The sequence below is a fragment of the Flaviflexus sp. genome (genome assembly GCF_052087705.1).
GTDB lineage: Bacteria > Actinomycetota > Actinomycetes > Actinomycetales > Actinomycetaceae > Flaviflexus > Flaviflexus ciconiae.
On record NZ_JBQCYC010000015.1, the window covers coordinates 1 to 49932 of the forward strand.

46 protein-coding genes and 1 pseudogene are annotated in these 49932 nt (G+C 59.6%); 35 read left to right on the top strand and 12 right to left on the bottom strand.

The window, feature by feature from the left end:
- Window positions 1-328 precede the first annotated feature (328 nt).
- Window positions 329-958 (top strand): class I SAM-dependent methyltransferase, encoded by a 630-nt coding sequence (locus tag ACTHUY_RS08460; protein WP_441678457.1) that lies wholly within the window; start codon window positions 329-331, stop codon window positions 956-958.
- Between the two features lie 157 nt (window positions 959-1115).
- The gene (locus ACTHUY_RS08465; RefSeq protein ID WP_441675402.1) at window positions 1116-1598 is read left to right on the top strand and encodes a DUF456 domain-containing protein; all 483 of its coding nucleotides are present in this window, start codon (window positions 1116-1118) and stop codon (window positions 1596-1598) included.
- Between the two features lie 142 nt (window positions 1599-1740).
- Here the strand turns inward: ACTHUY_RS08465 and ACTHUY_RS08470 are convergent, their stop codons facing one another.
- A complete protein-coding gene (locus tag ACTHUY_RS08470) occupies window positions 1741-2193 on the bottom strand; it encodes a GNAT family N-acetyltransferase (RefSeq protein WP_441678459.1) in 453 nt (150 codons plus the stop codon).
- Between the two features lie 257 nt (window positions 2194-2450).
- On the opposite strand from ACTHUY_RS08470, the gene pyrH reads away from it, so the two are divergent.
- From pyrH to ACTHUY_RS08510, 8 genes are all read left to right on the top strand, one after another.
- A complete protein-coding gene (pyrH, locus tag ACTHUY_RS08475) occupies window positions 2451-3233 on the top strand; it encodes a UMP kinase (RefSeq protein WP_126702953.1) in 783 nt (260 codons plus the stop codon).
- A complete protein-coding gene (gene frr / locus ACTHUY_RS08480; RefSeq protein WP_126702954.1) occupies window positions 3230-3787 on the top strand; it encodes a ribosome recycling factor in 558 nt (185 codons plus the stop codon). Before pyrH ends, frr begins: the two co-directional genes overlap by 4 nt.
- Before the next feature lies 1 nt (window position 3788).
- Window positions 3789-4679: a phosphatidate cytidylyltransferase gene (locus tag ACTHUY_RS08485; RefSeq protein ID WP_441675399.1), complete on the top strand. Its 891-nt coding sequence runs from the start codon at window positions 3789-3791 to the stop codon at window positions 4677-4679.
- A 191-nt stretch (window positions 4680-4870) separates the two neighbouring features.
- Entirely contained in the window at window positions 4871-6040 is a 1170-nt protein-coding gene (gene rlmN / locus ACTHUY_RS08490) for a 23S rRNA (adenine(2503)-C(2))-methyltransferase RlmN (RefSeq protein WP_441678461.1), read from the top strand.
- Window positions 6040-6588 carry a DivIVA domain-containing protein gene (locus ACTHUY_RS08495; RefSeq protein WP_441678463.1) on the top strand — a complete coding sequence of 183 codons (549 nt, stop codon included), beginning with the start codon at window positions 6040-6042 and terminating at the stop codon, window positions 6586-6588. Before rlmN ends, ACTHUY_RS08495 begins: the two co-directional genes overlap by 1 nt.
- Window positions 6585-7772, top strand: coding sequence for a 1-deoxy-D-xylulose-5-phosphate reductoisomerase (dxr, locus tag ACTHUY_RS08500; RefSeq protein ID WP_441678465.1), 1188 nt, complete (start codon window positions 6585-6587; stop codon window positions 7770-7772). Before ACTHUY_RS08495 ends, dxr begins: the two co-directional genes overlap by 4 nt.
- Complete coding sequence (locus ACTHUY_RS08505) at window positions 7769-9064, top strand: M50 family metallopeptidase (protein WP_441678467.1); 1296 nt, start codon at window positions 7769-7771, stop codon at window positions 9062-9064. Before dxr ends, ACTHUY_RS08505 begins: the two co-directional genes overlap by 4 nt.
- A 348-nt stretch (window positions 9065-9412) precedes the next feature.
- Window positions 9413-9718, top strand: a complete 306-nt coding sequence (locus ACTHUY_RS08510) for a YciI family protein (RefSeq protein ID WP_441678469.1) — start codon at window positions 9413-9415, stop codon at window positions 9716-9718.
- Between the two features lie 109 nt (window positions 9719-9827).
- Here ACTHUY_RS08510 and ACTHUY_RS08515 read toward each other — a convergent pair whose 3' ends face one another.
- Genes ACTHUY_RS08515 through ACTHUY_RS08530 form a run of 4 tightly spaced genes read right to left on the bottom strand, consistent with a single transcriptional unit; the run spans window position 9828 to window position 15022 of the window.
- On the bottom strand, window positions 9828-10655 hold the full coding sequence (locus tag ACTHUY_RS08515; protein ID WP_441678471.1) for an energy-coupling factor transporter transmembrane component T family protein: 828 nt from the start codon (window positions 10653-10655) through the stop codon (window positions 9828-9830).
- The gene (locus ACTHUY_RS08520; protein WP_441678473.1) at window positions 10655-12346 is read right to left on the bottom strand and encodes an ABC transporter ATP-binding protein; all 1692 of its coding nucleotides are present in this window, start codon (window positions 12344-12346) and stop codon (window positions 10655-10657) included. The genes ACTHUY_RS08515 and ACTHUY_RS08520 overlap by 1 nt, the downstream gene beginning before the upstream one ends.
- Window positions 12343-13266, bottom strand: a complete 924-nt coding sequence (locus ACTHUY_RS08525; protein ID WP_441678475.1) for a hypothetical protein — start codon at window positions 13264-13266, stop codon at window positions 12343-12345. Before ACTHUY_RS08525 ends, ACTHUY_RS08520 begins: the two co-directional genes overlap by 4 nt.
- Window positions 13250-15022, bottom strand: coding sequence for an HAD-IA family hydrolase (locus tag ACTHUY_RS08530; protein ID WP_441678477.1), 1773 nt, complete (start codon window positions 15020-15022; stop codon window positions 13250-13252). The genes ACTHUY_RS08525 and ACTHUY_RS08530 overlap by 17 nt, the downstream gene beginning before the upstream one ends.
- Window positions 15023-15134: 112 nt before the next feature.
- On the opposite strand from ACTHUY_RS08530, the gene ACTHUY_RS08535 reads away from it, so the two are divergent.
- Together ACTHUY_RS08535 and ACTHUY_RS08540 are read left to right on the top strand one after the other, a co-directional pair.
- A complete protein-coding gene (locus ACTHUY_RS08535; RefSeq protein WP_441678479.1) occupies window positions 15135-16100 on the top strand; it encodes a LacI family DNA-binding transcriptional regulator in 966 nt (321 codons plus the stop codon).
- A 36-nt stretch (window positions 16101-16136) separates the two neighbouring features.
- Window positions 16137-16934, top strand: a complete 798-nt coding sequence (locus tag ACTHUY_RS08540) for a fructosamine kinase family protein (RefSeq protein WP_441678481.1) — start codon at window positions 16137-16139, stop codon at window positions 16932-16934.
- A 111-nt stretch (window positions 16935-17045) separates the two neighbouring features.
- Here the strand turns inward: ACTHUY_RS08540 and ACTHUY_RS08545 are convergent, their stop codons facing one another.
- The gene (locus ACTHUY_RS08545; RefSeq protein WP_441675384.1) at window positions 17046-18242 is read right to left on the bottom strand and encodes an exonuclease domain-containing protein; all 1197 of its coding nucleotides are present in this window, start codon (window positions 18240-18242) and stop codon (window positions 17046-17048) included.
- A gap of 411 nt (window positions 18243-18653) precedes the next feature.
- Between ACTHUY_RS08545 and ispG the strand changes: the two genes are divergently transcribed.
- The 3 genes from ispG to ACTHUY_RS08560 all read left to right on the top strand — a co-directional run bounded on the left by ispG (window position 18654) and on the right by ACTHUY_RS08560 (window position 22573).
- Entirely contained in the window at window positions 18654-19790 is a 1137-nt protein-coding gene (ispG, locus tag ACTHUY_RS08550) for a flavodoxin-dependent (E)-4-hydroxy-3-methylbut-2-enyl-diphosphate synthase (protein ID WP_441675419.1), read from the top strand.
- Window positions 19790-20635: a GNAT family N-acetyltransferase gene (locus ACTHUY_RS08555; protein ID WP_126702966.1), complete on the top strand. Its 846-nt coding sequence runs from the start codon at window positions 19790-19792 to the stop codon at window positions 20633-20635. Before ispG ends, ACTHUY_RS08555 begins: the two co-directional genes overlap by 1 nt.
- Before the next feature lie 138 nt (window positions 20636-20773).
- The gene (locus ACTHUY_RS08560) at window positions 20774-22573 is read left to right on the top strand and encodes a proline--tRNA ligase (RefSeq protein WP_441675417.1); all 1800 of its coding nucleotides are present in this window, start codon (window positions 20774-20776) and stop codon (window positions 22571-22573) included.
- A gap of 154 nt (window positions 22574-22727) precedes the next feature.
- Here the strand turns inward: ACTHUY_RS08560 and ACTHUY_RS08565 are convergent, their stop codons facing one another.
- Window positions 22728-23399 (bottom strand): GntR family transcriptional regulator, encoded by a 672-nt coding sequence (locus tag ACTHUY_RS08565; protein WP_441655238.1) that lies wholly within the window; start codon window positions 23397-23399, stop codon window positions 22728-22730.
- 105 nt (window positions 23400-23504) lie between these two features.
- On the opposite strand from ACTHUY_RS08565, the gene ACTHUY_RS08570 reads away from it, so the two are divergent.
- The 6 genes from ACTHUY_RS08570 (at window position 23505) to ACTHUY_RS08595 (ending at window position 29086) form a co-directional block, all read left to right on the top strand.
- Window positions 23505-24251 (top strand): HpcH/HpaI aldolase family protein, encoded by a 747-nt coding sequence (locus ACTHUY_RS08570; protein WP_441655237.1) that lies wholly within the window; start codon window positions 23505-23507, stop codon window positions 24249-24251.
- Entirely contained in the window at window positions 24248-25048 is an 801-nt protein-coding gene (locus tag ACTHUY_RS08575; protein WP_441655236.1) for a carbon-nitrogen hydrolase family protein, read from the top strand. The genes ACTHUY_RS08570 and ACTHUY_RS08575 overlap by 4 nt, the downstream gene beginning before the upstream one ends.
- Entirely contained in the window at window positions 25048-26124 is a 1077-nt protein-coding gene (locus ACTHUY_RS08580) for a C4-dicarboxylate TRAP transporter substrate-binding protein (RefSeq protein WP_441655235.1), read from the top strand. The genes ACTHUY_RS08575 and ACTHUY_RS08580 overlap by 1 nt, the downstream gene beginning before the upstream one ends.
- Window positions 26121-26714: a TRAP transporter small permease subunit gene (locus ACTHUY_RS08585; RefSeq protein ID WP_126702971.1), complete on the top strand. Its 594-nt coding sequence runs from the start codon at window positions 26121-26123 to the stop codon at window positions 26712-26714. The genes ACTHUY_RS08580 and ACTHUY_RS08585 overlap by 4 nt, the downstream gene beginning before the upstream one ends.
- Window positions 26711-28060 carry a TRAP transporter large permease gene (locus ACTHUY_RS08590; RefSeq protein ID WP_126702972.1) on the top strand — a complete coding sequence of 450 codons (1350 nt, stop codon included), beginning with the start codon at window positions 26711-26713 and terminating at the stop codon, window positions 28058-28060. The genes ACTHUY_RS08585 and ACTHUY_RS08590 overlap by 4 nt, the downstream gene beginning before the upstream one ends.
- A 306-nt stretch (window positions 28061-28366) precedes the next feature.
- A complete protein-coding gene (locus ACTHUY_RS08595; protein WP_441678509.1) occupies window positions 28367-29086 on the top strand; it encodes an SDR family NAD(P)-dependent oxidoreductase in 720 nt (239 codons plus the stop codon).
- A gap of 290 nt (window positions 29087-29376) precedes the next feature.
- Here ACTHUY_RS08595 and ACTHUY_RS08600 read toward each other — a convergent pair whose 3' ends face one another.
- Entirely contained in the window at window positions 29377-30306 is a 930-nt protein-coding gene (locus ACTHUY_RS08600) for a nucleoside hydrolase (protein WP_441675379.1), read from the bottom strand.
- Window positions 30307-30396: 90 nt separating this feature from the next.
- Window positions 30397-31335: a hypothetical protein gene (locus ACTHUY_RS08605; RefSeq protein WP_441678484.1), complete on the bottom strand. Its 939-nt coding sequence runs from the start codon at window positions 31333-31335 to the stop codon at window positions 30397-30399.
- Window positions 31336-31432: 97 nt separating this feature from the next.
- On the opposite strand from ACTHUY_RS08605, the gene rimP reads away from it, so the two are divergent.
- The 6 genes from rimP to truB all read left to right on the top strand — a co-directional run bounded on the left by rimP (window position 31433) and on the right by truB (window position 37738).
- On the top strand, window positions 31433-31882 hold the full coding sequence (rimP, locus tag ACTHUY_RS08610; RefSeq protein WP_126702976.1) for a ribosome maturation factor RimP: 450 nt from the start codon (window positions 31433-31435) through the stop codon (window positions 31880-31882).
- An 8-nt stretch (window positions 31883-31890) separates the two neighbouring features.
- A complete protein-coding gene (gene nusA, locus ACTHUY_RS08615; RefSeq protein ID WP_441655384.1) occupies window positions 31891-32988 on the top strand; it encodes a transcription termination factor NusA in 1098 nt (365 codons plus the stop codon).
- Window positions 32989-33070: 82 nt separating this feature from the next.
- Entirely contained in the window at window positions 33071-33397 is a 327-nt protein-coding gene (locus tag ACTHUY_RS08620) for a YlxR family protein (protein WP_126702978.1), read from the top strand.
- Between the two features lie 70 nt (window positions 33398-33467).
- On the top strand, window positions 33468-36344 hold the full coding sequence (gene infB / locus ACTHUY_RS08625) for a translation initiation factor IF-2 (protein WP_441678486.1): 2877 nt from the start codon (window positions 33468-33470) through the stop codon (window positions 36342-36344).
- A gap of 60 nt (window positions 36345-36404) precedes the next feature.
- Window positions 36405-36836, top strand: coding sequence for a 30S ribosome-binding factor RbfA (gene rbfA / locus ACTHUY_RS08630; RefSeq protein ID WP_441678488.1), 432 nt, complete (start codon window positions 36405-36407; stop codon window positions 36834-36836).
- The gene (gene truB / locus ACTHUY_RS08635) at window positions 36833-37738 is read left to right on the top strand and encodes a tRNA pseudouridine(55) synthase TruB (protein WP_441678490.1); all 906 of its coding nucleotides are present in this window, start codon (window positions 36833-36835) and stop codon (window positions 37736-37738) included. The genes rbfA and truB overlap by 4 nt, the downstream gene beginning before the upstream one ends.
- A gap of 55 nt (window positions 37739-37793) precedes the next feature.
- On the opposite strand, the gene ACTHUY_RS08640 is transcribed toward truB, so the two are convergent.
- The gene (locus ACTHUY_RS08640) at window positions 37794-38978 is read right to left on the bottom strand and encodes a CdaR family transcriptional regulator (protein ID WP_441678492.1); all 1185 of its coding nucleotides are present in this window, start codon (window positions 38976-38978) and stop codon (window positions 37794-37796) included.
- A 214-nt stretch (window positions 38979-39192) separates the two neighbouring features.
- On the opposite strand from ACTHUY_RS08640, the gene ACTHUY_RS08645 reads away from it, so the two are divergent.
- Window positions 39193-40596, top strand: a complete 1404-nt coding sequence (locus tag ACTHUY_RS08645; protein WP_441675375.1) for a GntP family permease — start codon at window positions 39193-39195, stop codon at window positions 40594-40596.
- A gap of 117 nt (window positions 40597-40713) precedes the next feature.
- Window positions 40714-41868: a glycerate kinase family protein gene (locus tag ACTHUY_RS08650; protein WP_441678494.1), complete on the top strand. Its 1155-nt coding sequence runs from the start codon at window positions 40714-40716 to the stop codon at window positions 41866-41868.
- A 106-nt stretch (window positions 41869-41974) separates the two neighbouring features.
- Here ACTHUY_RS08650 and ACTHUY_RS08655 read toward each other — a convergent pair whose 3' ends face one another.
- Window positions 41975-42556 (bottom strand): DUF421 domain-containing protein, encoded by a 582-nt coding sequence (locus tag ACTHUY_RS08655; RefSeq protein ID WP_441655379.1) that lies wholly within the window; start codon window positions 42554-42556, stop codon window positions 41975-41977.
- A 328-nt stretch (window positions 42557-42884) separates the two neighbouring features.
- On the opposite strand from ACTHUY_RS08655, the gene ACTHUY_RS08660 reads away from it, so the two are divergent.
- The 6 genes from ACTHUY_RS08660 (at window position 42885) to dapB (ending at window position 49253) form a co-directional block, all read left to right on the top strand.
- On the top strand, window positions 42885-43166 hold the full coding sequence (locus ACTHUY_RS08660) for a hypothetical protein (protein ID WP_441678496.1): 282 nt from the start codon (window positions 42885-42887) through the stop codon (window positions 43164-43166).
- Window positions 43166-44185, top strand: a complete 1020-nt coding sequence (locus ACTHUY_RS08665; RefSeq protein WP_441655378.1) for a bifunctional riboflavin kinase/FAD synthetase — start codon at window positions 43166-43168, stop codon at window positions 44183-44185. Before ACTHUY_RS08660 ends, ACTHUY_RS08665 begins: the two co-directional genes overlap by 1 nt.
- A 181-nt stretch (window positions 44186-44366) precedes the next feature.
- Window positions 44367-44636 carry a 30S ribosomal protein S15 gene (rpsO, locus tag ACTHUY_RS08670; protein ID WP_441655377.1) on the top strand — a complete coding sequence of 90 codons (270 nt, stop codon included), beginning with the start codon at window positions 44367-44369 and terminating at the stop codon, window positions 44634-44636.
- A 182-nt stretch (window positions 44637-44818) separates the two neighbouring features.
- Window positions 44819-47113, top strand: coding sequence for a polyribonucleotide nucleotidyltransferase (locus tag ACTHUY_RS08675; RefSeq protein WP_126702987.1), 2295 nt, complete (start codon window positions 44819-44821; stop codon window positions 47111-47113).
- Between the two features lie 102 nt (window positions 47114-47215).
- Complete coding sequence (locus tag ACTHUY_RS08680; RefSeq protein ID WP_441678499.1) at window positions 47216-48508, top strand: M16 family metallopeptidase; 1293 nt, start codon at window positions 47216-47218, stop codon at window positions 48506-48508.
- Window positions 48509-48512: 4 nt separating this feature from the next.
- Window positions 48513-49253: a 4-hydroxy-tetrahydrodipicolinate reductase gene (gene dapB / locus ACTHUY_RS08685; protein ID WP_441655374.1), complete on the top strand. Its 741-nt coding sequence runs from the start codon at window positions 48513-48515 to the stop codon at window positions 49251-49253.
- 158 nt (window positions 49254-49411) lie between these two features.
- Here the strand turns inward: dapB and ACTHUY_RS08690 are convergent.
- Window positions 49412-49932: pseudogene (locus ACTHUY_RS08690) on the bottom strand (alkaline phosphatase); the annotation flags it as partial.

The window sequence follows — 49932 nt, forward strand, 5'->3', positions numbered from 1 at the left end:
ACTCGGCTCCTTCGCCGGTGTCGGCTCCTTCGCCGGTGTCGGCTCCTTCGCCGGTGTCGGCTCCTTCGCCGGTTTCGGCTCAGTCTGCGGTGTCGGCTCCCTCGGCTGATTCGGGTTACTCCGCTCCTACTGCTGATTCGGCTGACTAAGCCAGTCTTGATGCAAGGCAAAGTCCCTGCGCAACACTAAATAACTCGTCAATTCCTAAAGGCCCGCCACACGCGGGCCTTTAGCCTTCCCCGGGGCAACTGCGAGTGACAGGGCTAAGCATCGCATGATGACCTGGCTCTGTTGAGTGGATGGATCCGGACTGTGCGAGACTGGGCCGGTGCTAGATGGCAAGGCGGCTGAAGCGCATGCGGCAAAGATGAGGGGACTAGTTACTGCCGGGGTAGGCATGTCGGTGGATGCTCGGTTCCTTGATGTTCTCTGCCGGAGGGGATCTCACATACTCGATATTGGGTGTGGGATCGGGAACGCAGTACGTGCGTTGAGGGCGGCAGGTCATGAAGCCTACGGAATTGATTCAAGTGAGCAGGTTCTCTCGGTTGCTTATGAGCTTTCGACAGCTGACTGGTTTAGGTCGTTCTCTGCTCAGAGCATCAGTGTGGATTCTCTGGCACGGGCGGCTTTGCCGGTCGAATACGATGCGATTCTCATGACCGGGAATGTCGCGGCGTTCCTTTCTTCCGAAGAACTTGAATCCGTTATGTGCTCGGTAGCACTTCTTCTCAACGATGGCGGGATTCTTGTTATTGGAACAACCACTGCATCACGCGGGGGCCCACGTGATCAGGATCGAATTGCGGAGAGCGTAGATCTGAAACTCCTGCACCGCTACTCTGACTGGCACCTCACTCCATGGTCTCGGAATTCCCCCTGGACGGTGTCAGTGTTTGGGGGCGAAGGTCAACGAGACTTTGGTAGCGGTCCCGATGGGATATTTATTCTGCCGTAGAGTTCTGTCGGCTATGGATCGGATTTGTCTGACTAACGGATCGGGCTTTTCTGATTAACGGATCGCTCGGTCCCATTGCGGAAAATTAACGTAGCTGTGCACGATCGTTTCGGTGGTTGGTCTGTGCAAATGGGAGCTGTGGCAGTAGCGTAGGGGCGTGGATGTTGCCGGACTTATTCTTGTAGGCCTCGCTATTGCGATTGGCCTCATCGGAACGATTATTCAGCTCTATCCCGGCCTGCCAATTATTCTTATTGCGGTCGGGATATGGGCGGCATTTACCGCCACGGCGGCCGCCTGGTGGATCTTTGCCGCTGTCGCCCTCCTCATCGTTCTTGCTTACGTCTTATCGTTTGCTATCCCCGCCAAGGTGATGAGAAACGAGGGGACCCCGTGGAGTGCCATGACGGTGGGGATCATCCTCGCATTCATAGGTTTCTTCGTTATCCCCGTTATCGGCATGCCGATCGGCTTTGTCGTCGGTGTTTACGCGGCCGAGTGGTATCGCCTGCGCAGCACTGAGAGGGCATGGGCCCAAACAAAGTCCGCTCTCAAAGGTGTGCTTTTGTCGATCCTCATTGAGCTGATTGCTGGTTCTCTGAGTGCGGGCCTGTGGATTCTCGGGCTCTTCATAACGTAACGAGTCGTTATGGCGTAATACGTTGTTCCCTGGGTGCAGGTCATGCCCGGGAATGATGGAAAGCTACGGGGCCGCGATTATTCGCGGCCCCGGGCTGTTGTCGTTGGTGATTGACCGTCGGTTTCGGCAGTCCGGTGAGTGCCTACAGGCTGTCGACGACGGCGCTACCGTTGAAGCGGTAGACGTTGGTTTCGCGCTTCTCGAATCCGCAACGCATGTAGAGACGGTTTGCTGCCTCGCGGGTTGGGCGGGAGGTGAGGTCAACTGACTTGGCGCCGAGCTTGTCGGCGTAGGCGACCGCTTCTTCGATGAGTTTGCGGCCGGCTCCCTGGCCGCGGGCGGCCTCAGAGACAACGACGTCCTCGACCCAGGCGCGGAGCCCGGTCGGGATCTTAAACGTGGCAAGGGTCAGCATTCCAACGATTGCATTGGTTTTGTCGTGACGGAATGCAAAAAGGTAGACCATCTCCTGCGCGAGAAGATCATCGACCTGCTCCTCGGTGAGAAGGGTGGCGGACTTGGAGAGCTGCGGGAGCAGCTCATTGATCGCTTCGACAACTTCAAGGGTGGAAACGGTCATCAATTCTACGGACATCGGTAATCCTTCCGGGTCTCTTCGGGTTCCAGTTTGCCACCGCTTGATGATCAATGTGGTGCTCTGAGGACGGTGCGTCCCAAAATTGTCCCCACATCAATAGCCTTTTAGGGGCGACTTTGGTCATGGTGGGCTGGTGCGGCCGGCGACCTTTTGGCAAGGGTGGGCGATCTCGCGGGGCCGTAAGGGCGCTTAATCGTCCGGAGTCCGATAGGCTAACAAGCGGATAAATTCGATCGGGAGGGACTCGACACATCATGACCACATCACCTTCGGATTCTTCGCCAGTTCTTGGCGATTACAACAAAGATAATAAGAGGCGAGTCCTCCTCAAGCTTTCGGGAGAAATGTTCGGCGGCGGCGCCGTGGGCCTGGATGTTCAGGTTCTCACCCGCGTGTCCGCCGAGATTAAGGCGGCCGTCAACCAGGGCGTCCAGGTTGCCATTGTCGTTGGTGGAGGTAACTTCTTCCGCGGCGTTGAGCTTCAGAACGCCGGCATGGACCGTGCCCGCGCCGACTACATGGGCATGCTCGGCACCGTTATCAACGCCGTCGCCTTGCAGGACTTCCTTGAGCATGCGGGAGTTCCCTCCCGTGTTCAGACCGCGATCAACATGGCTCAGATCGCGGAGCCCTACATTCCACTCCGTTCGATTCGCCACCTCGAGAAGGGCCGCGTCGTCATCTTCGGTGCCGGTGCCGGCATGCCCTACTTCTCGACCGACACCGTATCTGCGCAGCGTGCTCTCGAGTTGCGTTGCGACGAGATCCTCGTGGGCAAAAACGGTGTCGACGGTGTTTACACGGCTGATCCGAACAAGGATCCGTCAGCGAAGAAGCTTGACTTCCTTACCTACCAGGATGCTCTGGCGAAGGGCCTGCGGGTGGTCGACGCTGCGGCGTTCTCCATGTGCATGGACAACAATATGAATATGCGGATCTTTGGAATGGGAGAAGAAGGTGCGGTCACGCGTGCACTTCTCGGTGAAAAGATCGGTACCGTAGTCTCAACAACTCCACTGGAACAGGACAACTCATGATTGACGACATTCTGCTTGATGCAGAAGACAAAATGGAAAAGGCGATCGAGGTAGCTCGCAACGACTTCTCGAACATCCGCTCGGGCCGTGCCAACGCCGGCATGTTCAACTCGATCCTCGTCGACTACTACGGTGCACCGACGCCGCTTCAGCAGCTCGCGACCGTCGCGATCCCCGAGGCTCGTACCGTGACGATCTCGCCCTACGACCGTAGCTCGATCCAGGCGATCGACAAGGCCCTGCGCGAGTCCGATCTGGGAGTGAACCCGACCGACGACGGTCAGTTCCTGCGTATCAACCTGCCCCCGCTCACGGAGGAGCGTCGCCGCGACTACGTGAAGCTGGCCCGCACGAAGGCTGAGGACGCTCGTATCACGATCCGTTCGATCCGCCGCAAGGCCAAGGAAGAGCTCGACCGCATCAAGAAGGACGGCGAGGCCGGCGAGGACGAGGTTGAGCGCGCCGAGAAGGAACTCGAGTCCGTCACCAAGCGTCACACGGACCTTGTTGACCAGATCCTTGACGCCAAGGAAAAGGACCTTCTCGAAGTCTGACATGGAAGCTGTCAAAGGTGATGCGTGGCTGGGGAAGCTCGCACCGAGACCCCCTAAACCACCGGCACCTACCGAGTCGCGGGCAGGAAGGAACCTGCCCGCGGCCATCATCACAGCACTGGCCCTCCTTGGAGCCGTGGGCCTGTCGCTGTTCGTCTGGATCGACAGCTTCATCGTGCTCGTCGCACTGTTCATGATGGTGGGGCTGTGGGAAGCCGCAGGAGCATTCTCCACCCGTGGGTTCTTCATCCCGGTCCTACCACTGTGGATCTCCGCGGCTGGCATAGCAGCCGCAACCTGGTTCTTCGCCGACGTTGGCCTGCTCGTCACGTTCTCATTCGCTGCCATGCTCGTCATAGCGTGGCGGTTTAGAGCCGGCGGGAAGTGGGCAGCACGCGACTGTGCAGCCGGTGTTTTCGCGCTTTCCTGGATTGGCCTGCTCGGCGGTTTTGCCGTGCTGCTTGCCGGCATGGAGAACGGTGCCTGGGCAGTCATTACCTTTGTTATCTTGCCTGTGGCATCGGATACTGGCGGCTACTTCGCCGGTGTGCTCGTTGGTAAGCATCCGATGGCGCCGACGATCTCTCCTAAGAAGTCTTGGGAAGGCTTTGCCGGTTCAATCATTACCGCCATGATCATCGGCGTGCTCTGTGCGCACTTTGCTCTCGATATTCCGGCCTGGTGGGGAATTATCCTCGGCGTGTGCTGCACAATCGCGGGAACCGCAGGAGATCTATCCGAGTCGCTCCTCAAGAGAGACCTGGGCGTGAAAGATATGGGGTCGATCTTCCCCGGGCACGGTGGCGTGCTCGACCGCGTCGACTCGATCCTCGTGTGCGCACCGGTTGTCTACATTCTGCTTCTTGCGGCCACGGGCGGCTTCGCGGCGTAGCCGACCGGCTGTTTCATCAGCCGCGCATTGTTCCGTAAGGCAACGACTTGTTGCGCCTCTGCGAATTCAATGATTTGTTGCTTTTCGATGCTTGACCGCATCGTTGACTGAGTCACTTGCCTTTCGTGAGCGTGACGGACCTTTCTTATCTGTGGGTGTCAACTCCCAGTCTCATTTGAGAGACTTGGCGGGTGACTAACTCGAAGCCCCGCCAGGTCAGGCCCGCCGTCGAATCCGGACCCCGTCCGGTCCTTACGTTCACCGCGCAGCGACGCGGCAAGCCTCCCCGCCATTTTGCCGACCTTTCGGTCGAGGAGCGGAAGGAGGTCGCTGAGAAACTTGAGGTTCCAGGGTTCCGCATGGACCAGATCGCCAGGCAGTACTACGTGCACCGCAACGCGGACACGTCAACAATGACCGACCTGCCGGCGGCGGACCGCGAACGCCTCGGCGAGGTTCTGTTCCCGCCGCTCCTTGAGAAGGTCCGCGACCTCGAAGCAGACGGTGGTTCGACCGTGAAGACTCTGTGGAAAATGCATGACGGGGTCATGGTTGAATCCGTTCTCATGCGCTACCCGGACCGGGCCACCCTGTGCGTGTCCTCCCAGGCCGGTTGTGGCATGGCGTGCCCGTTCTGCGCTACCGGACAGCAGGGTTTCACCCGCAATCTCTCCACGGCCGAAATCATGGAGCAAATCCGCCAGGCCCACCTCGCGTGCGAGCGCGGCGACCTGGGCGAAAAGGTTCGCCTCACCAACATTGTGTTCATGGGCATGGGCGAGCCCATGGTCAACTTCAAGGCCGTGTTCAACTCGCTGCACCGGATCTGCGATCCGGCACCCTCCGGGTTCGGCATGTCTGCGCGCGGTGTCACCGTGTCCACCGTTGGACTTGTTCCCGGTATCAACAAGCTCGGGGATCTCGGCCTGCCCGTCACACTCGCCGTCTCACTCCACGCTCCCGACGATGACCTGCGGGATGATCTCATCCCGATCAACTCACGGTTCAAGGTCAAGGAGCTCCTCGACGCATCACGCGAATACTTCGTGAAGACCGGTAGGCGCGTCTCCATCGAATACGCCCTGATCAAGGACATGAACGACCACCAGTGGCGCGCCCAGGCACTCGCAGATGAACTGAACAAGCGTGGGCACGGGTGGGCGCACGTGAACCCCATCCCGCTGAACCCCACCCCGGGATCGATCTGGACCTCGTCGACACGGCGTGCGCAGGACACCTTTGTGCAAACTCTGCGCGATAATGGGATCCAGACAACGATCCGTGACACGCGCGGCTCCGATATCGACGGCGCGTGCGGACAGCTGGCAGCGGAACTGGTTGCCCAGAAAGGCCGGGGATAGTGGCAACGTTTGCGAAGACTGGTGTGTGGCGACGAGGCTATGACATCGATGCCGTGGACACCTTCTTTGACAAAGCAAAGAAGCTCTACCAGGAAGAAGAACTGTCCGTAGAGCTCGAAGTTGAGAAGATCCGGACCGTGGCGTTCAAACTCGTTCGCAACGGATATGACACCTCCGAGGTCGACCATGCCCTGGACCGGCTCGAGCAGGCCTGCTGGCAGCGGCAACGCGCCCAGGTCGTCTCCGGCGTGGGAAGCCAGGAATGGCTGACCCGGGCCTACGAATCGGCTTCCTCCCTCTACCCGCGCCTGAATAGGCCAAGGGGAGAGCGCTTCAGGGCCCCGAATAAAGGGCAGGGCTACAAGAGGTCCGAAGTTGATGAACTCCTCGATCGCCTCGCGCTCTACTTCGATGGCAAGGGTGACATGAGCGCGGGGGAGGTTACGAACTCCTCGTTCACCATGACTCGCAAGTCCAACGGCTACGACGTTGCCGTTGTTGACGTCTATCTCGATCGGGCCAGCAGTGTCCTCCAGGCAGTCGAATGATCGACATTGTCATTCTCGGCTCCACCGGGTCGATCGGAACCCAAGCTCTTGACGTCGCCCGGCAGCAGGGCAGCTTCAACGTTCGTGGACTATCGGCAGGCGGCGGGAACCTCGCGCTCCTCGCACAGCAAGCAGCTGAGTTTAACGTGCCGGTCGTTGGTATCGCGGATACCTCGAAAGCCGATAAACTAGCGCAGGCACTGAAGAGCGCTGGTTCCGAAGCTGAGATTATGACGGGCGAGAATGCATCTGAGCAGCTCGGGGCCCTAGTTCCGAGCGGTACCGTCGTCAACGGCATCACCGGCTCCATCGGCCTCAAACCCACCCTCGCAGCGTTGCGTGCGGGATCCACCCTTGCGCTTGCGAATAAGGAATCGATGGTGGCGGGAGGAACTCTCGTCAAGGAAGCCATGACCCGGCCGGGGCAGATCGTGCCCGTTGACTCCGAACATTCCGCGATCGCCCAGGCGCTCCTTGGTGGCAGGCACGAGAAGGGCCTCACCTCACCGGTCGTGACCGGGAAATCCGAGGTAAAGAAGCTTGTTCTGACCGCCTCCGGCGGTCCGTTCCGCGGCAAGAAGCGCGATGAGCTAACCGGAGTGACGGCCGAGCAGGCTCTCAAGCACCCGACGTGGGCCATGGGACCCGTTGTCACCATCAACTCCTCGTCACTCATGAACAAGGGCCTCGAACTCATCGAAGCATCCCTGCTGTTCGATATTGACCCGGACGACATTGTCCCCGTCGTTCACCCGCAGTCGGTCATTCATTCCATGGTCGAGTTCATTGATGGATCGACACTTGCCCAGGCATCGCCGCCCGACATGAAACTTCCGATTGCTCTCGGGCTGACCTGGCCGGAGCGCATGGAAGGGATCGCTACCCCCTGCTCGTGGGACAGCCCCGTCCAGTGGACGTTCGAGCCGGTCGACCACGAAACCTTCCCTGCACTCAGCCTCGCGAAGCAGGCACTCAAGGCGGGCCCCCTCCATCCGGCTGTCCTGAATGCCGCCAACGAAGAGGCCGTCGATGCGTTCCTTCGTGGCAGGCTCGGCTACCTCGAGATGGCGTCCCTTGTTGAACAGGTGCTCGGAGAATTTGATTCCCCATCCGTAATCACCCTCGATGAGGTTGCCGCAGCCGAAGACTGGGCGCGTGCCCGGGCACGGGAGATTGCCGCGTGACCATCACCGGACTCATTGTCCTCATCATCGGGATCATCCTTGCCATTGCCCTCCACGAGCTTGGCCACCTCATTCCCGCCAAGCTTTTCGGAGTGAAAGTCCCGAGATACTTCATCGGATTCGGTCCGACACTGTTCTCGAAAACAATTAACGGAACAGAGTACGGGGTGAAAGCAATACCACTTGGCGGCTTTGTTTCCCTCTCGGGCATGTATGCCCCATCCAAACCCGGCGCGAAGATCACGAACCGCAAGGGGCAGCTGACGCTCGCCGAAGAAGTGCGGCAAGTATCTGCGGAAGAGCTGGAACCGGGGGAGGAAGATCAGGCGTTCTACAAGCTGTCGGTCCCGAAGAAGCTCGCCGTCATGTTCGGCGGTCCCTTCGTTAACCTCCTGATCGCTCTTGTTCTTTCCGCTGTTCTCCTCGTCGGAGTGGGCGCCCCGGCGCTCCTGTCCCAGGTCGGTTCGGTTGCCGAATGCGTGAGCTCAACCGAATGCACTGACTCCGACCCACAAGGTCCCGCTTCCCAAGCCGGCCTACAACCGGGCGATGAGATTGTCTCCTGGGGCGGTAATGAAACCGAGTCCTGGAACGATGTGCAGCAGGCCATTACCCGCGGCGAGGCGGCCCCCACCGACGTTGTTATCGAACGCGACGGGGAGCGCATGACGCTCACGGTCACGCCTGTTATGCAGGATAGGCCCGTCGTTGACGCGGAGGGTAACCCGGTCATGGACGGCGATGACTACGTCACCGCTCCCGTGCCCTATGTTGGTATCTCACCCGCAATCGGATTGGAGAAGCAGTCCCTATCGGCGGCGCCCTCGTACCTTGGCAACATGCTGTGGCAGACCGCAGGAATCATTGTTCGCCTGCCCCAGCAGCTGTGGAACCTGACCTCCGATTTTGTGACGGGCCAGGAACGCGACCAGACCGGGATCGTCGGCATCGTCGGTGTCGCCCAGGTAGCCGGTCAGATCACCGGCGCAGATATCGAAGGCTATTCGGGTCTAGAAAAGTCGGCCGATCTCATCAACCTGCTGGTTGCGCTCAACATTTCGCTGTTTGCGTTCAACATGCTTCCGCTCCTGCCACTCGATGGTGGCCACATTGCAGGGGCCCTTTACGAGGGAGCAAGACGCCAGTGGGCGAAGCTCCGCGGCAAGCCAGATCCGGGACCCGCGGACACGGCGAGGCTCATGCCGCTCAGCTACGTCGTTGCTGGCGCGTTTATCCTCATGACCGTGATCCTTGTCGTCGTTGACGTTTTCAACCCGATCAGTCTCTACTGATCGCTGGCTACAAGTTGATCGCCGGCCACAAGCTGGTCTTCGACTGTCGTCCAACTGCTGATCTGCCACTGGGCACAATCATTTGCTGGCCACGGATCAGGTATTCGGGCAGATTTGAATTTTCGTAAAGATGCCGGACGGGGTCTCTTCAATGCAGGTAAGCACGTCTGTCGGAAGACTTTGGACCTGCTCGATAGCCCTCTGACCAGTATCAATCAACTAACGAAAGAGACGGTTCTGTTCCGCAGGTGCGGTTAGCGGACTAGAGTTTAGTGAATGAGGAGAAACGTTCTGCGGCGAGAGGGGAAGACCATGCCAAAGTTTCTGATCTCATTTCCATCCAGCGCGATGAATCTGACGCCCGAGGAACTGGAAGAAGCCGTCAATGATTCGCATGCTGTTTGGCGTGAGGCAGTGGACGCAGGTGTCTGGGTGTTTGGTGGAGCGATCGACAAGGATACGGCGCCAGTTATTGTCGAAGCCGATGGTGCTATGACGCGTGGAACCTATCCTGATTCCGGAAAACTTGACGGTGGGTTTGCGATCTTCGACGTGCCTACCTACGAGGAGGCGGTTGAGTGGGCCGCGAAGATAGCGAAGGACTGCAAGTGCCCCCAAGAGCTGCGGATCTTCAGTGATGATCCTGAGGCCTAACCAGGCAAGCTTGAGGAGGCCCTAGCCTGGACAGTTGATCCCCGACTGGATAAACGAACCGGAGACCTCCACGTGAAGGTCTCCGGTAAATTCATTGATCCCCTTTCCTCTACGTGCGGTAGATGGGCCACATGGCCCCGGCCCAGAAGCAGATTACGATAAGGATGATGGTGCCTGCCAGGACGGCGATATCGAGGGTGGTGATCGTCAGGTAGGCGAGGCGTAGTTGCCTGCCGCGTCCGTCCTCTTGGGCGTAGGTGAAGCCACGGGTCTCGAGTGCCTCCACGGTTGTTCGTACGTTCTTCGCGGTGTTGAGGAAGATAGGGTAGAAGCTCAGCACCGCCATCTTCACCCAGTGGACGATGGTGCGCCACGCAAAGATGCCGCGTTTTTCTGGTGCCGCCATGCGCAACCGATAGCCGTCGAAGACGGTGTTGAACTCTTCAACCATGATGGGGAGCATGCGGTATCCGTAGGAAACGCCAAAGGCCAGCAGGCTGGGTGCCTTGAAGGCGAGCAGAGCATCGGAGAGTTTCTCGGGATCGAGGGAAACGAAGGCCGCCATGGAGGCCATGGATACGGCTCCGAGTTTCAGGTTGAGAACACCGAGGGCGATGAGGGTGTCGAAGTTACCTCCGAAAAGCAGGGAGGCTGCGACGAGGTAGATGATTTCGAATCCGAGCCCAATGATGAACAGGCCAAGGACGAGGGGACCGACGCGGGCGGCGATGACGGAGACGGCGCCGAGGAGGAACAGTCCCGCCAGGACGGTCACGTTGTGGGTGAACCAGGGGACGATCGCGAGGATCAGGTACCAGACGATCACAGCCCGGGGATCCATCTTGCTGAACAGGCCGCCGCGGGTCGCGTAGGCGGTACGGATAAGTTCGAGCTTCACCCATTCGATGGAGAGAACATCTCGTTGTTTGCGTGCCATTACACGGCCTCCATGGAGTTCTGCAGGGCGGAAACAAGTTCGTCGACGCTCAGCGGGGGAGGGGTGACTCCCAGTTCGTTGCCGAGGAGAACAACCTGGGGTGGGACCACCCGTGCCCGTGCCAATGTCTCTGGCATAGTAAACAGCTCCCGCGGTTCGAGATCTGCTGCGACCGTGCCGTTTTCGAGAACAATGACTCTATTCGCCCACTCGGCCACCAAATGCATGTCGTGGGTGGCGACTACGGTGCACTCGATGACGTCGGCGAGCTCCGCCAGCATGGTGGTGACGTCCTCGCGGGACGACACATCGAGGGAGGACGTCGGTTCGTCCAGCAGGAGGATCCGGGGCCTCATGGCGAGCCCAATGGCGAGGGTCGCGCGCCTCTGTTGCCCGCCGGACAGTGCTCTGCCGTCTCGATCCGCGAAGTCGGTGAGGTTCACTCGGTTGAGTGTGTCGTCGACAAGTTCTTCCCAGTTCTCGATTCCCCGTCCCTCGGGGAAGAGGGCGGTGTCGGAGCGGATCGAGTCTTTGAGGAACATCTGCTGGGGATGCTGGTAGAGATAGGCGGCGATCTCGGAGAGCTTGCTGGCCGACCGGCTACGGGTGTTCACCCCGTCGATCTCAACCTCACCGGAGCGAGGCACGGACAGTCCTGCCAGTTGCTTGAGGAGCGTGGTCTTGCCAGAGCCGTTGCCGCCGACGACGGCAATACGGTCCCCCGCATAGAACTCCAGGTTGATGCCCTTGAGGACCGGGAGGACGTCCCCGCCGACGGACTTGTACCCGTGGTGGAGGTCCGTCGTGCGGGCAACGACTCGTTCGGCCGGGCGGTGTCGCGGAAGGGCGGTGACCATGCCGGTTGCCATGCCCCGATCTTCGAGCATTCGGGCGGCGGTGGGCACTTCCCTGGGTGCTCTTTCCATTCCCATGGTGGAACAGACCTGGACGACCTGGGGCGCGGGGATACCGTGCTCTTCCAGTTCGTCCGTGCGGTTGACGGCTTCGTCGATGTTAAGATGCCAGACGGGTACACCATCAGCCATAAGCACGACCGATTTCGCGTATTGTGCGATGAACTCGGCGTGGTGCTCGATGGTGATAATGGTCAGTCCCTGCTCGTTGAGTTCCTGGAGCTGACGATAGATTTCGTGGGCTCGGGCCGGGTCGAGTTCGGCGACGGGTTCGTCAACAACGACGATGTCGGGACGCAGGGCAAGCACGGCGGCGAGTGCCGTCGTGTGTGCCTGCCCGCCGCTGAGTGCCCAGGTGAAGCGGTCAGCGATGTTCTCAATACCAAGGGGGTGAAGAACCTCTGCGGAACGCTCCTCAAAGTCAGCGTGTCCGAAGTTGACGGGACCGAACCTGATCTCGTCACGGACGGTGGGTCGGACCAGCTGGTTCTGGAAGTCCTGGTAGACGTATCCGACCTTGGAGGAAAGGACGGCAACATTCGACTCGAAAGTGTCGATGCCGTCGACGATAACATCGCCTGCGAAGTCGCCGTTCCAGTAGTGGGGGATGAGTCCGTTGAAGGTTTTGCACAGGGTGGTTTTACCCGAGCCGTTGCCTCCAACGATGGCGATGAAGTCGCCACGCTCAATGGTGAGATTAACGTTTTTGAGGGTGTCCTCCTCAGCTCCCGGGTAGCGGAAGCTGAGATCGGACACCGTGATGATCGGATTGCTCACGCATCGACCTTGTCGTTGTTATCGACCTGCTGGTCGGTGTTCTTATCCCGGATTCCGATCCGGTATGCGACAAAGGCAATGATCGTTGTCAGGACGATCGCGCCCACGCCAACCCAGAGGAAACTCATGCCGTACTGTTCCAGGAACTCGGGTTCGAAGACACCGATTTCAACATCCCAGGACTCGAGGAAAGCAAAGAAGGCGGAACCGATTGCGATAGCAACGGCAACGACAACGAACCAGCCTGCGCGGGGAGCCTCACCGGGGATCGGCTCACCGGGGACGCGGGGACGCATACCCATGAGGGGCTCGATCATGCCGTGAAGCGCGGGGATGAGCCACATAGCGGGGATGGCGCCGAAGAGGATACCGGAGATAACAATGTCGACACCGAAACCAATCGACTCGATAGCGAGCATCGACTCTGGAAGACCCTCGACGTACTCGGCGTCCTCAAGACCAACCCAGACCTTCGTCAGGTCAACGGCAGCCGACAGGAACTTGTCGATAACAACCACCATGATCGCGCCAACCCAGATCTGGGTCTTCGAACGCGGATCACGGATGAGGGAGCCTGCGATAAAGAGGGCGAGGAACATCTGGAAGAAGCCCTCAATCTCCGCCAGGCCGGAGAAGTCACCCATGAGCAGGTCAACGAAAACAATCTCACCAAGCGGTGCGCCAAGTGCTGCCCAGAAAGGCGAGAACAGGGCAACCATCGTGAGGGGGACAAAGACGAAGTAGGAGACGGACACGTCGATCGGGCCGAGCGACACGTCAGGAATGATTTCAAGGATGATGTTTGCCAGGCCAAACAGGGCCATCGACAGAACGAACACCATGAGCTTCTGAGGGGTAGAGAGAGTGGGCTTGGAACCTTCGGTGCGAACGCGACCGGCGCGCTCATACGTTGTGGACATGATCTTCCTTCGCGAGGGAGTGGATGATAGCTGAGGAAAGTTGTTGGGGAGTATCGACAACGAGTGTTGCCGTACCGTCGGACAGGGCATTATCGAGGACATTGTCGGGAGTGGAACCACCCCGGATCAGGGCACGATTGGCTATGCCCGCGCGGCGAGCACCCGCCGCATCATTGACTGGCTTGTCGCCAAGGAACCAGGAGTTCTTAGGATCGGCACTGGCAATAGCGAGAGCTTCTTCAAAGATTGGAGCGCTCGGCTTACGAACACCGATCTCGTCGGAACAGACAAAGGCATCGATGGTGAGCCCGTGCCTTTCGCATTCGGACCGCACCGTGCGTCCCGAAATCGTGTTCGAGACGACGATGATTGCCATGCCGTTCTCCCTGCACGTCTCAAACAGTTCCGGGATCCCCGGACGGAGAGTGCGGGAAGTCTTAGCCCCGGCGAACCTCACCGTCAGGTCGTGGGCCTCAGCTCGGAACCATGCGGCGTTCACAACGCCTAGGAACTCGTTCACGGTGGCCCAAAACTCGGTGGGTTGCTGCTCGGGAATATCGGTGCGGGAACCCGCCAGGAAAGCCTCGTTCCATGCTGTCTTCAGCTTCTTATGAACGGCACGAGCAGAGTCAATAGCCTCACGAACCTCAGAGGCTGTCACAATATCGCCAGGTAGGAGAGGAATCCGAGAAGCAACATCTTCAGCAACCTCATTGACTGCCTCAGGATTGGGCGTAGATGTCGAAATAACACCGCCGTGATCGATGAGCAGGGCAGCGCGCGAACCAAATACATTTGTGGTCAGTGAACCGCTGGTTTGGTGCGATGATGCTGGGTCGGACTTTGACGATGCTCCGGTGGGAAGAAGAACCGAGCCCGGCTGTGACGAAGTCGGTGCCGGCCGTGACGCCGCCGGTGCCTGTTGGGACTCGGACGCTGTCTGTTGGGACGTCGTCGAGGTACCCCGAAAGGAGTATGGATCCATCTGTTCCGTAGCGTTGATGAGCGCGTCAAGGAGTCCACGCGGATCATCAAAGACAGCGTCTGGGGTTTCGCGGACGTAGAACGGAGGATTGTCGGTGTGCTTAGAACGAGTGAGGATCAGTCCGGCAACGCCGGCCGCCCGGCCCGCGGCAACATCCCGGTCCTGCGTGTCACCCACGTACCAGCACTTGTCGACATCGACATGCAGAGCGTCGGCCGCGAGGGCGATCATGCCCGGATGAGGTTTACGGATACCGACCTCATCAGAATAGACCTGCACCCCAAAGAACGAATCTATTCCGTGCTCGGCAAGGATCCTGCGGTGTGCCAGGCCAGCATGAGCATTGGACACAATGCCAAGAGGAATTTCGTTTGCTTTGCAGAACTCGAGGAGTTCCGGAATGCCAGGGCGAACAATGTGGTCGGACATTGTCATCGAGATCGTGGCAAGCAGTTCTGTCGCCTCTGCAATGAGGAGCCTTCGCGGTCCCTCGGGTAGACGAGAGAACAGGAACTCTCCAACAACCTCCCGAGCGTCGATCTCGGTGGGGTAGGGGCGTCGTGACGAGGAATGCTTCCAGTGCTTGAGGCCGGTTCTGCCTGCCTCAAGCTCGCGGGCCAGCTCGTCCTCGGACAGGTCGTAGCCGCCGCGCAGAAGCATTTCGCGCACCTGACGTGCCACCTCCCTGAGACCGGTAGGTCGCTTCTGTGTTTCAAAGACGACTCCGCCGAAGTCGAGCAGGAGCCCGTGGGGGCGGTGAGTAAGAGCCATGTGTCCTCGTTTCTGGAACGGTCTAGTCGTGACCTTAGAGGGCGTAAGTGACATCCACGTGGCGGGAAGGTTAACAATTCTGGAGCGTTCCAGAACGTGATAGAACTAGTACATGCGAAACCGAACAACAATCGTCGACGTGGCCAAGGCAGCGGGAGTGTCAAAATCACTCGTTTCCCTTGCCATCAGAGGCGATGCTGGAGTGAGCGACGAAACGCGCCAGCGGATCCTCGCGGTTGCCGATGACCTCGGATATCGCTCCAATGTGTGGGCGCGTTCCCTGGCACACGGGAAAACCAACATGATTGGCGTGCTACTGACGGACCTCAGTAACCCCTACCACACCGACGTTGTTATCGGCGTGGAGGATGCTGCCCACGAACGTGGACAGAACGTTCTTATCAGCCACGGCAGGCGAGACCCTGATCTGTTGGCGAGCCAGCTCCTAAAGTTTGAAGCACTTGGCGTTGATGGCATCATCGTTATTTCTGCGCATACCCCCAGTGATGTCATTGCCGATATTGCACAGCGCACGCGAGTGGTCATTGTTGGTCGGCCAGGGGAGCTACCGGAAAGTGTGAGCCGAATCCGTAACGATGACGAACTCGGAGCAAGAAGGGCAACCACCCACCTTCTCGAGAGCGGCAGAACGCGTATCGCTTTCCTCCAGAACTCGACCTCGCCCTCTGCTCGTGCGCGGCAGAAGTCTTACGAGCAGACACTAAGGGAAGCAGGGCTAGATCCTCTCGTCCTTACTCCAGGTGACCTCACTGCCGATGCGTTCACAGGGATTGACGGAATCGTTGCTGCCAATGATCGCGGCGCAGTCCACGCACTTGGGGAGGCAAGCGATGCTGGGGTACGCGTACCAAGCGATCTTGCGATAGTCGGCTATGACAACTCGCAGCTTTCTCGAGTTGTCCGGCCGCAGCTTTCTTCCGTCGATCAGCCGAGGATCCAGATGGGAAGAAGAGCACTGGAAGCCGTACCCGGCAACGAGGTCATCCACGAAGTGTTCGAACCCGAACTCGTCATCCGTGACTCCTCGGCGCTCGAGAGAGCAACTGTCGAGAGCTAGCCGATAGAACCGGGTAGCGTGGTGTCAGGAGAGAAAATGACTGACACCTTCACAAAGTCTTCCGCAAACAACCGCGGCGAAGCCGCAGGCCTCACCTGGCTCGGCCAGGTTACGGGTGGCGGGGGAGCGCGCGTCGCCCGCGTCATCCACGTAGACGACTCCGTTCTCGAGATCGAACGGATTAAACAGGCTGCTCCAATCCCCGAGAATGCTCGAGCCTTCGGCCGGGCACTCGCCCACACTCACGCGGCCGGAGCACCCTGGTGGGGATGTACACCCGAGGGGTGGATTGGTCCCGACCACATTGGGCGCTCGCGAACAAAGCTGTTCCCCGAAAAAGAAACCGCACCCACATCCTTCGGCCAGTTATACGGCGAGCACCGCATCGCCGACTTCGCCAAACGCATCGTTGACCGCGGAGTCATCACCGCGAAAGAAGCGAGAATCTTCGACGACCTAGCCGAGCGGCTCATCGCAGGTGACTTCGACTCCGAACAACCAAAGTTCGTACAAGACGCCGGATTCGACGTTGCCAGACTGCATGGCGACATGTGGGCAGGAAATGTTCTCTACTGCGGTGGACCTACCGGCGCCGCGTTGATTGATCCCATGGCGCACGGCGGGCATGCAGAAACGGACCTGGCTGCGCTCGCGGTCTTCGGTTTCCCCTACCTTGAAGAGGTCTACGCAGGCTATGACGAAGCCTCACCCTTGGCCGATGGGTGGCGGGAAAGAAGCGAACTCCACCAGCTCGGAATGATCATCATGCATGCCCACCTGTTCGAAGGACGCTACGTGGGGTGGGCGGAGGAGGTTGCGGGGAGATATGTCTAAGAGAGGATCCAAGTGCTCTGCGGTATTGCCGTGGTTAACTCAAATGCCTACATCACCTATTGAGTGACATGGAAAGGTAATACTGAGTCGTCGAGTGCCCGAGCTAATGGCTCAGTTTGTGAATAGCCCCAGTTGCTCGCCATATCGACGTGCGGATCTCTTGAAATTTGAATTGCACGCAAAATCACAAACATGCCGGTTTCGGTAGGTCCAATGTGCACCACGTGCGATTTCAGTACCGCACCAGATGCAAGGTTCGCCACCTGTCGCCCGTCCTTCCGGATGGAGGACTAGCTTCAAGTATCGGTACCAATCGCGACCGCAATTAGGATCCCGAGCCTGCGTTTGTGCCCACTCTGGCAATTTCCAGCTGCTACCTGTGTTTGCACGTTCAGCAATCCTGCGCCGAATCTCATCCTCTTCCACCGCAAGTCGCTGAAGGAACTCAACCTCGGTGAGTATCTCTAATGGTTGCCCGTTCTGCTGGAGGGTCAAAGCCTTTTCAAGTTTTGATGACATTGATGCGCCCGGTCGCAGTGTGGTTGACGAGAAGCCGCCCACCACTACGAGGGAGGTCTTCTTGGTCACGCCTGTCTGGGCGGTCGCGCCCTGCTTAACTGCGAGAGCTATGGCATCGTTGCGTTTGAGGCGGAGCGCCCCTGTGAAGCAAATCGTCTCCCCGACGAATGCGCCATTGATATGTGGTACGTCATCCGATATTCCAAGCTCTTCTAGTGAAACGTCTTTTGGCTGGATGGGACGTTCGGCCGCAACCTGAATCTCACTCAAATCACTTAAGCCAATTCGATCTGCGAGTGATAACAACACGCGGCTCGCCGCCTCTGCGTCTGCTGCGGCGTCGTGATGTGAAAACTCAGGTAAGCCGAGTTCCTTTGATACCCACGCAAGCCCAAAAGATGGTAACGACATCGACTTCTTCGCCAGATTGAGAGTGCAGAGCCAAGGGTTCTCGGGCCACTCAAGATCGTAAGCATCGTATGCACGAAAGAAGACACTCTTATCAAAAGCCGCATTGTGGGCGACGAGAACATCGGCTCCTATGAGCTCATTGATTTCCTGGTGAATGTCCACCCATTCGGGAGCATTCTCAACTTGGTCCGGGGTAATGCCATGAATGTCAATATTCATTGGGTTGAAATCTCTGAAGCCCTCGGGTGGATTAACCAGGCTTGAGTACCTTGCGGTAGCCTGGCCGTCCTTAACCTTGGTAATCCCCACCGCGCAAATAGACGCTCGTCGGCTATTTGCTGTTTCAAAGTCAATCCCAGTAAAAGTTAAGCCACTCATCAGTAATCCCTCGCCATTGAAGTGTAAGTAAAACTAATATATCGCGAATAACCAGGTTCAATGCGTGGTACCATAGCAGGTCTCATTGTTATAACACGCGGTTACTCTGCGCCTCCCAATCTTTCCTATGTGAGAAGGGGGGTTTTGCCTTTTGCCGTAACTGACATTATCCGCTAGCTAAAATGGATTGCTACTCTCACCGCAAAGTGGACTTGCCTAGCTGTTGAAAGCTCGCAAATTTTTGATCATTGCGGAACGGATCAAATTCGATAGAGAGTAGCTGTGGATGGCCCTCAAACGAGTAGATCACAACAGTCCCTTCGGGTCGGCAATAGGGCGTCTCGGTAAAGGGGAGAAACTCTAGGCGGTCGGTGACATAATGGAGCGGTGACTGAACCAATATCGCTTGGAATGCCTGGTGTCCACGAGGAGCCGGCCGTGCTCTCCCCGAGGAAGAAGACCCGCAGGATCAAGGTGGGTGACGTCTACGTGGGCGGTGATGCCCCGATCTCGGTGCAGTCGATGACGACAACAAAGACGCACGATATTGGTGCCACGCTGCAGCAGATTGCTGAGCTGACGGCATCGGGTTGCGACATTGTTCGCGTTGCCTGCCCGACCGATAAGGATGCTGAAGCCCTCAAGGTTATTGCCCAGCAGTCCACGATCCCGGTCGTCGCCGATATTCATTTCCAGCCACGCTATGTGTTCGCAGCTATTGATGCTGGTATGGGAGTCCGGGTTAACCCGGGCAACATCAAGAAGTTCGATGATCAGATTCCCGAAATCGCCAAGGCCGCGAACCTCAACGGGACGGCGATGAGAATCGGCGTGAACGCAGGCTCTCTCGATCCGCGCCTACTCAAGAAGTACGGGAAGGCTACGCCCGAGGCGATGGTCGAGTCTGCTGTTAACGAGGCGCACCTTTTTGAGGAGGCGGGCTTCTACGACTTCGCGATCTCCGTTAAGCACCATGATCCCGTCATCATGGTCCGAGCCTACGAACTGCTGTCCGAGGCAGGTGAGTGGCCACTGCACCTCGGGGTCACCGAGGCAGGTCCTGCCTTCCAGGGCACGATCAAGTCCTCGGTTGCGTTTGGTGCTCTCCTTGCCCAGGGTATTGGTGACACTATTCGTGTTTCGCTGTCAGCTCCTCCGGTTGAGGAGATCAAGGTGGGGGAGCAGATCCTTCGTTCCCTTGGACTGCGGCCCAAGCAGCTTGAGATTGTTTCCTGCCCCTCGTGCGGTCGCGCCCAGGTTGATGTTTACACGCTTGCCGAGAAGGTAACCGAGGGTCTGAAGGACGTCACCTTCCCGCTCCGCGTGGCCGTTATGGGTTGCGTTGTGAACGGCCCGGGTGAGGCGCGCGAAGCTGACCTTGGTGTTGCCTCCGGTAATGGCAAGGGACAGATTTTCGTCAAGGGCAAGGTTGTCGAGACCGTTCCCGAGGACGAGATCGTTGAGGCCCTTATTACCAGGGCTCGTGCGGTTGCCGAAGAGCTCGGCCTCGAGTCCGCCGAAGGTATGACACCGGACGTTATCGTCTGATGTTTTGGGGATCATCTGGTCGCCGCGTTATGCGGTTGCCGGGCCGATATCGCAAGGCGGTACACGACCATCTCGCCAAAGACCCGGTCGGCTCTGTGCTGGCAGCGGTGCACGCTGACTCCATGGGGCTTGGCTCCTCCCGCATGCTCGGCATAGTTGATAACGGGGAGCTGTCTTCGACCGTTTGGTACGGGGCGAACCTGGTGCCGGTTGGGACCAGTCATGACGACCGGATTCTCTACGCGGACTTTATTCTGCGCAGGCCGAGAGAATGCTCCTCGATCGTGGGGGACTCAGCCGAAGTCTTGGATTTATGGGAAATGCTCCGGCACGACTGGCGGGTAGAAGCCGAGGTGCGTGCCAGCCAGCCTTCCCTTGTGGCGGGTGACCTTCGCGTTGCACCTGATCCGCGAGTCCGCCCGGCCGAACTGGCTGATGCTCCGATGGTTTCGCCCGCGGCCGTTGCCATGTTTACCGAAGAAGTCGGCTACGACCCGACCCAGTACGGACCCGGCTACGTGTCGAGAGTGTATGAACTTTGCAGGCTCGGCAATACCTTTATCCGCACCGGAATCGGCCCCGACGGGACCGAACGCGTTGAATTCAAGGCAGATATTGGCGCTAGCTACAACGGCGTCGCCCAAATCCAGGGCGTGTGGACGGCACCCGATCTACGGGGAACGGGAATCGCTACGGGAGCCATGGCGGCGGTTGTAGAACTGGTGCGCAAGCGCGTCGCCCCGACCGTGTCCCTGTACGTCAACTCCTACAATCACGCCGCACTAAGGGTCTACGACAAGGTCGGATTCCACCAGGTTGGCGAGTACGCAACAATCCTTCTATAGGAAATTGACGATTGCTCCTCCATCATCTGACCGCTAGATTCTGACCGTCCGCGATCAAGATTCTGTTGTTCGGTACTCAAGGCATGTGAGAAAGCGGGGTAAAGGGCAAAGATTCGGTAAGCTGACCACGTGCTGAAAATGTCGAATCTCTTTGTCCGGACCCTGCGCGAGAACCCCGCTGACGCGGAGGTCCCATCGCACCAGCTACTCGTACGCGCCGGCTATATCCGCCGTGCCGCCCCCGGCATCTACTCCTGGCTACCGCTGGGCCTGCGGGTGCTCCGCAAGGTCGAGAAGATCGTGCGCGACGAGATGAATGCAACGGGAGCGCAGGAAGTGCACTTCCCGGCACTCCTGCCGCGCGAACCCTACGAGGCATCAAACAGGTGGACCGAGTACGGCCCCAACCTGTTCCGTCTCAAGGACCGTCGCGACAACGACTACCTTCTGGCTCCGACGCACGAAGAGATGTTCACCCTGCTGGTGAAGGACCTCTACTCCTCGTACAAGGACCTGCCGCTGAACATCTACCAGATTCAGACGAAGTACCGCGACGAGGCACGTCCCCGTGCGGGCCTGATCCGTGGCCGCGAGTTCATCATGAAGGACGCATACTCCTTCGATGTTCACGATGAGGGGCTGGATGTTCAGTACCAGACGATGAGGGACGCGTACGAGAAGATCTTCAACCGTCTCGGACTCGACTACGTCATCTGCTCCGCGATGTCCGGAGCCATGGGTGGTTCCCGCTCCGAAGAGTTCCTTCACCCCACTGAAATCGGTGAGGACACGTTCGTACGCGCTGCCTCCGGCTACGCTGCCAACGCAGAAGCCGTGACCACGACCCAGGCCGAAGATGTCGACTTCTCCGACGTTCCCGCGGCCCAGGTATACGAAACACCCGAGTCGACCACGATCGAGGCCCTCGTCGACGTCGCCAACAAGTTGCTGCCCCGGGACACTCCCTGGGAGGCCAAGGACACGCTGAAGAACGTTGTCCTCGCGCTCAGCCATCCCGGCGGTGAAAAGGAAGTTATCGTTGTGGCACTTCCCGGCGACCGCGATGTCGACCTCAAGCGCGTCGAGGCGGCGCTAGCGCCTGCCGAGGTGGACGTGGCGGGACCCGAGGATCTCAAGAACCACCCCGAGCTCGTTCCCGGCTACATCGGTCCCGAGGTTATTGGACCGAACTCACCCAACCGCGTGGTCGACGAAGATGGAAACATCTCGGGCTCGGTCCGCTTCCTTGTTGATCCCCGGATTGCACGCGGCTCAGCTTGGGTGACCGGTGCGAACGAGAACGAGAAGCACGTCTTCAACCTCGTCTATGGACGCGACTTCGAAGCGGATGGAACCATTGAGGCCGTGGAGATTCGCGAGGGCGATCCCGCCCCCGACGGTTCGGGACCTCTCGAACTTGCTCGCGGCATCGAAGTCGGCCACATTTTCCAGCTTGGTCGCAAGTACGCCGAGGCGCTCGATCTCAAGGTTCTTGACGAGAACGGCAAGTCCCAGGTTGTCACCATGGGCTCCTACGGCCTTGGTGTCACCCGCGTGCTCGCAGCACTGGCGGAGAAGAACCACGACGACCTCGGTTTGGCATGGCCGATCAATATCGCGCCCGCCCACATCCACGTGCTCGCCACCGGCAAGGGTGCAGAGATCTTTGAAACCGCCGAGTCACTGTCGGGTGAGCTGACAAAGGCTGGCTTCGAAGTCATCTACGACGACCGTGCAAAGGTATCCGCCGGCGTCAAGTTCAAGGATTACGAGCTACTCGGCGTTCCCTACGGTCTTGTCGTTGGGCGCGGCCTCGCCGAAGGCAAGGTCGAGATCCGCAACCGAGTGACCGGTGAATCCACCGAGGTGCCCGTCGAGGAAGCCGTAGAGCGCGCTGCTGAACTTCTCAAGGCTGACCTGGAAGCGCACGGAGAGTGACCGCGTGCGAGCAGTGGCAATTATCGACTGAGAATAAATTGACTATTAAAACTCGTGCATGAGTGGTTTGTGGGCCCGAACTAATTCGGGCCCACGTACACGTTAAGTGCGTAGTTTACGAGCTGGCATGATCCAACTTCGACTACTGGCCGTCTCAGGAGTAAGAGTTGCTGGAGATACCGGGGATGTCTAGCAGGTGTGCCTGAAGGACGGAGAGTGCTCGCGCCTTGTCGCCTGCTCGAATGGATTCGAGAATCTCCCGGTGCTGAGCGTTAATAAGATCGATCCGTTGAGGCATAGACGAGACGGTACGTACTCCCATGCGGAACTGTCTTCTCAAGAGCGATTCGTGCAGCTCGGTAATAATCGAGTTACCCGCTTGGCTGACGAGACTGGAGTGGAATCTCTGGTCAGCGACAACAACGTCATACCAGCGTTGCTCACGTCCGGCGGCTTCGTGATCAACGAGGTGAGCGTCCGACAGGACTGTTGGGTCAATATTTTGATCAACGAGCTCGCCGATAGCGAATGACTCGAAGACATATCGGGCGGTAAATCCCTCCTCGAGTTCCGTAGGGCTAATGATGTGTACTTGGGTGCCACGGCGGGGGAGGATATCAACGAACTTTTCCGCAGCAAGGCGTTTAAGTGCTTCTCGAACCGGAGTGCGCGACGTTCCTACAAAGTGTGCAAGCTCTACTTCGTCGAGAAAGTCGCCTTCCTTGAACTCTCCTTTGAGAATCGCATCCCGAATACAGCTGTAAGCATGCTCGCCTGCGGAAGGCCTGCCGGTGGTGCCGCGGCCGGAGTCGGAAGAAGTCATCATATAAGCAGTGTAGTTCACCGTGTTTACATTCAGTACACACTGTGTATACAGTACGTCTACACTGTTGTGACTGGGCTAACGTCCCCACTGGAGCAAAGGAGCACCATGGCAATTCCAGAGCAATGCGTCTGGCTTTCAGAACCCTCGACTGCCAAAGTCGACATCGCGAAACTAACTGGTTTCGATGGGGTGATTCTCGACGTCGAACACGGACTGTTTGAACTTCGTTCTCTTGACTGGATGGTCTCGTACATCAAGGCGAACGGCTTGCGAGCAATCGTCAAGGTTCTTGGACCGGAACGGGAACCGATCCAGCAGGCCTTGGACTTCGGTGCAGATGCGGTAGTGATTCCCCACGTTGAGTCGGTTGAACACGCAATGCGGGTCACTGCGTTCGCCAAGTTCCCGCCGCTCGGTGATCGGAGCCTCGCAGGTGGCAGGACTGCTGCCTACGTGGCGTACACGGATGAAGGGGTGGCCGAGATGGATCGGTCAACAAAGTGTTACCCGATGATTGAAGATGCTGGCGCCCTCGAAGACGTCGAAGAGATTCTTGCTCTTGACACTGTTGATGGCATCTTTGTGGGCCCAACGGACCTGGCACTTCGGCGCGAAGGCGGAATCTACACGGCGAATGACGCAGAGGTCGAGGACATTCTTCGTGCGGCTCGGGCCGCTAATGCGGCGGGTAAGCCGTGGATTTTCCCGGCATGGTCCGCAAAAGAACAGGATATTGCTGTTCGCGAAGGCGCGGCCATCGTCGGGCTCGCAATGGAGTACAGCGTTCTCTACAGTGGCTTCGCCAAGGTAAAGAGTGAGTTCGAGCAGATTGTGGAAAGGAATGGTTCGTGACCATTAAGGCAGCAGTTGTCCAGTTCAGCCCCGGCAAGAACAAGGGCGAGAATCTCGACGCTATTGAACACCATCTGAGAGCCGCCTCGGCAGAAGGCGTGCGCCTAGCAGTTCTTCCCGAATTTGCGATCTACACCGCCCCGGTCATGGGACAGGAGTTTGTTGATGCCGCAGAATCTGTCGATGGTCCGAGCATTCGGCGGCTCCAAGAGCTCTCCACGGAACTGAAGATCGCAATTGTTGCTGGAATGAACGAGACGGCGGACGGAAAACGGATCCACAACACGCTCGTCGGTATCGACGGGGGAGAGACCGTCGCCGTTTACCGGAAGGTTCATCTCTACGACGCTTTCGGATACAAAGAATCCTCGCACGTGATTCCCGCGGAGCCGGGCAACGGCGATACCTTTGAGGTTGATGGCTTTACGGTCGGAATGCAGACCTGCTACGACCTGAGATTCCCCGAGGTCAGCAGGCTCCTGATTGATGCCGGGGCAACAGTTCTTGCTCTGCCGGCCGAATGGGTTCCCGGCCCTCAAAAGGAGTATCACTGGAACACGCTTATCCGGGCCCGAGCGATTGAGAACACGGCCTACGTGGTTGCGGCGGATCAGAGCGGCCCGGCAGGAGTTGGCCAAAGCGCAATTATTGACCCCATGGGAGTGGCGCTCGCCCAGATTGGTGAAACGCAGGGGATCGTGACCGCAGAGATTTCTAAAGAGCGACTTGAATCTGCTCGGCAAACCAATCCTGCGCTTGTGGCGAGGCGATACCGCGTGGACAAGGGTGAGTCGTGATGATGCGAAAGAACAAACTTGTTGGTGGCCTAGCGGCACTGCTTACGCTCGGCACCGTTGCCGCATGTTCCGACTCCGGTGCAGAGTACACGCTCCATTACGCGACGTACTCCAGTCCGACGTCTGACCAGTCGAAGGTTGTTCAGCGTTGGGCCGCAGATGTTGAGGAGGCAACTAACGGTGAGGTGGAAGTGATCTTCCATTACTCGGGTAGCCTGATCGGTGCTGAGGATGCACTTCAAGCCACCCTCGATGGTCGGGTCGATATCGCTCAGGTGGGTTCCATCTATGCAGCATCCGACCTGTCGATGTACACCGTTGTTGATCTTCCTTTCAAAACGAAGAACCCTGAAGTTCACATGCATTCGATCATGCGACTGTACGAAGAATCGGAGACCTACCGAGAGGACTTCGAACGTCAGGGCGTCAAGCTCATGTACCCGCTTCCCCTCGGCAGCATGATGATCGGGCTGAGCTCACCAGCTGCCACACCAGAGGATCTCGAAGGGCGCTCTATTCGCGCCGGTGGTCTCACTTCTCAGGTGATTCTGGCACGCGGGGCGAACCCTGTTGCGATGGGAGCTAACGATATTTACGAGTCGCTGGAACGCGGGATCGTCCAGGGATACACGTCGATTTCGCTACCGAACCTCCCTGCGTTTGGCCTGACGCGTTCCACCGATTATGTGGTCGACCCGGGAATCGGCGTTGCCGGTAGCTCGATTGTTGTCATCAACCAGGACCTGTATGAATCCATGCCCGAGGAATACCAGCAGGCTATTGACGAAGCGTCTGCGAACAGCCTTCAGTACGGCACGGAAGAAATGGATGCGGCGGGCGCCGCGGCCTGTACAGAACTGAGGGAGGCCGGCACCGAGTTCTCGGCATTCGAAGATGCTGACGTCGAGGACTGGCGCGGAGATCTCACACTCGATCAAGACTGGGTCACGGAATTCGAGGAGCGCGGGTACGATGCGCAAGGCGTCCTCGATGACTTTGAACGAATCATTGCCGAAGAAGAGCCGCTCTCGGACTACTCGGCACCGCTCAATGCATGCATGGAGGGATCGCAATGAGAACAATTCCACGCCCACTCGTCCTGTTGGCCGAAACGCTCGTCATTGTCGCTGGCGCTCTACTTGTTTTCCTTATGCTCCTGACCGTTGCCGACGTCGGAGGCCGAGCATTTGCAGACAGCTCAATCCTTGGAACGGTCGAGATCTCAACGCTTCTCATGGTTGCTATTGCGTTCCTGGGCTTGGCGGCGGCCGAGATCCACAATCGTCATGTCTCCGTTGAACTGGTGGAGGCATATCTGCCGCCCGTAGTTCGCCTCATTCTCGCAGGTGTGCGAACCGTGCTTATTACCCTCACCGGCATCGTGATCTCTTGGGGCCTCCTCGGTGTTCTCACGTCCGCCTTTGAACGCGGCGAAACAACCAGCGGAATTCTACGGCTCGCAACATGGCCAATGAAGGGGATTCTCCTTGTTTCATTCGTGCTGTTCTTTGTTGTGGCGATCTGGAACGCCATCAACGAATTCCTTGACATGAAAGAAGGGAAGGTCGTCGAAGACGACCAGTTGCTCGCCGTTCAGCAAGCCATTGATGATGCCGACGACATTACGGATACGGTCGTTGCCCATAGGACGGAGGAGAAGAAATGACCGGTGCAAGTGTTGGCGCTCTCGTCGCCGTCCTTATTCTCTTCTTCGTTCTTCTCGCGATTAGGCTTCACGTTGCCTTCGCACTGATGCTGGCGGGACTTCTGGGTGTCGTCATGCTGCGTTCGACAGATGCCGCAGTCTCAACCGGAGCGAATGCGCCGTTCTCAACGGCGGCCGACTATTCGCTTATCATCATTCCGCTGTTCATTTTCATGGGTGTCCTAGCCGTTAAAGCGGGACTTGCCCAGGCGGGCTTCGACGTAGCCTCCAGAGTGCTCCGCAAGCTCCCGGGAGGAGCTGCACTGTCCTCGCTCGCCGGATCTGGCATGTTTGCGGCGGTCACCGGTTCGTCCGTAGCAACGGTCGCAACTCTCGCCAAGGTATCGACCGAGGCGATTCTCAAGGCAGGGCATTCGATCAAGCTTGCCGCCGGTGTTGTGTGCGCGGGCGGTACGCTCGGTGTTCTTATCCCACCGTCGATCATCCTCGTCCTGTACGGCATTATCACGGAGGAATCGATTGGCAGGCTCCTTCTTGCCGGTATTGCTCCCGGTATTCTCACAATCCTCATTTACGGAATGACGATTATGGGTCTTGTGACGAGGGAGCGGAGACGTACAGCAGGCACGGCCAACTCACTCATTGAAAGAGAGCGGGCCGCGGCTGAAGAGGCGAAGAAGATCAAGATGGATGGCATGGGTTTTGCCTACCTCATCGTCATCTTCGCAGTCTCGATTGGAACGATCTATCTCGGTGTGGCAACACCAACGGAGGCTGCCTCCTTCGGTGCGACAGCTGCCCTGATTATCTTGTTCATCCGGAGCCAGAAGTCGAAGTTCCTGACCGGTCTTAAGGACTCCCTGGTTGAGTCCATCGGGCTGACCTCCATGACGTTCCTGCTCATGGTCGGAGCCGGGGTCTTCACGTACTTCCTTGCCCTCTCGGGCGCCTCAACGGCGCTCGTCGACGCGGTGGTTTCGGCTGATGTATCGCCGTACCTGGTTCTTGTCCTCTGCCTGCTCATGATCATCCCACTCGGGATGTTCCTGGACGGCACGTCAATGATCCTCATTGCTGCACCGCTCCTTCATCCCATCCTCACCGGATATGGATTCGATGCAATCTGGATCGGAATCCTTATCGTTAAGGTTGCGGAAATGGCGCTTATAACGCCGCCTGTCGGCATGAATGCGTTTGTCTACGTTGGGACCGTGCCTCAAGCTCGGCTCGGTGAAACCTTCCGTGGAATCTTCCCGTTCATCATTGCCGACATTGTCGTTGTCGCAATCCTGATCTTGGTGCCCGACATCGTCACCTTCATTCCTGATCTCTCCGGAACCACGTGATCGAGAGGCGGAACTGCACTGATAGCCAGCTTTACAGCTGATCGGTAGGAGGCAAGGGGGCGATGAATCGAGAAGATGAACGGCCCCCTTGTCGTGCCCCACGCATTCACCGAGATTTTGCGCGTCGACAAGGCCAGTAAAAGGTGATTAAGAGGGGGATTTTAATAGTCCAAGAGAGTCAAGGAACTAAGTCCTGACACGTTCTTAGGTAAACCTAATATTCTGGTTATTAATTACAGAGAAACTGTAATTAAACAGTAAGGATGGGGTTAACTTGCTGGGAGACTCGATGGCAAGGTTGCAATCATTACCGGTGCAGGCAACGGCATGGGAGAGGCAACAACCAAGCTCTTTGCTGAAGAAGGCGCAACGGTCTACGGCGTGGATATCAAGTCGGATGCACTGAAGAAGTGGGAAGACAATCCGAATGTTATTCCTGTCGTTGCTGACCTGCTCGATAATGACGACATTGAAAACCTCTTCAACCTTGTGAAGGAGAGGGAGGGCAAGCTCGATATTCTTGCGAATATCGCGGGAATTAACGACCTCTGCTATCCGCTTCTAGACACGACAGAAGAGCGGTGGGACATGGTTATCGACCTTGATCTCAAGGTTCCCTTCCTCCTGTCCCAGAAGGCTGTTGAGATGATGCTTCCGAAGGAATCCGGTGTCATCATCAACGTTGGCTCCGACGCTGCGTACCGCGGTAACCACGGCCCCTCCTACTCCGCCGCTAAGCACGGACTCATGGGGCTGACGTTCAGCGTTGCGGCAGGCTATGCGGATAAGGGAATCCGCTGCAATGCGATCAACCCCGGCGGTGTGAACACAAACATCGCGGAGAACTCGGGTGGCGAGTACCACGAGGAAGGCATGAAGTGGTTGGGCATGGCGACCGGAAACGTTCCCGTTCCCTACGGTGAGCCGATCGAGATCGCCCGTGCGGCGCTCTGGCTGTCCGTCGACGAAGCCCACCACATCTACGGCGCACTCGTCCCCGTAGATGCTGGACTTTCCGCCTTCTGAGTTAAACATCAGTAGCCCTTTCGGCAATCCCGTGGAGCCCGCACGTTTTGTGCGGGCTCCACGCTGTAAAGCAACAAGGTCACTGGGCACGAAACCATTCTGGGTGTTTACCCACCATTCTGGTGAAGGCATGGGATGCAATAAGGCATGGGATGCAATAAGGCATGGGATGCAATAAGGCATGGGATGCAATGCTGTCGAGAAAGCACTGGTGTTCCAGGGCGTCCTGGGCTGGAATCATATGATCTCAAGCGTTTGCTGAGAGTCAGCAGTTCTGTTGAGCTGAAGCACTAGAGCCGCCCAATTGAGTCGATAACAAGGTCCCAGAACTTTGCGACATCAAGGCCCGTTGCCACGTGCGTGGTGGAAACGTGGTTGATCCAGGGCCTGCGCTCTACGAGAGTCATGCCGGTGGTGTACGTGCCTTCAGTCTCGACAACGATCTTGGCGTTGAGCGTATCGACAATGCTGGGATCAATAACCCTGGCCAGTGCTACCGGGTCGTGAACGGGCGGTGCTGTGAACCGCTGTTCTAATTTGTTCGATTCGATGAAGAACGCCATGAGATCAACGACGAAGTTGCCGATCGGGGTGCCGAGTTCTCGGAAGCGGTCAACGACATCGGGGGTGGCCTGAGCGTTGTGGGTGACGTCCAGGCCCACCATGGTTACCTGCCATGGCGCAGCGAAGACGAGGTTGGCAGATTCGGGATCGACAAGAATGTTGAACTCAGCTGCGGTCGTGGCGTTGCCGAGATTCATGCCACCACCCATGAGGCTCACTTCTCTCACGCGGCCAATGATTTCGGGTTGTTTGCGCATGGCCATGGCAATATTCGTGAGCGGCCCCGTCGGAACAAGAGTGATCGTGCCTGGCTCCGCGGACATGACCACATCGATCATGACGTCGACGGCGTGCCTGCGGTCGAGCTCCATGGCCGGCTCTGGCAAGGTGACCCCGTCGAGCCCGGACTCGCCGTGAATCTCGGGTGAGGTGACAAGGTCACGCACCAGGGGAGTGGCACATCCCGCAGCTATCGGTGCACTGATTCCAGCCAGGGTGGCAATGCCAAGGGCGTTGCGGGTGACCTTCTCCAGAGTCTGGTTGCCACCCACGGTGGTGATTGCCGCAATCTCGACATGGGGGTTGCCTGCCGCGAGCAGCATTGCCACGGCATCGTCATGCCCGGGATCGCAGTCAAGGATGATTCTTAGCGTCATGGGCGAACCTTCGTTTTGAACGTTCTTCCGGTTCAGATTAACTTGCATCAGAAGATGGGGACCTATTTCGGGCTGTGCTCCGCACTTCGCCTAGGGAGCTACCTCAAGGAGCGGGAAGGATCCCATCTCCGCACGCATTGATGGGGTTAAGAATTCGAGGGACGTCACAGCAATTTGCGAGTTCATCGACATTGTGGCGGTCGGGATGTAGGAGAACAGTTCCCTAGCAACAAGGCGGTAAGCATCCTCTTCCAGCTGTGCCGCCGTCTGTGCACTGGGGTCTTCCAAGAACCAGTCGGGCAGAGGAACGAACGGCTCGCGGATGTCTTCCATGCCCGCGTCCAAGATCTCGCTCGTGTAGTCGTTCAGGTCGGCGATCCGCGCGAGTGCACGGTCCGGGGCTTCAAGGTGAGGGGTGGCTGCTTCCAGCCACTGCCGGGCGCGATCCAGTTCAACGAGACTCGTCTCGGAGGCGAGCTCGGCCACCTGGGCGGAGGTTAGCGGCTCGGCCGAAATACCGCCTGTTGGTTCCTCTCCTTCGGGGGCGGTCGCAATATCGTCGTGGGCGACTTGGAGGCGGATAAGAATCGAAGCGTAGAGCGGTGAGTCCGATGGATCGCCGCTTTCCAGCGCGGCCTGAGTCGCGGTGATGGCGTCCTCGAGAAGTACCGTCAGGTCATCCGTCGTGGCAGTGGGCGGGGGTGGGTTTTCGGCACCGTCCGGTGCCCCGTCGGGCCACGGCACCCAAAGACCACCGACAGCATCAAGGTGGTCGGAGGCGACCGATGCTAGTTCTGAGGGATCGGATTCGGTGTCGCCCGCGGCCGCTTCATCGCTTGCTTCGGCAAGAAGATAGTACGAGTCGGCGGCTTCCTGTCGATGAACCTCGTCGGCCCCGGGGGTAGGTAGCTCGGGTGGGCCGGTGTCGATTCGGGTTCCGACAACGACCATGGCCAGGATAAAGATAGCGATACCAATGGCGATTGAGAGCGCGAATCCTGGGGTCGAAAGGCCCGTGCGACGTGTCATATATCCATAGTGCCACAGGGTATCGATCAGCCAGTGGCGTAGTGGAATCCGTGTCCAGGTGCAGAGGGAGTTGGTGGATGCAGGTACGCTAGGACACATGAAAGACGTCGAAAAGATCCACGAGGTGCTGGCACCGGCAGTTGCCGGTGCCGGGCTCTTCCTGGAGCAAGTTGAACTCAAGCCCGCCGGTAAGCGCACTCTCCTGCGCGTAACCGTTGACCTGGCAGATGGTCCCGGGGGAGTGGACTCCGATCAGCTCACCGACGTCTCTCGCGTCATCTCCGAGACCCTCGATGAAAGCCCGGACGCTCCCGCGGGACAGTATGTTCTCGAGGTTTCCACCCCCGGAGCAACACGTAAGCTCACCGAGCCGCGCCACTTCCGACGTGCGGAAGGCCGCAAAGTCATCCTTACCACTGCCGATGGCGAGGTTACGGGGCGTCTTGAGTCGGTCGAAGGCGATACACTGGCGATCAGCAATAACGGGCATACCCAGGAGATCGCAATCTCCGACGTGGTCAATGCTCGTGTGGACGTCGAACTCTAGGAGCCCCCGTGGATATTCAGATGAGCGAGCTGCGGATCGTCGAATCCGAGCTCGGAATTAGTGTCGACGTTCTGGTCGGCGCAATCGAGGATGCACTTCTGCACGCCTACCACCGTGTCCCGGGAGCAATCGGGCAGGCCCGAGTTGAGCTTGACCGCACCTCCGGCAAGGCAACCGTCTGGGCCGTCGAGTTTGATGACGATGGTGAGCCCGCCGGCGAGTTTGACGACACCCCGAACGACTTTGGGCGCATCGCGACTTCAACCGCGCGTTCGATCATTGCGCAGCGTCTGCGCGATGCCGAGGCAGACCGCGTCCTTGGCTCCTTCAAGGGCAAGCAGGGGACCATCGTTTCCGGCGTTGTGCAGGCGGCCCCGCCTCGCTCCAACCCCGAAGATATTTACGTCAACGTCGGTGAGCACGAGGCGATCCTCCGCAAGGACGAGCAGGTTCCCACCGAACGTTTCCGCCACGGTGACCGGCTCCGCGCCTACGTCACCGATGTGTCCGTTGGTCACCGCGGTGCCACCGTCCGCCTGTCCCGCTCCCACCCGGAGCTGGTCCGCCGCCTCTTCGAGGCCGAGGTTCCCGAGATCGAGGGCGGAGATGTTGAGATCGTTGCCCTTGCTCGCGAGGCTGGCCACCGGACCAAGCTTGCCGTGTGGAGCGCCGACGAGTCGATCAACGCCAAGGGTGCCTGTATCGGACAGCACGGACAGCGCGTCCGCGCCGTCATGGAGGAGCTTGGTGGAGAGAAGATCGACATCGTCGACTACGACGACGATCCCGCTCTGTTCATCGGGGCCTCCCTGTCGCCCGCACGCGTCACCCAGGTCGACATCCTCAACGCGGATGCTCGCCAGTCCCGCGCGGTCGTTCCCGACGACCAGGCATCGCTCGCCATCGGCAAGGAAGCGCAGAATGTACGCCTCGCCGCAAAGCTGACCGGCTGGTCAATCGATATCCGTAAGGAATCGGAAATGGCGGCGGCACGCGCCGAAGCAGCCGCAGCTCGCCGGGCTGAAGAGGCCGCGGCAGCCGCTGAACTCGATGACTCAGCCGAGTACGACGACGATTTCGACGAGTCTGACGACACGGAGAATTGAGAGATCACCCACCACGTGGCCGAAACAGTTGGTTTGTGGCCGCGAATTGATAGAATGGCGGATGGTTTACGCCGCCTAGCAGATGGACACTGTGTTGACTCATACACCTCAGCGCACGTGCATCGCCTGCCGGCAGCGGGAACCGCGGTCCGCCCTGGTCCGTTTTGTGGCGCAGCAAGGAAAGCTTGTTGTTGACACGGACGCGACTCTCCCCGGGCGAGGCGCGTGGCTGCATCGTCGCCGCGCATGCCTGAACAAGGCCCTTGTGACCCGGTCGTTTAACCGTCACCTGCGTACGCAGATCACGGACACGACCGAGGCTGAGGCCCGGTTCGACTTAGGCTCAACCGGAGCCGAGAAACAAGAAGCGACGAAGAAAGCGGGTAGAGAGCCGATGGGCGCCCGATGAGTACCCAGCGATGAGCTGCCAGCAATAACGGGTCTGTCGCACCTGCGCGGACCCCACACAAAGGAGAAATGTGGCCAAAGTCCGCGTCCACCAACTCGCCAAGGAACTAGGAATCCAGAGCAAGGAACTGCTTGCCTACCTGTCCGAAGCCGGCGAGTTTGTTAAATCAGCGTCCTCGACGCTCGAGCCTCCCGTTGAGAGGAAGGCTCGCGAGCATTACGAGGCGAATGCGCCGAAGGCTGAAGAAAAGCCCGAGGCCAAGAAGGCTGCACCTAAGGCGCAGTCCCGTCCCGCCGCACCCAAGCCGGGACCCGCGCAGAGCCCGAAGACGGAGCCTGCCGCGAAGCCTGCACAGACCAAGCAGACACCGAAGCCGGCCGCGCCCAAGCCCGGCCCCAAGACAACTCCCGCCACTCCCGCACAGGAGAAGGCGGAACCGAAGGCATCGGCTCCGGCTCCCAAGCCGGTAGCACCTGCCCCCAAGCCTGCGGCGCCAGCACCGAAACCGGGTCCCGCGCAGGCAACCCCGGTAGCATCCGCGAAGCCCGGCCCCCGTCCCGCAGCTCCGAAGCCCGGCCCCAAGCCGGGCGGTCAGCAGCGCGGCGGCGACCAGCGCCAGCAGCGCGGCGGTAAGGGCGGTCCTCGCCCCGGTAACAACCCGTTCTCGTCGAGTCAGGGAATGCCCCGCTCCGGCGGCGGCAAGGGCGGTCCCCGTCCCGGTAACAACCCGTTCTCGTCGAGTCAGGGAATGCCCCGCCCCGGCGGCGGCAACAAGGCTGGCGGAGGCCAGGGTGGCCAGGGTGGGTCACGTCCCCGTCCGGGCGCAGGTGGCGCGAACAGGGGCGGACCTCGTCCCTCGCCGGCCATGATGCCCGGCCACTCCGCACTTGCGGACCAGTCGAAGGGCGGCGGCCGCGGTGGTCGCGGCGGTCGTCCCGGTGGCGGTCGTGGCGGAGCACCCGGCGCAGGCGGACCCGGAGGTGGCCCGAACAGGGGTCGCCCGCAGCGCGGTGGTACCGCTGGTGCATTCGGTCGTGGCGGCGGCCGTCCCGGTAGGGGACGGAAGTCGAAGCGCGCGAAGCGTCAAGAGTACGAGCAGCAGAATGCTCCCATGGTGGGCGGTGTCCGCGTTCCCCGCGGCGACGGTTCAACCGTTGTCCGGATCCGCGCAGGCGCATCCCTTGCTGACTTCGCCGAGAAGATTAACGTCGATCCCGCAGCACTCGTGACCGTCATGATCACGATGGGCGAGATGGTGACAGCTAACCAGTCGCTCGACGCGGACACGTTCAAGTTGCTCGGTGCTGAACTCGGTTACGACATCCAGATCCTGTCCGCCGAGGACGAGGATCGCGAGATTCTCGAGCAGTTCAACATTGACCTCGAGGCCGAAGAGGCCGCCGAAGACGATGAGGATATGCGTCCGCGTCCGCCGGTCGTCACGGTCATGGGCCACGTCGACCACGGTAAGACGAAGCTCCTTGACGCGATCCGTTCCGAGGACGTTGCCGAAGGCGAAGCCGGCGGCATCACCCAGCGGATCGGCGCCTACCAGGTTGCTGTCGATCACGGGGGCGAAAGCCGCGCGATTACCTTTATCGATACACCCGGTCACGAGGCGTTTACGCAGATGCGTGCCCGCGGTGCCGAGGTTACCGATATTGCGATCCTTGTTGTCGCAGCGAACGACGGCGTAATGCCGCAGACCGTTGAGGCGCTTAACCACGCCCAGGCGGCCAGCGTTCCGATCGTTGTCGCCGTCAACAAGATTGACGTCGAGGGAGCTTCCCCGGACAAGGTCCGCGGTCAGCTCACCGAGTACGGTCTGGTTGCCGAGGATTACGGCGGCGACACGATGTTCGTCGACGTTTCCGCCAAGCAGCGCCTCAATATTGACGATCTCCTCGAAGCTGTCCTCCTCACGGCAGACGCTGCTCTCGAGCTGACCGCCAACCCGGACAAGCCGGCACGCGGCGTTGCGATCGAGTCCAAGCTGGACCCGGGCCGCGGCTCCCTTATCACGGCTCTTGTCGAGTCCGGTACGCTCCGCGTTGGCGACTCGATTGTTGCGGGCACCGCCCACGGCACCGTCCGTGCAATGTTTGACGACAAGGGCAACACGGTGGACGAGGCCGGTCCTTCGGATCCCGTCCAGGTCCTTGGCCTTACCTCGGTCCCGAGCGCCGGTGACGGCTTCCTCGTGGCAGAGGATTCGCGCCAGGCCCGTCAGATCGCCGACAAGCGTGAGACCGCTAAGCGTGCCGCTACGCTCGCTAAGCGCCGCAAGCGCATCTCCCTTGAGGACTTCAACGAGGCACTCAAGGCCGGCCAGGTCGAGACCCTCAACCTCATCATCAAGGGCGACTCCTCGGGAACCGTCGAGGCTCTCGAATCGTCCCTGCTGGAGCTCGAGGTCTCGGACGAGGTTGCGCTCAACATCATTCACCGCGGTGTCGGTGCGATCACGCAGAACGACGTCAACCTTGCCACGGTCGACTCGGCCGTGATCATCGGCTTCAACGTCCGCCCGGCAGAGCGAGTCACCGACTACGCCGACGCCGAGGGTGTGGAGATGAAGTTCTACTCCGTGATCTACGACGCGATCGACGACGTTGAGAGTGCTCTCAAGGGCATGCTCAAGCCGATCTACGAAGAGGTCGAGCTCGGCCGCGCGGAGATCCGCCAGATCTTCCGTTCCGGCAAATTCGGCAACATCGCCGGTTCGATGGTGCTCTCCGGTGTTATCAAGCGCGGCGCAAATGCGCGCCTGGTACGCGACGGCGTCGTCATCACCCCGAATCTCGAAATCGTTTCGCTTCGCCGCGAGAAGGACGATGTCACCGAGGTCCGCGAAGGCTTCGAGTGCGGTATCACGCTCGGCCACAAGGACATCGCTGAAGGCGACATCATCGAAACGTTCGAGATGCGGGAAAAGCCCCGCGAATAACGCGACTAAGCCACAGGCAGGTGGGCCCTCCGGGGCCCACCCCTGGGAACAGGAATATCCATGGCCGAAAACCCTCGCGCCCGCAAGGTCGCCGATCGCATCCAGGAGATCGTGGCTGTCATGATCGACCGGAAGCTCAAGGATCCGCGGCTCGGCATGGTCACCGTGACCGATGTTCGAGTCACCGGCGACCTGCAGCAAGCAACGATCTTCTACACCGTCCTCGGTGACGAAACGGTTCTCCGTTCGTCCGGCACGGCTCTCGAGTCCGCAAAAGGCATGATCCGTTCCGAGGTGGGCAAGCAGCTTGGCTTGCGGCTCACCCCGACCATCGAGTTCGTTGCGGATGCTCTTCCGGTGACCGCGCAGTCCATTGAGGACGCTCTGGTCGCGGCGCGCGCACGCGATGCCGAACTGGCTCGTCAGCGCGAGTCGGCGAAGCCCGCGGGCGACTCCGATCCGTACAAGAAGCCGGCCGACGACAGCGAATGATCGACGTCCCTCGAGGAGCGGCACCCGCACAGTCCGGCATCCTCATAGTCGACAAGCCCGCCGCTGCCACCTCTCACGATGTGGTGGCGGCGGTTCGCCGTCTCGCCCACACCCGCAAAGTCGGCCACGCCGGCACCCTCGACCCTGCGGCAACGGGGGTGCTCGTCATTGGCATCGGCGCAGGGACCAAGCTCCTGACCTACCTGTCGGGAGCCGACAAGGACTATCTGTCAACGTTCCGGCTCGGCCAAGAGACCGACACCGAGGACGCCGATGGACAAATCACCTCCACCCCCGGGCTGACAGCAACCGATGAACAAATAGATGCTGCCCTTGCCTCCCTCACCGGAACGATCGAGCAGATTCCGTCCGCCTACTCGGCCAAGAAGATCGACGGCAAACGCGCCTACCATCTGGCGCGGGCGGGAGAGAAAGTTGACCTGAAGGCCGCGACCGTCACCATCGACCGTCTTGATCGCACGTCTCCGGTTACTCGCCACGATGATCTGGCTGACTTCGATGTCGAAGTGAGTTGCTCCACCGGGACCTACGTGCGGGCCCTCGCCCGGCAAACCGCGAATGCTCTCGGATCTGCTGGCCACATCACCTATCTGCGACGCACGAGAGTTGGCGGCTTCGACATTTCTGAAGCTCACACGATTGATTCCCTGATCGAGCAAGCTCAGTCCGGCCCTATCTCAGTCCTCCCCATGGCAGAGGCCGCGAAACGCTCCATGCCATCCGTGCAGATCACGGCCGAGCAGGAGACGGCACTGCGCTACGGCCAGTTCATCGACCTTGACGTTGAGTCCTTCCCCGTTGCTCTTATCCGCGATGACACCCTTGTTGCTATCGGCACGAAACGAGGCAACCAGGTTGGCCCGGCAACGGTCTTCGCCTAGGGACAGGTGACATCTTGTCGCCGGAGGGTTATTCCTCGATGCTTACTGACCTGCCCTACGGCGTGAGTTGAAGGGCAAGCCAGAGAATTGCAGCATCTGCGATCCTGCGAGGGTCCAGTCCCGTCGAGTCGGCAATGCGGTTGAGCCTGCCGGTGAGGGTGTTCTTGTGAATGAAAAGAATGTCGGCGGCTCGGGAGAGTGATCCGTCTGCGTCGAAATAGGCACGAAGGGACCGAATGAGCTCATCGCGATGCTCTGCAGGCAGCCCCTCGAAGACTCGGAGAACGAATGACTGTCGTTCCCGCGCGGGAGTGGCCGACAGTAGCAATTCGATGGTCAGCCCGTCATAACGATGAATGTCGGTGGGGGAGTGAAGCGCGTGGCTCAGCGCTTTCTCCGCCTGATCGGTTGCCTGCGGCCCGCGCAGGCCGATACCGGAAAGTCCCACAGCGAGCCTGAGGGTGGACTCTGCCCGCACCCTCCGCGCGAGATGGTCAAGCCAGGAGACGATCATCGCCAGTTGTTCTGAAGACTGCGAGTAAGCGGAACTATCTCGACTTCCCATCGGATTCTTGTCGAGGACAGCATGGGGGATAAGGATGACGATACGAGAGGCGAGAAGAGCGGTGATTGCCCCGCGGGCGCGTGCTTCTTCAAGAACCAGTTCGCTCATGCGATCCACCTCGGCTTGGAACGAGGAGGAGGCAGCGGGTTTGGTGGGGCTGCCTGCTGAAGTGACCCTGGCGGTAGCAACGACGTAGGCCGCACGAACATCGATGTTGAAGTCGTTACCTTCGGTGACAATCTCGGGAGTGGGCTCCCGAGCGTCGGTCAACCAGGCCTCAAGGAACCGAGAATAGGATCTGCCGTGCCGTTCCGCTCGTTCCCGGACGTGGGTTTCCCGCAGGAGAATTTCCGTCATTTTCTGCAACACGTGGGCCGGGGTGGTGAAGGTGGCGGGATCACCGGTGATGCCAAGAACGCCCGTGATTTCGCCTTCGACCCAGATCGGTAGGTTGAGGCCCGGGCGGACCCCTGGTAGCCGGTCGTGCGGCTCAATGATCAGCCGATCAAGCTGCTCCGTGATGACTCGTTCCGCCCCAAGGTGATGGTTGCCGATCCTGTTAGGGTCCGTGCTTGCCATGATGACCGCAGACCTGTCCATGAGATTCACGTCCTCGCCAAGGACCGAACTGATCTCGAACACGATCCGCTGAGCATTCTCGACAGAGATCTTCACCGATCCTCCTCCACGCTGAGAAACCCCGCTACACCTGCGGAAATATTGGTTGAGCATGCGATCTAAAACATGCCGCTGTGGAACGATCCTAGCTCCTTACTGGTCTGGCGACTATCAAAACGTGGAAATCATGGTCTGAAGACCGTCGACTCTTGTGAATGACTCGCCCTACTGTGGTGCTCATCTGTCGCTAGTCTGTCGCAAAGGAGCAGAAATGACTGGCATACCGCTCATTATCGTGTTTGTTCTCGCAATCGCGCTCATGATCTTCATGATTTCGGTGTGGAAGATCCACCCGTTTATCTCGATCATGCTTATCGCCCTCGGCTTCGGCCTGATCGGCGGCATACCCCTCGTCAACCAACTAGACGCGGACGGTGAAGTAGAAGTTAATGGCATCGCCACCGTTATTGGGCAAGGCTTCTCGGGAACGTTTACCTCGATCGGCATCGTCATCATTCTCGGTGCCCTCATCGGACTCGTTCTCGAAAAGACCGGTGGCGCCTTCCAGATCGCCGATGCTCTGGTCCGCGTCATTGGTAGGAAACGCCCGGTTCTCGCCACGCAACTCATGGGCTGGATCGTCTCAATCCCCGTGTTCTGTGACTCCGGCTTCGTTATCCTCAACCCAATCCGTCGGGCACTTGCTAGGCGTACCGGCACCTCTGCTGTCGCCATGACCGTGGCGCTGTCCGCCGGTCTCTACACGGCCCACGTGTTCATCCCGCCCACCCCGGGCCCGATTGCCGCCGCCAACACGCTCGGCATTGGCGACAACCTCTTAGTTGTCATCGGCCTGGGTCTTCTTGTCTCCATCCCGTCTCTCACCGTGTCCTACTTCTATGCCCTCTACATCGGCAAGCGGATCCGCACCGACGAGGACGATGAGATCGCCGATGATGCTATGTTGGAGCAGGCCTACGACGACCTTCGTACCTCGTACGGCAAGCTCCCCAGCGTCGCCAACTCCTTCCTCCCGATCGTCGTTCCCATCCTCCTCATGGCACTCGGTTCGATCGGCTCCGTTTTCGAATGGGACGGCCTCCTGGGCGACATCGTTGGCTTCTTCGGCACCCCGATCATCGCGCTCGCGGTTGGCGTGGTCTTTGCCGTTGTGACGCTGGTCAGCGTGACGCGCGGCAAAGAGCTTTACGACATCACGGACGAGACGCTCCGCGTCGTCGGCCCAATCCTCTTCATCACCGCCGCCGGCAGCGTCCTCGGACGGGTTATTGCCTCGACCGACATGGTTGTCTTCATCGAGGACAACGCGACGAGCTTCTCCTCGATCGGACTGTTCTTCCCGTTCATCATCTCCGCGATCCTCAAGACCGCCCAGGGTTCCTCGACGGTTGCTCTCGTGACCACGGCAGGCATTGTCACCCCGACACTCCCGGCCCTCGGTCTCGTTACTCCGGCGGAAATCGCCTTGGCGGTCATGGCCATCGGGGCTGGTGCCATGACCGTGTCGCATGCAAACGACTCGTACTTCTGGGTCGTCACGAACTTCACCGGCATGACACCGCAGCAGGGTTACCGCACGCAGACAACGGTCACGTTGCTCATGGGTGTCACGTCGATTATCTTCATCTGGATCCTGGGACTGTTCATCATCTAGTGACCGGTACCGAACTAGTAGCCTAAGAAGAGTAACTGCGGGCCACGGGCGGGGCCAGGGACAGCCACAAGCTGACACCCGGCCCCGCCCACCCGCACATCGAGAAAGAACATGCTCGTGAAGAACATCGTCGTCATTCCCGACTCGTTCAAGGGAGCCGTGACCTCCTCGGAAGCCAGTGGGGCGATCACCGAAGGCCTCCGCCAGGTCCTCCCCGATGCTGCTATCACGCAGATCCCAGTAGCGGATGGGGGAGAGGGCACCGTTGACGCCATGCTAGCAGCCGGCACCGGCCGCAGCATCACCGCGCAAGTCTGCGGTGTCTTCCCCGGGGAATCGATCAATGCCACCTACGGAATCCTCGATTCGGGGGATGATACTGCAACCGCGGTGGTGGAGATGGCGGCGTGCGCCGGACTTCCGCTTGCGGAAGGCAGGAAGAGCGCCGGCAAGACAACGACCTACGGGGTGGGCGAACTCATTGCCCACGCAATCGAAGGCGGCTCCAAGCACGTCATCGTCGGTGCCGGTGGTAGCGCCACCACAGATTTGGGGTGCGGGGCGGCCGCCGCCCTCGGCGTCCGGTTCTACAACAGGTCGGATGAGGAGTTCGTTCCCGTCGGCTCGACGCTCAAAGACGTGGCCCGTATCGATGCCACGGGTGCAGAAGAGATTCTCTCCGGAATCTCCGTCACCGTCATGTGCGACATCGACAATCCTCTTGCCGGGCCCAACGGTGCCGCCTACATCTTCGGTCCTCAAAAGGGAGCCGATCCCGACACGGTGAAAGAGCTGGATTCCGGGCTTATCCACGTTGCTGACATCATCAAACGCGATCTTGAGATCGATATCGCCCAGGTCCCCGGAGCGGGTGCCGCCGGGGGACTTGGCGGCGGCCTTCTTGCTTTCACCGGTGCCGAGCTCCGCCCCGGAATCGACACCCTCCTGGAAGCCGTGCGCTTTACCGACATCATCAAGGACGCGGACCTCATCATCACGGGCGAAGGCCAGATCGACGGCCAGTCCCTGGCGGGCAAGGTGCCGGTAGGAGTATCCCGCTGGGCAGCCAAGCATCGCGGGCCCGACCTCCCCGTCGTGGTCCTTGCAGGATCCATTGGCGAGGGGATCGACGACGTCTACGCCGAGGGTGTTACCGCCGTGTTCCCCATAGCTCGGCGCCCCGGTTCCCTTTCGGAAGCGATAGAGCACACTGCCGAAAACCTCACCGCCACCGCGAAGGACGTCGCCCGGTTAACGGCTTTCCTCACGTAGGAGCGGTTGTCTCCGGCGACAAATTAGTTCTCGGTGGAGCGGTTATCCCGGCGAAGTATTTCCCCTAGGCCGCGCCCTATAGCGCCCTACGAATGTGTGTCTCTGACTAGATGGCGTTAGCTTCCTTGGTCCAGCGGATCAGGCCGCGCGGGATCTTCTCCTTGCCGATCACGTCGTCAACAAGGCCGTGATCGATGAGCCGGTCCGAGGTCAGGATTGAGATTTCGCCGGTGGGTTCGAGGATAATCGCCGAGATCTGATCGTTGGATTGGATACCCGCCAGGCGAAGCTTTGACTGGAGTTCGTCACGGCTGATTCTGGTCTTCCGAAGAACATCCTCGAGGGGCTTCGATCCGGCATACAGCAAAATCGGCTGGTTGTTTACCCAGTGCTCGCCACGCTTCGTGTGGGCGATCTGTCCGATCGTTCCCTGTAGGGCAACAAGCGTCAGGAAAGCGATGATGCCGGTTGTGAGGGTAGGGCCCGGACCTAGGGTGGCACGGCCGACGACGGCACCGAAGATGATTCCCGCCAGCATGTCGAAACTCGTTAAGCCCGTGAGCACTCGAGCACCAAGTATTCGTGACACGAGAATGACAAGAAGGTACATGACGGTCGTGGCGATAACTGTCGCCAGCGCACCTTCCGGGGTAATAAACAGCCATTCCAGCAGAATCTCAGTATCCATAGAACAAGCTTGCCAAATCCCAAGCTGATCGACCGAGAAAAGGAGAAAACAGACACCGGGCAGGTGTTTCTCGTTGGATATCGGATAGGGGAGAGATGGCGGTCATTGGAAGGAGCAAAACGAGAGCCCGCAAGTCCTGCGGAAGCATGGACGGTATGACGTACGACGGACTGGATTACCGGATGACCAGTCGCACGATCAGTGGCATGCTAGTACTGCAGACCGGTGTTGACAGTGTTGCAGAATTTTGCCGAGCATCACCCACGTCCCTATTTCTCCAACTGCATACGGTTCCGCCTAGGCGGGTGGATCGACGTAGACTGTGCCCATGAGTCAAACCTGTGCATGTGGAAAGCGCGAAGTATCGGCAGCATCCAGCGGCTGTGGCTGTGGAGGTCATGGCCACGCCCACGGTGGCGGCCACGGTCATTCCCACCAGGGTGGTGGCTGCGGTTGTGGAGGTCATGGCCACGCCCACGGTGGAGGCCACGGTCATTCCCGCCAGGGTGGCGGCTGCGGTTGTGGCGGCGGTGGATCAAAGGGCGTTGATCCGCGGATTGTCGACCGCTCCGAGGGTCGCCCGCAGCTCGGCCTGCGTTCCGGCCTCTGATGCTGGTCTGGCGTACACCCGCCGACACCCCGTCCGATTTCGAAGGCTCCGTCGTTACTGTTGGGGTGTTCGATGGTGTGCACAAGGGGCACAGGGCTGTCATTAACGAAGCGGTTGTTGAGGCCCGGTTACTCGGAGTTCCCAGCGTTGTGCTGACCTTCGATCCCCACCCGGCCACCGTTCACAACCCGGACCGGACCGTACCTCTCGTTATTTCGGTCGAGGACAGGCTCCGCAGGCTCGAAGCTCTCGACGTCGACATTGTTTACGTCCAGCACTACACGCGCGACTACTCCCAAGCCACGGCAGAAGAGTTTATTCTCGACCAGCTTGTGGGTGAGCTCAAGGCAAAGTCTATTGTCGTCGGCGAGGATGCTCGGTTCGGACGCGACAACAGCGGTGACTGCGACTTTTTGATGGACATGGCGGACAAGCACGGCTTTACCGCCACCGTGGTTTCCGACCTCGAGGACGATGCGTCCGGGCGACGCTGGTCCTCGACCTGGCTACGCGAAGTGCTCGACCGCGGCGACGTCAAGGCCGCGACGAAGGTGCTTGGTCGCCTGCACCGGCTCCGGGGTACCGTCGTTCACGGCCACAAGCGGGGCCGCGAACTCGGTTTCCCCACCGCAAACCTGCAAGCATCATCCGCCGGGGTTGTCCCCAAGGATGGTGTGTACGCTGGCTGGCTCGTCCGGGACGTCCCCGGTACCTCAGCGGTGGAGAATCTACCGGCAGCTATCTCGATTGGCACCAACCCCCAGTTTGATGGCAAGGGAAGAACGGTTGAGGCACACGTCCTCGGACGTGCCGACCTTGACCTGTACGGCGAGGACATCGCCATCGATCTCGTTGCCTACCTTCGCCCCATGGTTTCTTTCGACAGGGTGGAGACGCTCCTTGAGCAGATGGATGAGGACCTGCGGCAGTCAGCCCTTGCCCTTGGCGTCCCGGTATCCGGCCGGGTCGACCCAACTCAGGTGACCGCTGGCCTCCAAGCCGAAGAGTTCAACCTGTAACGATTCTCCGGGGACCGCGGTTGCCATGCCGCGGGTGCGTAGCGAATATCACCGGATGCTCGCGGTGAGTGCCTGGGGGCTGCGTGGTAAGCTTGCAAAGCCGTTAGATCGGCCACGGATGCGTCATGCCCGGGAGAACAGGCCCCGGAGCTCTGTGCAACGGAAAGAAACTGGAGAATCAATGGCTCTCTCAGCTGAGAAAAAGCAGCAGATTATCAAGGAATACGCCACCCACGAGGGTGACACTGGTTCGCCTGAGGTGCAGGTTGCTCTGCTCTCGCAGCGCATCAAGGACCTGACCGAGCACTTCCGCTCGCACAAGCACGATCACCACTCACGTCGTGGTCTCATGCTTCTCATCGGTCAGCGTAAGCGCCTCCTCAAGTACCTCGCGGACGAGGACATCGAGCGTTACCGCGCTCTCATTGCACGCCTCGGTCTGCGACGCTAAGACCACCGGCCCGGGCCCAGCAGGCCCGGGCCAACCGCTGTCTAGGGACAGCACACTGAAGAAAAAATAAGAAGAATAATGTATGTGGAGCGGACGCCCGGTCCTCGGTTGCAAATTACGGGGCAGGTACCCGTGACTGGCAATCGATGACCGTGACCGTCTCCAAGAAAGATAGAGGAACCATGGAAGGTCCCGACGTTAAATTTTCCGAAGCAGTCATTGATAATGGCTCCTTCGGCACCCGCACGATCCGTTTCGAAACCGGCCTGCTTGCGCGCCAGGCAGCCGGAAGCGCAATGGTTTACCTGGACGGCGAGACCGCTATCCTGTCCGCCACCGCAGTCTCGAAGGCACCGAAGGATCACTTCGACTTCTTCCCGCTGACCGTTGACGTGGAGGAGCGCTCATATGCCGCCGGTCGCGTCCCCGGCTCGTTCTTCCGTCGTGAAGGCCGCCCGGGTACGGACGCGATCCTCGCGTGCCGTCTCATCGACCGCCCGCTGCGTCCCGCCTTCGTCAAGGGCCTGCGCAACGAGGTCCAGGTTGTTGCCACCGTAATGGCGGTGCACCCTGATGATGCGTACGACGTTGTCGCCATCAACGGCGCATCGATGTCCACCACACTGTCCGGTCTGCCCTTCTCGGGCCCGATCGGCGCCACCCGCATCGCACTCATCGACAACCAGTGGGTTGCTTTCCCGCGCTACTCCGACCTGCCCCGCGCAACCTTCAGCATGGTTGTTGCCGGCCGTATCGTCGGTGACGACGTTGCCGTCATGATGGTTGAGGCTGAGGCTGGCGAGTACGCCTGGGACCTTATCCAGGAAGGTGCTCAGGCACCGACCGAGGAGACCGTCGCCGAGGGTCTCGAGGCCGCCAAGGGCTTTATTCGCGTTCTCTGCGACGCACAGCAGGAACTCGTCGACCAGGCTGGCAAGGAGACGCAGGACTACCCGCGCTTCCTCTCCTACTCGGACGAGCAGTTCGACCGCGTTGAGAAGCAGATCGGTGACCGTCTCGGCCCGATTCTCGAACTCGTTGGCAAGGCCGACCGCGATAACGCACTGAACGAGCTCACCACCCACGTGGTTGCCGAACTGTCGAAGGACTACCCGGAGGGCGAAGGCGAGCTGTCCGCAGCCGTTAACGCCGTCTTCTCGAAGCAGATGCGTCACCGCGTTCTCACCGAGGGTGTTCGCATGGACGGCCGTCAGCCCGCGGAGATCCGTTCGATCTCCGCCGAGACCAATGTTCTTCCCCGCGTGCACGGCTCCGCCCTGTTCCAGCGTGGCGAGACCCAGATCCTGGGTGTCACTACCCTTAATATGCTGAAGATGGAGCAGCAGCTCGACAACCTCTCCCCGGAGAAGTCGAAGCGCTACATGCACCACTACAACTTCCCGCCCTACTCGACCGGTGAAACCGGCCGCGTTGGCTCCCCGAAGCGTCGCGAAATCGGTCACGGCATGCTCGCAGAGCGCGCCCTCGTCCCGGTCCTTCCGTCGCGCGAGGACTTCCCGTACGCAATCCGTCAGGTCTCCGAGGCCCTCGGTTCGAACGGCTCGACCTCGATGGGCTCCGTCTGTGCATCGACCCTGTCGCTGCTGAACGCCGGTGTGCCGCTCCGCGCCTCCGTCGCCGGTATTGCCATGGGTCTCATGTCCGAAGAGATTGACGGCGAGCAGCGCTACGTTGCCCTCACCGACATTCTTGGCGCCGAGGATGCCCTGGGCGACATGGACTTCAAGGTTGCAGGTACCCGCGAGTTCGTGACCGCTATTCAGCTCGACACGAAGCTCGATGGCATCCCGGCCCAGGTGCTCGCAGCGGCACTTGGCCAGGCACGCGACGCACGTCTCGCGATCCTCGACATCCTCGATGGCGCGATCTCGGTTCCGGACGAGATGAACGAGACCGCACCGCGAATCATCACCATTAAGATCCCCGTTGACAAGATCGGCGAGGTCATTGGCCCCAAGGGCAAGATGATCAACCAGATCCAGGAGGACACGGGCGCCGAGATCTCGATCGAGGACGACGGCTCCGTGTTCGTTGGTGCGACCACCGGCTCTGCTGCCGAGGCCGCACGTCAGGCGATCAACTCGATCGCCAACCCGACCATGCCCGAGGTGGGCGAACGCTTCGTTGGAACCGTCGTCAAGACAACCTCCTTCGGTGCGTTCGTATCGCTGACCCCCGGTAAGGACGGCCTGCTCCACATCACGCAGATCCGCCGCATGGTTGGTGGTAAGCGCGTCGAGAACGTTGAGGATGTCCTCAACGTGGGCGACAAGGTCCAGGTTGAGCTCGCTGAGATCGACCAGCGCGGCAAGCTTTCGCTCCACGCCATCGTTGAGGGCGAAGAGAACGAGTCCGCTGAGGAGAACGATAACGAGGAGAACGGTCACGAGGAGCGCGCCGAGCGTAAGCCCCGCAACCGCAACCGTCGTCGTACCCGTTCCTCCGATGAGGACTAAGTAGCCACGACTAACCAGTCACGACTAATCAGTCGTTAACAACCGATAAGGATGTTATGAGTATGGGCCGGACCTTCGGGACCGGCCCATACCGGTATCACCATGACATATACAGAAATCCGCCTGGCAGACCAGGACCTTGATGTCGAAGACTCCGGAATGCATTTGCGCCGCACCCTCCGCCACGGCATTCGCTTCATCACCGAACACATCCCCACGCAACGCTCCGTTGCGCTCGGCATGTGGATCGGTGCGGGTTCCCGCGATGAAGAAACGGGCCATGAGGGCTCCACGCACTTTCTGGAACACCTGCTCTTCAAAGGCACCAGGAACCGTTCCGCTATCGATATTGCTGAGGAGCAGGACTTCCTTGGTGGCGACTTCAATGCCATGACCGGCAAGCAGTTCACGGCCTACCACGGCAGGGTCTTCCAGGATGATCTGAAACGCGCGGTTGACCTCCTTGCCGACATGATCACCTCGGCACGGCTCGACCGGGAAGACATGGACGTGGAGCGAGGAGTGATCCTCGACGAGCTGGCCATGTATGCTGACGATCCCTCGGAAGTGGCCCACGAGGCACTGCCTGCCGCGGTTTTTGGCGACCACTCGCTAGCCCGCCCCGTGGGCGGAACCAAGCAGTCAGTGGGTGCACTCGACCACGGCTCCCTGCTCGAACACTACGCTGACCACTACCATCCGGGTGAACTGGTCGTTGCGGCCGCAGGTGCCGTTGACCACGAGGAGTTCATCGAGACCGTTATCGATGCACTGCGTCGTCACGGCTGGGAACTGGATGGCACGGACACCGTGCCCCGCCGGATCGAGTCACCCCTGTCCTATAACCTGTCGGACCGTCGGATCGTTCAAGCATCCGAGCAGTCCGCCGTGGTGATTGGAATGCCGGGGGTGACAAGCGATGATCCGATGCGACCCGCCCTGATCGCTGCCCTCACCATCCTCGGCACCGGTTCCTCATCCCGCCTCTTCCAAGAGGTACGAGAAAAGAGGGGATTGGCCTACTCTGCTTACGCTCTCGCTGCGTCCTATGAGACCGGGGGACTGGTAGCTATGGCAGCACCAACCTCCCCGAAGAACGCCGATATCGTCGCCGAGCTCATGAACGACACCCTCAACTCCATGGTCGGCACGGTTAAAGAATCCGAAGTGGAGTCCGCCTATCGCAGGCTCAGGGCCGGGGTTGTGTTCGATGCTGAAGCCGCGCAGCAGAGAATGATGAGGCTCGGACTGGCTGAGGTTGCCACCGGCCGGCTTATTTCCATGGACGAATCGCTCCGCAGACAGCGTGCCGTCACACGTGACGATATTGAGCAGGTGCTGTCACAGCTCGTCGTGAACGACCGGGCTCGCGTTGTCGTTGGACCGGTAGAGTGATCCCATGAAGATTGCAGTCATTGGAGCAAAGGGCCGCATGGGCCAGGCCATGAGCGCGGGAGTCGAGCAGACGGATGGGCTGGAGCTGGTCGCACAGCTTGATGCCGGTGATGAAATCACGACCGAGTCCCTCAACGGGGCAGAGGTCGCCATCGAATTCACCCGTCCCGATTCGACACTCAAGAACACCCTTGCCGTCATAGGTGCAGGAGTGCACTGCGTCGTTGGCACGACGGGGTGGACGGATGAGGGGCTGGACCAGGTGCGGGAGCTCCTGGAAACAAAGCCCGGTGTAGGCGCCATCATCGCACCCAACTACGCTCTGTCCGCCGTGCTCGCCATGTCGTTTGCGAAGAAGGCAGCAGCCTACTTCGAATCCGCGGAAGTCATCGAACTTCACCACCCGAACAAGGTCGACGCACCCTCGGGAACGGCTCTGACAACCGCCAAGGGAATTGCCCAGGCGCGCCGCGAGGCGGGTCTGGGTCCCATGCCCGATGCAACCGAAACGGATCCGGACGGCGCACGCGGAGCAAACATCGATGGAGTACACGTTCACGCGGTACGCCTGCGCGGCCTGACCGCACACGAAGAGATTGTCTTCGGTAACCCCGGCGAGCAGTTCACGATTCGTACCGATTCCTTCGACCGCGAATCGTTCTTCCCCGGCGTGCTCCTTGCCGTGCGGGAAGTATCCGGCAGGCCAGGCCTGACCTACGGTCTCGACCAGCTTATGGATATATAAATTATGAATTCTTAGAGAAGTTTCTTCTCAACCAATAGTGGGGCCCGCATGTCCAGTACATGCGGGCCCCACTATTCCTGATTGCTACGGGTTGTCGCAGCGTAGTTGGTGAGCGGCGGGCCGAGGGAGGTGACGGACCTTGGCCCGCCGCTCAGTGCTTAGAGGTGGCGGTTGAGGGCAGGGGTGTCCCTGCCGTCGCCGTCCCAGTCGCCAACGAGGATCGTGTCGGTAGACAATCCCAGCGTGATTTCCTGCTCGGCGTTGCCGCCGGTGTGGGCGTTGTTGATGAGGAAGACATTGTCGCGTCGTAGCGTAACAGTGTCGGTTCCGTCGCCGTTGAAGTCACCCGCGAATGCCTCATCGGATTCCCAGCCGTACCTGTACTCAATATCGGTGTTGCCACCGGTTAGAGCATTGTTGACGAAGAAGACCTTGCCACGGCGAACCGTGAAAGTATCCGAGTCGTTGCCGTCCCAGTCGCCGACAAGGATTTCGTCGTTGTCGCGGCCGTACTTGAACTCGTGATCGGCGTTGCCACCAACCAGTTCGTTGTTCAGGTAGATGGTGTGGCCGCGGCGAACACCGAGGGTGTCGGTTCCGTCGCCGTCCCAGTCGCCGACGAGAATTTCGTCGTTGTCGCGGCCGTACTTGAACTCGTGATCGGCGTTGCCACCAACCA

Coding starts and splice junctions, on each gene's coding strand:
- ACTHUY_RS08470 (WP_441678459.1), bottom strand. CDS start 2,193: ATGTCCGTAGAATTGATGACCGTTTCCACCCTTGAAGTTGTCGAAGCG.
- pyrH (WP_126702953.1), top strand. CDS start 2,451: ATGACCACATCACCTTCGGATTCTTCGCCAGTTCTTGGCGATTACAAC.
- frr (WP_126702954.1), top strand. CDS start 3,230: ATGATTGACGACATTCTGCTTGATGCAGAAGACAAAATGGAAAAGGCG.
- ACTHUY_RS08485 (WP_441675399.1), top strand. CDS start 3,789: ATGGAAGCTGTCAAAGGTGATGCGTGGCTGGGGAAGCTCGCACCGAGA.
- dxr (WP_441678465.1), top strand. CDS start 6,585: ATGATCGACATTGTCATTCTCGGCTCCACCGGGTCGATCGGAACCCAA.
- ACTHUY_RS08510 (WP_441678469.1), top strand. CDS start 9,413: ATGAATCTGACGCCCGAGGAACTGGAAGAAGCCGTCAATGATTCGCAT.
- ACTHUY_RS08515 (WP_441678471.1), bottom strand. CDS start 10,655: ATGGCACGCAAACAACGAGATGTTCTCTCCATCGAATGGGTGAAGCTC.
- ACTHUY_RS08525 (WP_441678475.1), bottom strand. CDS start 13,266: ATGTCCACAACGTATGAGCGCGCCGGTCGCGTTCGCACCGAAGGTTCC.
- ACTHUY_RS08530 (WP_441678477.1), bottom strand. CDS start 15,022: ATGGCTCTTACTCACCGCCCCCACGGGCTCCTGCTCGACTTCGGCGGA.
- ACTHUY_RS08535 (WP_441678479.1), top strand. CDS start 15,135: ATGCGAAACCGAACAACAATCGTCGACGTGGCCAAGGCAGCGGGAGTG.
- ACTHUY_RS08540 (WP_441678481.1), top strand. CDS start 16,137: ATGACTGACACCTTCACAAAGTCTTCCGCAAACAACCGCGGCGAAGCC.
- ACTHUY_RS08545 (WP_441675384.1), bottom strand. CDS start 18,242: ATGAGTGGCTTAACTTTTACTGGGATTGACTTTGAAACAGCAAATAGC.
- ispG (WP_441675419.1), top strand. CDS start 18,654: ATGCCTGGTGTCCACGAGGAGCCGGCCGTGCTCTCCCCGAGGAAGAAG.
- ACTHUY_RS08555 (WP_126702966.1), top strand. CDS start 19,790: ATGTTTTGGGGATCATCTGGTCGCCGCGTTATGCGGTTGCCGGGCCGA.
- ACTHUY_RS08560 (WP_441675417.1), top strand. CDS start 20,774: ATGTCGAATCTCTTTGTCCGGACCCTGCGCGAGAACCCCGCTGACGCG.
- ACTHUY_RS08565 (WP_441655238.1), bottom strand. CDS start 23,399: ATGATGACTTCTTCCGACTCCGGCCGCGGCACCACCGGCAGGCCTTCC.
- ACTHUY_RS08570 (WP_441655237.1), top strand. CDS start 23,505: ATGGCAATTCCAGAGCAATGCGTCTGGCTTTCAGAACCCTCGACTGCC.
- ACTHUY_RS08580 (WP_441655235.1), top strand. CDS start 25,048: ATGATGCGAAAGAACAAACTTGTTGGTGGCCTAGCGGCACTGCTTACG.
- ACTHUY_RS08585 (WP_126702971.1), top strand. CDS start 26,121: ATGAGAACAATTCCACGCCCACTCGTCCTGTTGGCCGAAACGCTCGTC.
- ACTHUY_RS08590 (WP_126702972.1), top strand. CDS start 26,711: ATGACCGGTGCAAGTGTTGGCGCTCTCGTCGCCGTCCTTATTCTCTTC.
- ACTHUY_RS08600 (WP_441675379.1), bottom strand. CDS start 30,306: ATGACGCTAAGAATCATCCTTGACTGCGATCCCGGGCATGACGATGCC.
- ACTHUY_RS08605 (WP_441678484.1), bottom strand. CDS start 31,335: ATGACACGTCGCACGGGCCTTTCGACCCCAGGATTCGCGCTCTCAATC.
- rimP (WP_126702976.1), top strand. CDS start 31,433: ATGAAAGACGTCGAAAAGATCCACGAGGTGCTGGCACCGGCAGTTGCC.
- ACTHUY_RS08620 (WP_126702978.1), top strand. CDS start 33,071: ATGGACACTGTGTTGACTCATACACCTCAGCGCACGTGCATCGCCTGC.
- rbfA (WP_441678488.1), top strand. CDS start 36,405: ATGGCCGAAAACCCTCGCGCCCGCAAGGTCGCCGATCGCATCCAGGAG.
- truB (WP_441678490.1), top strand. CDS start 36,833: ATGATCGACGTCCCTCGAGGAGCGGCACCCGCACAGTCCGGCATCCTC.
- ACTHUY_RS08645 (WP_441675375.1), top strand. CDS start 39,193: ATGACTGGCATACCGCTCATTATCGTGTTTGTTCTCGCAATCGCGCTC.
- ACTHUY_RS08655 (WP_441655379.1), bottom strand. CDS start 42,556: ATGGATACTGAGATTCTGCTGGAATGGCTGTTTATTACCCCGGAAGGT.
- ACTHUY_RS08660 (WP_441678496.1), top strand. CDS start 42,885: ATGAGTCAAACCTGTGCATGTGGAAAGCGCGAAGTATCGGCAGCATCC.
- ACTHUY_RS08665 (WP_441655378.1), top strand. CDS start 43,166: ATGCTGGTCTGGCGTACACCCGCCGACACCCCGTCCGATTTCGAAGGC.
- rpsO (WP_441655377.1), top strand. CDS start 44,367: ATGGCTCTCTCAGCTGAGAAAAAGCAGCAGATTATCAAGGAATACGCC.
- ACTHUY_RS08675 (WP_126702987.1), top strand. CDS start 44,819: ATGGAAGGTCCCGACGTTAAATTTTCCGAAGCAGTCATTGATAATGGC.
- ACTHUY_RS08680 (WP_441678499.1), top strand. CDS start 47,216: ATGACATATACAGAAATCCGCCTGGCAGACCAGGACCTTGATGTCGAA.
- dapB (WP_441655374.1), top strand. CDS start 48,513: ATGAAGATTGCAGTCATTGGAGCAAAGGGCCGCATGGGCCAGGCCATG.